The organism is Coprobacillus cateniformis (assembly GCF_009767585.1).
GTDB lineage: Bacteria > Bacillota_I > Bacilli_A > Erysipelotrichales > Coprobacillaceae > Coprobacillus > Coprobacillus cateniformis.
In genome coordinates this window covers 3,544,455-3,602,125 of the sequence record NZ_WSNW01000001.1, presented here as the reverse complement: position 1 = coordinate 3,602,125, position 57,671 = coordinate 3,544,455, and the positions used below count along the sequence as shown (strand labels likewise).

Here is a 57,671-nt window from a genome sequence, read left to right as displayed (position 1 = left end):
ATATGAGTATTGAGGAAGCAGTAGAATTATTGTCAAGCAATGGAATGCTAATAAAGAGACCTCTGTTAATTATGGAAAATCAAATTATAATTGGATATAAAAAGGAAATCTATGAGCAATTGTAGATTTCTTTTTGCTTTTAAGGTTGTGTTTTTTGCATTTGGGCTATATTTTATAGAGTTTGTAAAAGAAACTTGGTATACTGAAAACAAGTGAGGGGGAGATTAATGAAGATTTCGATTGAGGAAGTCAAGGAGTGCGAAGAGGTGGAAATTATTATTCGCTGTCCTATTCAAAATCAAGATATTAATAAAATTATTGAACTTTTAGAACATGATAGCATAAAACTTCAATGTAAGAAAGAACGAGATATCTATCAAGTCAATATAGTTGATATATATTATATTGAAACAATTGATGAAAAGACATTTGCTTATAGTCGTGATGATGTTTATGAAGTTTCTAAAAAACTTTATGAATTAGAAAAGAAACTAAATTCCCATGGTTTTATTCGAATTAGTAAATCATGTCTCTTGAATTTAGAATATTTGGACCATATTAGAGCTTTGCTTAATGGAAAATATGAAGCCACACTTCTAAACCAGGAAAAGTTAATTATCAGTAGAAAATATATAACTGATTTTAAAAAGGCATTTGAGGGATAGGAGGTGTATGATGAAAAGATTAAAGTATGTTTTAACAATTATGAGCACATCTTTTATGTTGGTTGTTTTATTAAATGCAATTTTAATGAGTCTTGAATATACAGGAGAATGGGCTTCTTTATCAGTAAGGAGTATTTTTCAGATATTTGTAACATGTCTTTTTATTGCAGTAGTTATTACTTATGGTGAATCAATAACTATTTTACGAGAGCATTTTGCAATAACGAGTTATGTTATTATGATGTCTTCTGTATTTATTATTAAATTTCTTTTTCATAAGCAATTTGAATTATGGAATGTAATAGCAGAAGCTACTTTGTTAACAATTGTCTTTGGTGGAGTTTGGTTTGCTATTTACTGTGTTCATGGTTGTGAAGCACAGAGAATTAACCAAATTATCAAAGAAAATCGGAAAAGAAACTTAAAGTAGCGTAACTGCAACTGAGAATGTATAGCGTGCAACGAATAGGTTTGGTAGTATAGTGACGACAAGGAGGAGTCAAAATGAATAATGTTATAGAGATTAAGAATTTAACAAAACGTTATGGTGATCTGGTTGCTTTAGATCATTTTAACTTAACAGTCAAAGAAGGGGAAATTTTAGGGTTGTTAGGACCCAATGGGAGTGGGAAGTCAACTTGTATTAATACCATTCTTTCTTTATTAAATTTTGATGAAGGAAGTATTCGTATTTTTAATAAGGAAATGAGTCCAAGTGCATATGATATCAAATCTAAAATTGGAGTTGTATTTCAAGATGTTGCTGTATTTGAAGAACTCAATGTCAAAGAAAATATTGATTATTTTTGTGGTTTATACATTAAGGATAAAGCAATCAGACAACAATATGTGGAAGATGCTATTGCATTGGTAGGATTAGAAGAATTTAAGAAATTTAAACCTAAACAATTAAGCGGGGGATTATTACGAAGATTAAATATTGCATGTGGGATTGCACATAAACCTCATTTGATTTTTCTTGATGAACCTACTGTTGCAGTAGATCCACAGAGCCGTAATCACATTTTAGAAGGGATTAAAATATTAAATGAGAATGGAGCAACTATTGTTTATACTACTCATTACATGGAGGAAGTTGAACAATTATGTCATGAAATTGTTATTATGGATAAGGGAAAGGTCATTGCTCATGGAACCAATGATGACCTAAAAAATCAAATTCAACTTGGAGAGAGAGTCACACTTGTGGTTGAAAAAGATGAAATTGATTTGATTGAAGAATTACGTCAGAATCCGGAAATATTAAGTGTTGAACAAATCCAAAATACAATTCATATTTCTTACTGTACCAAAGAAAATAATTTAGGAAAATTGATTGATGTCTTAAGGGAACATCATATTCAATATAATAGTGTTTTTAGTGAAAGACCAACACTTAATGATGTCTTTTTAGAATTGACAGGAAAAGAGTTAAGGGATTAAGCGATGCATAGTTTTATTTATCAGGCAAAACTGCTTTTTAGAGACAGAACAATGATGTTCTGGACATTCTTATTTCCCTTAATTCTTGCAACCTTCTTTAATTTGGCATTTTCAAAATTAAATTCAAGTGAAGGATTCGAACCATCGAAACTGGCTGTTGTTGAAGTCAAAGAAAACAAGGAATTAAAATCATTATTAAATGAATTATCTAAAGAAACTGATGATCAATTATTAGATGTTCAATATGTTTCTTTAACACAGGCACAACAGTTATTGTCTGATGAAGACATTGATGGGTATTTAACAATTGATAATACATTAAAAATATCAGTAAAAGAAAATGGGATTGCTCAAACGATTATTCAAAGTGTTATTGATAGTTATCAGCAAACGACACATACAATGAATTCGATTGCTAAAGAAAATCCTCAAGCATTAGTACAAATTATTCAAGAAGATTTGAATATGAATCAAGATTATTTTGAAAGTCGTCAAATGTCTTCTTTAGATGTTACGGTGATTTACTTTTATACTTTAATAGGAATGACTTGTATGTATGGTGGTTTCTGGGGATTAAAGGTATCCACTAATATAGAGGCAAACCTTTCTCGACAAGGAACACGTATACAGGTTGCCCCTGTTTCCAAAGTTAAAATGATTTTAACAGGAAATATAGCTGCATTTATTATGCAATATCTTGCAATGTTATTGCTTTTAGGATATTTAACACTAGGACTAAATATTGCTTTTGGAGATCAAATTGGGTATATTCTCCTATTAATGGCAGTAGGAAGTTATGTAGGAATTACACTTGGTAATTTAATTGGCAATTTATTTAAATGTTCAGAGAATACAAAGATATCTATATTAACATCAGCATCACTTTTTTGTTCTTTCTTATCAGGAATGATGGTGATTGATTTAAAATATATTATTCAGGAAAATGTACCTATTTTAGGGTATATCAATCCTGTTAGTGTGATTACTGATGCACTTTATGCTTTGTATTACTATCCAACATATGAGCGCTTCTTGCTAAATGTTTCAATATTAGCTGTTATGGGAGTTATTCTTACAATGATTTCAGTTCTTTTATCAAGGAGGAAAAAATATGATAGTCTTTAAAAATTATTTGAAGGTCGCAAAATCTTTTCTTCCAATTATTATAGTATATACACTTATATTTGTTGGAATAGCTACTATATCTTCAACGAGTGGTGCTCAAAATACTGATGCTTTTGAAGCGAGTGAATCACGCATAGCATTTATAAATCACGATCAAGAATCATCATTTATAAATTCCTTTCAAAAATATATTAAAGAGAATGCTGAGTATGTTAATATTCAGGATAGTGATGAGGAACTTAGAGATGCATTGTTCTTTAGAAAAGTTGATTATATTATGATCATTCCTAAAGGATTCACTGATGATTTTTTAAACAATAAAGATGTGAAAATTGAAACAATGGAAGTGCCAGATTCATATAATTCTATGTATTCTAAGACTTTGATGAATAAATATTTAAATACTGCTAAACTTTATTTAAAGGCAGATATAGCAGATGATAAATTGACTCAATATGTGAGTAGAGATTTAAATATTCATACTGACGTTGATTTCCATAATGTTGTTGTTGATAACAACATTGCAAAAGCGACCACTTTCTATAATTTTGCAAATTATACGTTGCTGGCAATTATTATTGTTGTTGTCTCAATGGTGATGATTTCTTTTAATGAAGAAAAAATTCGTCGTAGAAATTTGGTGTCATCAATTTCATATCAGAGTTTTAATCGTCAACTTCTATTAGGAAATATTATCACATCCATAGGAGTATGGTCATTATATGTGATAGCAAGTTTTGCATTATATGGAGCAACAATGTTAACCAATGCAGGACTATTGCTGATATTAAATTCTTTTGTTTTGGTTATCTTTATACTTGTCTTTAGTTTCTTCCTGACGACTGTTACACATAATCGTGAATTGGTAAGCGGAATATCAACGGTTGTTGGGTTAGGAACGAGTTTCATTGCAGGGGCATTTGTTCCCCAAGAGTTTTTAGCACCATTTGTTTTAAATATTGCTAAGTTGACACCATCTTACTGGTTTATTGATGGCAATAATAAAATTGCTAGTTTGTCTGGCTATTCTTGGACTGAGTTACAGCCAATCATAATGAATATGGCAATAATATTAGGGTTTGCAGTCTTATTTTATATCTTAATTCAATTGGTAAGTCGTTTAAAATTAAAGAAATCTTAAGAGCATGAAAATGCTCTTTTCTTTTTAAATTATATTCTCAAATGTATGATTATAAGATATACTATATTTATATGAGTATAAGGAGATGAATGCATGAAAGAAATAAAACAAGTAATTGAAGAAATAAAAAAAGCAGTTGTTGGTAAAGATGAAATCATTGAAAAAATTATCATGACGTTATTGGCACGAGGCCATATTTTATTAGAAGATATACCTGGAGTGGGAAAAACAAATTTAGCATTAGCACTATCTAAGAGTATGACACTAGATTATCATCGTGTTCAATTAACAACAGATGTCTTGCCCAGTGATATTGTTGGTTTTACGATGTATAATCCTCAAAAAAACACTTTTGAATATAAGGAAGGTATAGCATTTTGTCATTTGCTGCTAGCTGATGAAATTAATCGTACTTCTAGTAAAACACAAGCTGCATTACTTGAGTTAATGGAAGAAGGGAAGATGACTGTTGATGGAAATACATATGTTTTACCAGAACCATTCTTTGTGATTGCAACACAAAATCCTTTTGGTTCTGCTGGAACACAGTTGTTGCCAGATTCACAGTTGGATCGTTTTATGGTTAGATTGAATTTGGGATATCCTAGTATTACTGATGAAGTTGAAATTATGAAAAATCGTCAGATAAGTAATCCGCTAGATACGATTCAAGCAATAATAACACCTCAAATGATGACAACTTTTCAAAAACAGGTTGATCAGGTTTTCATAAGTGATGAAATATACTACTATATTGTTGCTATTGTTGATGCGACAAGACACAATGAATATATTGAACAGGGAGCTAGTCCACGTGGCTCATTAGCAACTATGAAGGTTGCCAAGGCATGTGCTTTTATGCATGATAGAGATTATGTTATTCCATCAGATGTAAAAGACGTTGTACATATGGTACTTGCCCATCGCATCATTTTAAATTATGATGCAAAAATGAAGGAAATGTCAGCTTATAGTTTGTTAGATGATATTCTTGATCACATTCGAGAGCCAGGTATTGAATAATGTATAAAGGACTTATGAAGTATCTTTGTGTCTTGATATTTCTATATGGGGTATGGAGCTTACTGTTAGGTTATTTTTTGTTTTTGTTATTTGCATTGGGTGTCTTGCTCTTCTTTTTTTCTGTGATAGTGAGTTACAAAAGTATGAGAATGACGGATGTCATTGTAACATGTCATCGTTCTATTCTAGAGCGACATGAAAATCTTTATATGACATTTACAAGAGTGGATAAGAGTTTGTTCCATTGTGGTTCATTGATTGTTGATTATAGTGTTATTGATAGTTTAGGAAAAGTCATCTATCGTCGCAAACAGAAAATCTATGATCAACTCGCCATGGATGCTTTAACAATTGATGACTGTGGTTATTATTATGTTCAAATCCATCATATTTATTGCTTTGATTTGCTTGGTTGTATTCATTTCAAAAGAAGCTCAAATCAACATGCTTACTTCTATGTCTTTCCATCATTGATACCTATAGATATGCAATTAGAAAATACTGTTGGATTTACACAAGAGTCTACTGAATATTCGCCTTATCAGTCAGGTGAAGATTATTTGGAAATTTTTGATTTACGTCCATATCATGAACATGATTCATTGAGACATATTCACTGGAAAGCTTCTTTGAAAAAAGATGAGTTATTTGTAAAAATAGGAAGTCAACCTATTGTTAAAAAAATACTATTGGCTGTTGAACTTCATCACATGAGAGAAGATAATCAAGCTTTGGATAGGTTTTATTCACTCTGTTCTTTATTATTGAAAAGACAAGTTCATTTTGAAATTTTATGTCCTCAATCACATACTGAGGGGATGGTACCAGAACTGATTTTAAATCAAGAACATTTGCGAGAATGTATGAAAAGAATATTGAAAGATATGAGTTTAAAATATCAAAGTGCTTTAGCACAAAATCATGATTATCTGAGTGTCTTTGTTGTCTCTAGTCAAGGAATTGAGGTGTATGAAAAATGAAAAACTTGATTTTAAAGTTACCTCAAAAACAGTGTAACATCTGCTTAGACTTTGTGATTATTATTTTGGGCGTTGTTGGTTTAAGTGGAGGGTTAGGTTATTCTTTGTATTTTCCTGAAGAGTTTGTATCAGGATTATTTCTACTCATTATTTTCTCAGGTATTGTGTATTTGACGATGCTAAAAAGTTATAAATCTGGTTTTTTATGTGTTATTATTGGATGGATTGTTTGTTTTGTTTTAAGTTATACATCTTACCAATTTGAAAGTGTTATTGATCAATTAAAAGTAGTCATTAAGTTTGATTATTTTTTACGGTTTGATGAATTGTTTAAAAATGCTCAATTAGTAGGTGGTATTGTTCCGATATTATTCTACCTTATGATTGGCATTCCCATTGTTTATTTAGTTGTTTCAACTGTTACACAGAAGAAACTTACTTATATCAAATTACTGTTATGTTTATTTATATTTCTTTTTCCAGTATTTATAAAACATCAGTTGAATAGTATAACAAGTTATTGTGTTATTGGTTTTCTGATATATGAATTGTTATTTAGTGCAATATTGAAACATCAAAAACAACAACAACCTATTTTAAAAATATGTTTTCTTCTTTTTTTATCTTTTATTCTCATTTTTTCAAGTATAAATTTAGAATCAAATCCAATTTTTAGACAAAGTTCAACATCAGTGTTGACTCAAATAACCAATTGGTTTGATGGGTTCTTTGGAGATAGTCATAATGGAACTGGGTTAAGTCCCTCAATTAATGGTGGTCTGCCAACAGGAGATATTACACTTAGTCATAGTATAGCTTTAACTGTACAATCTTCTGAACCATTCTCTTCTTATTTAAGAGGATATTCTCTGGCGCATTATGAAAATAATAAATGGCAACCTGTTATTAAAAATTTTGAAGATTCTAGATCTGTGACTCTATATACAAATTATATAAAAGAACAATATACAGATGTAATTTTTCAACAAGTTAAAGTGACTCCAAAAAAATCAACAAGTTATCAGTTAGTTCCATATTTTGCTGATACACAAAATGAAATTATTGCTGATTCGTATTTTAAAAGAACGGATGAATTTTTTGATGTTTTCGCATATGATATAGAATCTTTAAAAACACTGAATAGTTTTCCTCGTGAACAATACTTGGATTATCAGCAATATGTCGAGGATGAATACTTGAATGTCCCAGATCAACTTAGGGAGAATTTAAATCAATTTATTGATTCAAATTTAGAAGATAATGGTTATCTTACGAGAAAAGATTTAACCAATTATTCAAATCCTATAGAAATAGCAAATCAAGTTCAATATATGTTGCAAAAGCAAACAACATATTCATTAAAGACAGGAGAATTGCCTGCTGGAGCAGATTTTGTTGAAAATTTCTTATTTCAAACAAAGAAAGGGAGTTGTACACATTTTGCAACAACGGGAGCTTTATTGTTACGCTGCCTGGGAATTCCATCACGTTATGTCAGCGGATTTGTCATGAAATCTAGTGATTTTAAAGATGGTGTAGCTGAAATTCGTAATAATCGTTCGCATGCATGGATAGAAATATACTATGATGGAATTGGATGGATACCGATAGATATGACACCAACAGATTCATCCTCTGGCGTGGATTCATTAGGTACAATGCTTGATAATTTAACAGATGACAGCCAAGAGACACCTCAAGCAACGAATCCTAACACTGAGCAGCCACCAAATCAAGATCAGCCTGATACTCAAACGCCTATAGAGACACCAGATTCCGATATATTAGAAACACAGGAACCTCTTTGGTACCAGGGTATTTTGGGATATAGTGATTATATAATAAGAGGATTTATTTTTTTAGCAATTGTTTTCCTTTATAGATTGGTTTCAACAAAAGCATTTAAGCTCAAATTGAGGCATAAATCATCAAATCAAAAAATCATTCTTTATTATCAAAGAATGAAACGTATCTCTCGTTATGGAGGATATATTCAGGATGATATTGAAATGTTGGCATATAAGGCGAAATTCTCAACCCATACAATAAGTGATGAAGAATTAAAAGAGGTTGAAGAATATTATTCTTTATTCTCACACCAAATATATAAGACTCTGCCATTTTATAGGAAAATTTGTTTTAAATTTATATTAGGTTATTTATAAAGAAGAGATATCTTTACAAAAATAAGGAGTATTGGTGAAGCAAATAGGTCATGTGATTAGAGAATGAATATTGTTGTGAAAAATATATTTGAAGTCTTCCATTGAAAATCAGGGTTATTCCTGATTTTTTTATTATAGAAAGCAATGATATTGAAATAAAAAAAGAGGTTGAACCTCTTAATTGTTTTTTAAATGATTTATGTTTGCATATTGTGGAACACCATTTTCATATGTAATTGCAATCTCGCCTTGTATTAATGGATAAAGATAATTGTAAAGGTCTTGCGTGATATCATTATGATCTTCATTAATCCATTCAACAGGAATACGCTGTTCAAGATTGGCAATTGAAGTCACATCTTTAAAATCACATTCTATAGTATAGGGGTTATTGCTGGTACGATTGAAGACCATCATAACACTTGTTTCTCCAGCCATAGATGTTTTCACCGCATAACGTCCGATTTCAAATGATTCATCTAAATCAACAGCTGATGCAATATGCATTGCGCATCTTTGTAAAACATTTAATTCAATACTTCTTACCTTGCATTTAAATTCTTGATAGACCATAGATTCTAATACTTTTCCTGTGCCCGAATGAAGAATATGACCAAAAGCATCACGCTTTGCATATTTTGAATCTGAGTCTAAGAATTCACCGTTTTCATTTCTAATTCCTTCACTTACAGCAATAATAACACTTCTCTTTTTTTTGAACACTGCATGAATATCTTCTAAAAAGGCTTTCTTGCTAAAGGGAACTTCTGGTAAGTAAATGAGGTCAGGTGCATCGCTATATGCTGTTCTTGCAAGTGCACTTGCGGCAGTTAACCATCCAGCGTTTCTTCCCATAATTTCGACGATAGTGACAGCGTTGAGTTTGTAGATAGAGCTGTCATAAGCTATTTCTAACATAGAGGTTGCAACATATTTTGCTGCTGATCCAAATCCTGGTGTATGGTCAGTTCCCATAAGGTCGTTATCAATAGTTTTTGGGATGCCAATAAAACGAATATGAGAATCAATAGTTTTCGCATATGTTGATAGTTTAGCAACTGTATCCATTGAATCATTTCCACCAATATAATAAAAATCAGTGATTTCTAATTCATTAAATAATTGAAATAACAATTGATATGTTTGTGGATCTTCTTGAAACTCTGGCAATTTATAGCGACATGATCCAAGATACATAGCAGGAGAATGCTTAAGATGGTTTAAATCTTCAGTGCTTTTAAAGATTTCAAGTAAATCCATATATTTATTTTCTAATAAACCTTTGACTCCATTAATCATCCCATAAACATGAGCAAATTGTTGAGTATCAATACATTCTGCAATAATCCCAGCTAATGAAGCATTAATAGCAGTTGTTGGACCACCTGATTGTCCAATAAAACAGTTTCTTTTTTTCATGAATGAACTCCTTTGTCTTTATTCTTCAATATTCTATCATTTTTTTTATGGAAAAAAAAGTCTATTTTTGTGATTACGTGCTTTTCAAATGAAAATGAACTAGTAGTTTTGTGAACATATGGATATATTTGGGAGTTAGCATATACTTCCCAGTGATTTTAAATAAATTGATATGGAAATTCACAAGAGAAAAGAGTATACTATAGATATATAGGAGGAAAGAAAATTATGTCTAAAAAGTATTTATCTATGGATGGAAATACTGCAGCTGCGCACGTGGCCTATGCATTTAGTGAAGTTGCAAGTATCTATCCAATTACCCCATCTTCTCCAATGGCAGAAAACGCTGAGGCTTGGGCTGCTCAAGGGATGAAGAATATTTTTGGGTCTTCTGTAAATGTTATTGAAATGCAATCAGAAGCTGGAGCAGCAGGGGCTGTTCATGGAGCTTTACAAGGTGGTGCTCTAGCAACAACTTTTACTGCTTCACAAGGTTTGCTATTAATGATTCCAAACCTTTATAAAATTCAAGGTGAATTGTTACCTGGTGTATTCCATGTGGCTGCAAGAGCACTTGCAACACGTGCGTTAAATATTTTTGGTGATCATCAAGACGTATATGCTTGTCGTCAAGTTGGTGCCCCTATGATTTGTTCTCATAGTGTTCAGGAAGTTATGGATTTAGGTGGAATTGCTCACTTAACAGCAATTAAAGCAAGTGTACCAGTTATTCATTTCTTTGATGGTTTTAGAACATCTCATGAAATTCAAAAAGTAGAAGTTATGGATTATGAAGTTCTAGATAGTTTATTAGATAAAGAAGCATTAAAGAAATTTAAAGACAATGCATTGAATCCACACACAAATCCTATTGAACGTGGTGGGGCTGAAAATGATGATATCTACTTCCAGGGTAGAGAAGCTCAAAATAAACATTATGATGCTGTTGTAGAAATTGCTGCTGATTATATGAAAAAGATTTCTGAAATTACTGGTAGAGAATATGCTCCATTTACATATTATGGAGCACCAGATGCAGATAGAGTTATCGTTGCAATGGGATCAGTAACAGAAACTGTAAAAGAAACAATTGATGAAATGATGAAAAATGGAGAAAAGGTTGGTTTAATCAAAGTTCACTTATATAGACCATTCTCTCCAAAATATTTATTAGATGTTTTACCAGAAACAGTTAAGAAAATTGCTGTTTTAGACCGTACGAAAGAAATCGGATCAACTGGTGAACCATTATACTTAGATGTTGTTGCTGTTTTAAAAGATAAAGATATCAATATCATTGGTGGTCGTTATGGTATGGGTTCTAAAGATACAACACCTCGTCAAATTAAAGGTGTTTATGATCATTTATTAGAAACTGATCCATTTAATTCATTTACAATTGGTATTCATGATGATGTCACTCATTTGTCATTAAAAGAAGATGATGAATTTACTGTTGATGCTGATTACACATCTTGTTTATTCTATGGATTAGGATCTGATGGTACGGTATCTGCTAATAAATCTTCTATTAAGATTATTGGGGACCATACTGATTTATATTCACAAGCTTATTTTGCTTATGATAGTAAAAAAGCAGGTGGAGCAACTCGTTCTAACTTAAGATTTGGACATACTCCAATTCGTGCAACTTATTATGTTAATAATGCTGATTTTATTTCATGTTCATTAGATAACTATGTTGTCAAATTCGATATGTTGAAGAATTTGAAAAAGGGTGGAACATTCTTATTAAATACTGAATTTGATGAAAAAGAAGTTGTTGATTATTTACCAAATCGTTTGAAAAAACAATTGGCAGATAAGAATGCTAAATTCTTTATCATTAATGCAAATAAAATTGCAAGTGAAATTGGTATGGGAAGAAGAACAAATACAATTCTTCAATCTGCTTTCTTTGCATTAAATCCACAAATTTTACCAATTGAGAAATCTGTTGAATATATGAAAGCAATGGCTAAGAAAACATATGGTAAAAAAGGTGACGCTATTGTTGAATTAAACTATAAAGCAATCGATGCTGGAAAAGATGCAATTGTAGAAGTTCCTGTATCTGCTGATTGGGCTAATTTAACAGTTAATGAGACACGTCAACGTACAGGTGATGATCATTTTGATAACTTTGTATCACCAATTAATTCATTAGATGGTTATGATTTACCAGTATCTGCTTTCATGGATAAGTTAGATGGTTCTATGCAATCAGGTGTTGCTTTAAAAGAAAAACGTGCAATTGCAGTTGAAGTTCCTCGCTGGGAAAAAGAAAACTGTATCCAATGTAATAACTGTGTTATGGTTTGTCCACATGCAACAATTCGTGCATTCTTATTAAATGATGAAGAAATGAATGCATTACCAGAAGATATCCATGATGATGTCTTAAAACCAATTGGTAAGAATGTTGATGGTTTGGCATACCGTATCCAAGTTTCACCTGATAATTGTGTTGGATGTGGTCTTTGTGTCACTGAATGTCCAGGTAAAGCAGGAAAGAAAGCTTTAACTATGGTACCAGTAAAAGAAGAATTGGATCATGCGCCATTAGCTGATTATATGTATACAAAAGTATCTTATAAGGCTGATCGTTATCCATTAACTACTGTTAAAGGTGTTGGTTTCATGAGACCATACTTTGAAGTTTCTGGAGCTTGTGGTGGATGTGGTGAAACTCCATATTACCGTTTGGCTTCTCAATTATTTGGTAAAGATATGAGAATTGCTAATGCAACAGGATGTAGTTCAATCTATTCAGGATCTACACCATCAACTCCATGTACAGTTGATGAAAATGGTCAAGGACCTGCATGGGCTAACTCATTATTTGAAGATAATGCTGAATATGGTTTTGGTATGAAACTAGCTGAAAACTATATGGCTAAACATATTTTAGAAATCATTAGAGATAACAAAGCTGATTGTGAACCTGAACTTCAAGACGTATTAACTCAATATGAAGGTGTAAAAGGTCAACGTGAAGAAGAAAGAAAACTTTATGATCAATTGGTATCATTAGTTGAAACTTCAAAATGTGAAGGTATCAAACCTTTATTAGATATGAAAGGTGAATTGGTTACAAAATCACAATGGATCATCGGTGGAGATGGTTGGGCATATGACATCGGATACGGTGGTGTTGACCATGTTTTAGCAAGTGATCAAAATGTCAATATCTTAGTGCTTGATACAGAAGTTTACTCTAATACAGGAGGACAATCTTCTAAATCTTCACAAGCTGGTTCAATTGCAAAATTCACTGCTGGAGGTAAAGCAGCTTCTAAGAAAGATTTAGCTCAAATTGCTATGGCATATGGACATGTTTATGTGGCTCAAATTTCTATGGGAGCTAACCCAATGCAAACAATTAAAGCTATGAAAGAAGCAGAAGCTTATGATGGACCATCATTAATTATTGCTTATGCTCCATGTATTGAACATGGTATTAAAGGTGGTTTAGCAAATCATCAAATTGAACAAAAACGTGCTGTTGAATGTGGTTACTTCAACTTATTCAGATATGATCCACGTTTAGAAGATCAAGAAAAGAATCCATTACAAATTGATTCTAAAGAACCTGATTTCACTAAGTTCAAAGATTTCTTATTAAATGAAAATAGATTTGCAATGTTAGCAAAAGTTAATCCTGAACACGCTGAAGAATTAATGACAAAATGTGAAAAAGATGCTAAAAAACGTCGTGCACGTTTAGATCGCATGGTTTCAGAATAATTAAATAAGGAAAGGCATATTTTAATAAGAAAATATGCCTTTTTTATTTCATAGAAAACTAGTTTTATCAAATGTTTTGTGTCTATATGATTTCCTTAATATAAATATTACATTTTCTTAACGTATGAAGATTTTATGTAATGAATAAAATTTTACATAATAAGAGTATAGAAAATTAATAAAAATGTAGTTTTTCTACAAGGAGGAAATTATGGAAGAGACAATACAGTTTCAAATTCAAACTGTTTATAATCAGTTACGTCCATCAGAAAAAAAGGTTGCTGATTATATTCTTGATTATAATGACAGTATTGAAAAATTATCAATGACATTTATTGAAAAGGAAGTTGGTGTTTCACAACCAACTATTATGCGTTTTGTCAAAGCGATTGGATGTAAGGGATTTAAACAGTTGAAATATAGTTTAATAAAATCAAATGAAACTCATACTCATGTACTTTATGGCTTTGATATTACACAACTGAGTAAAGTACAGGATATTCCATCTTTAATGATTGCAACAACAATTCAAATGCTTGAAGACACGTTAAAATCAATTTCTGTCGAATCTTTTGAGAAAGCCGTGAGGATGTTACATAGTGCACAGCATATTAGTATTTATGCTGTTGAAAATTCAGCGAGTGTAGCTAGTGATTGAATGACAAAACTGTTATATTTAGGGAAAGATGTGCATTACTATAATGATTATTATTTGCAAAATATTCATGCTCAAAATCTTGGTCAAGATGATATAGCAATTGGTATTTCTTATTCAGGTAATTCTGTTAATACAATTGAAACATTGAAATTAGCACAAGAGAGCGGAGCTCATACAATAACAATAAGTAACTTTGAGAATGCATTCATTCATCAATATGGTGAAGTTTCCTTATATACAAGTCAAAAACAATATTTATATGGAGATGCCATTTATTCACGAACAAAACAAACCAGTATAATTGATATGTTATATGTTGGAATTTTATTTTGTGATTATCAAAAATACACAAAAAAATTAGATACATATAGTCAACTTATTAAAAAAAGAGGATTCCAAAAAGAAGACCAAAAGATGTAGAAAAACTACATCTATGGTCTTTTTGACTTTACAAATCCTTAACAAATTCTTAAAGAAAAATGCGTAGAAAAATATTTAAGAACTTGGCATAATGCAAGTGTCGATAAGGACAGGAGGAAAAAAATGTTAAAATTAGAACATATACAAAAGTCATTTGATGGTGTTCATATTCTTAATGATTTATCATTAGATATACCCAATGGGGAGATTGTTTCTATTTTAGAACCATCAGGGAGTGGAAAAACAACTTTATTAAATCTTATTCTTGGTATTACAGATATTGATAGTGGGAGAATTCTTTTTAATGATCAGGATATTACAGATGTACCTATGGAACAGCGCGGTTTTAATATCGTTTTTCAAGACTATGCATTATTTCCAAACTTGACTGCTTATGAAAATATAACATATGGTTTAAAAAACAAACCACATATTTCATCACCAGAAGAAGTTCAGGAACTCGTTCATTTGCTAGGCTTAGAAAAACATTTAAATAAACGTATTGATCAATTATCTGGTGGACAAAAACAACGTGTTGCCTTGGCCAGAACGTTGGTTATGAAACCTAAGATTTTATTACTGGATGAACCATTAAGTGCATTAGATGGTGTCATAAAGGAATCTATTAAAGAAAGGATTAAGATGATTGCAAAGGAGTATAACTTAACAACAATTATTGTCACTCATGATCCAGAAGAAGCCTTGACATTATCAGATCGTGTCTTAATCATTAATGAGGGTCAAATTTCTCAATATGGAAAACCAGAAGATATTTTAAATCAACCAAGTTGTGATTTTGTACAGGACTTTATATTAAATCAATTAGAAATAAAAAGAAGAAATATATTTGCATTGTTTCGTCCTATGCAAGAACAAATGGTATAAATATGAAAAAGAACTTTGAAATCAAAGCAATATACTGGTTTGTTATTGTTCTCTTTGCTTGTTTCCTTGTTCTTCCACTTGGCTCATTACTTATACAATCTTTTCAAAGTCAAGGAAACTTCTCCTTTGCTAATTACATTCAGGTTATTGGAGAAAAAGGCTTTTTAACAGCATTACAGAATAGTTTCCTTGTCTCGGGATTAAGTGCATTGATTACAACATTATTAGCTTTTATGATGGCTTATGCTATTCATTATACCAATATTCCTCTGCTATTAAAAAAGTTTATGAAGAATATGACAATGCTTCCTATGTTGTTGCCAACAATCACTTATGGATTTGCAATTATATATTCATTTGGAAAACAGGGTTTATGGACAAAAATCTTTGGTCATCAATTCTTTGATATTTATGGCATGAATGGTTTATTGCTGGGTTATGTTATTTATACATTACCTATTGCCTTTATGCTCATTCACAATGCTATGGAATACATTGATAAAAAGTTTATTATTGTTTCTAAACTGATGAATGATAATTCATTCAAAACATTTATCATGACACTCTTAAAGCCTATGTTAGGAACTTTGGCCGCAGCTTTTATTCAGGCTTTCTTTCTTAGTTTTACTGATTTTGGAATTCCGGCGTCAGTAGGTGGACAGTTTGAGGTTGTTGCTAGCGTTCTATATAATCAAATGTTAGGGAGTATTCCTAACTTTGCAAATGGTGCAGTTGTTGCAATGATAATGTTATTGCCATCAGTCTTAAGCATTGCATTGCTTCACTACTTAGAAAAATATAACATTCGCTATAACAAAATATCAACAATTGAATTTAAGAAAAATACTTTCAGAGATGTTTTTTGGAGCCTGATTGGACTTATGATAAATGTGTTTGTGCTTGCTATATTTACAGTTATTTTCATCATTCCATTTATCCAGATGTGGCCTTATGATATGTCATTAACGTTGACACACATAGAAGCCGTCCTAAAGGAACCAACGCTTATAGGTGTTATCGAAAATTCGCTGATTGTTGCTATTTTGACAGCAGTGACTGGAACACTTGTTGTTTATGGTGCTGCTTTGGCTGTTGCCAGAAGTGCCATTCATTCTCGGTTGAAGAAAATAATTGAAACAATAGCTTTGGTCACAAATACAGTTCCAGGGATGGTTATTGGAATTGCTTATTTATTGATATTTTCAGGATCACCCCTTCAAAATACGTTCATCATTATCATTGTTTGTAATATTGTTCATTTTTTCTCATCTCCATATTTCATGATGAAGAATTCATTGATGAAAATGAATGCTGGTTATGAAACAACAGCAAGATTAATGGGAGATAGTTGGCTAAAAACTATCCTGAGAGTCGTTACACCTAATGCTTTATCATCTCTTTTAGAAGTTTTTAGTTATTATTTTATTAATGCTATGGTGACAGTCAGTGCAGTTATCTTTATTGCAGGTGCAAGAACAATGGTTATGACAACAAAAATTAAGGAACTTCAACACTTTGCAAAATTTAATGAAATCTTTGTATTATCAATCTTTATTTTCATTATAAATTTTATTGCAAAGGGATTGTTCTATTATTTCACACATCGAAAGAAAAGGGAGAAAACAAAATGAAATCAAGATTATTAAAGGGAATATTAGCTATGGTACTTTTATGTGCAACATTATTGACTGGTTGTCAATCTACAGCTAATCAAGTCGTTATTTATTCTAATGCGGATGACGAAGCTGTTACAGCGATGAAGAATGCATTAGACAAGAACGGTTATGAGGGCAATACTTATTTCAAACTTTTGGAACAAGTGAATTAGGAGGGAAACTATTGGCTGAAGGAACAAATATTGAAGCTGATTTGGTTACAATGAGTTCATTCTATTTAGAAAGTGCACAATCACAAAATGATATGTTTGTTGATTTGGATTTTGATACAAAATCAATAGAAGACTATCCAAGTTTTTATACACCAATCACTTCACAAGAAGGTGCAATGATTGTCAATACTGAAGAATTAAAAACAAATCGTATAAATGCTCCAAAAAGTATTAAAGATTTAGCAAAGCCAGAATATAAAGATATGATATCTGTGACTGATATTTCCTCTTCATCAACAGCCTGGTTGCTGATTCAAGCAATTGTGAGTGAATATGGCGAAGAGGAAGCAAAGGATGTTTTAAAAGGCATCTATAGTAATGCAGGAGCGCATATTGAAGAATCTGGATCAGGACCTATCAAAAAGGTTAGAGCTGGAGAAGTTGCGATTGGGTTTGGTTTAAGACATCAAGCAGTTAGAGATAAAACATCAGGATTACCAATTGATTATATTGATCCAACTGAAGGAAATTTTAATCTCACTGAATCGGTTGCAGTTATTAATAAAAAAGACAGTGATCATCAAAAATTAGCAATGAAGATGGCTCAATGTATTATAGACAATGGCAGAAAAGAATTGTTAGAAACTTATCCCAATCCATTATACGAAGGTGAAACATCTTCATCAGCTTATAAATCTGCCTATCCAAAAGTTTTTAAAGAAAAATTAACAGCAGACTTATTAAAGAAACATCAAAAATTATCAGAAGAATGTAAGGAGAAATAAGAATGAAGAATTATAAATTACTAACACCTGGACCTTTAACAACAACACCTACAGTGAAACAGGAAATGTTATTTGATCATTGTACATGGGATGATGATTATAAGCAAATCACTTTAAAAATGAGAGACCAGCTCTTAGAGTTAGCGCATGTTTCTCAAGATGACTATACAGTTGTTTTGATGCAGGGAAGCGGGACTTTTGGTGTCGAATCAGTGATAACAAGTGTGATTGGTGATGATGAAAAACTCTTGATTATTGCTAATGGGGCATATGGTGATAGAATGAAGGATATTTGTGAGCATGCACATGTTCCTTATGAATTGATATCATTTGCTGAGAACGAAAGTCCAGATGCAAGGAAAGTGGCTCAAATATTAGATGAAGATCCTTCAATTACACATGTTGCTATGGTGCATAGTGAAACAACATCAGGTATTTTAAATGATATTGAAAGCGTTGCGAAAGTTGTGAAAGAACATCAAAAAGTCTTTATTGTTGATGCAATGAGTAGTTTTGGTGGCGTTGATATAGAAGTTGGAAAATTAGGTATTGATTTTCTGATTAGTAGTGCCAATAAATGTATTCAGGGGGTTCCAGGATTCTCATTTATTATTGCAAATAAACAATTGTTAATGGAAAGTCAAGGGAAGGCAAGAAGTTTATCGTTGGATTTATACGATCAATGGAAAACGATGGAAAAGGATGGGAAATGGCGTTTTACTTCACCAACTCATGTTGTCCTTGCTTTTTCAAAGGCACTTGATGAAATGTTGGCAGAAGGTGGCATTGCAGCGAGATCAAAACGTTACTATGACAACAATCGTTTATTAATTCGAAAAATGGCTGAAATGGGTATGGCAAGTTATGTTGATATTGAATATCAAGGACCAATTATTACAACTTTCTACTACCCTGAAAATAAACATTTTGCTTTTTCTGATATGTATCGTTATATTAAAAAAAGAGGATATGCTATTTATCCTGGAAAGTTAACGACAGCCGAAACATTTAGAATTGGAAATATTGGAGAAATCTATGAAGAAGATATCTTAAACTTATGTGATATTATTCGTGATTTCTTAGCGGAGGTATAAAGAATGAAAATAGAGGCAGTGATTTTCGATTGGGCAGGAACAACAGTTGATTATGGATGTTTTGCACCAGTTCAAGCATTTCATGATGCTTTTGAAGCTTATGGATTGCATCCGACTTTTGATGAAATCAGACAACCAATGGGCATGTTAAAGATTGATCATATCAAAACAATGTTAGAAATGGATTCATTAAAAAAAGAATTTCAAGATGTTTATCAGCGTTCATATACTGATGAAGATGTTCATCAGATTTATGATATTTTTGAAAAAACATTGATGGAAGGAATCACACAACATACAAGAATCAAACCATATGTCATTGAGACAGTCCAAAAATTACGTAAGAAAGGACTAAAGATTGGATCGACGACTGGTTATACTGATATGATGATGGAGCCTGTTTTAAAAAGTGCGAAAGAACAAGGTTATGAACCAGACTGCTGGTATTCACCTGATGCAACTGAACACTTTGGCCGTCCATATCCTTATATGATATTTAAGAATATGATGAACTTACATTTAACAAGTGTTCAGCATATAATCAAAGTTGGAGATACTGTATCAGATATCAAGGAAGCAGTCAATGCTGGTGTTTATGCTGTTGGTGTCATAGAAGGAAGTTCTTTAATGGGATATAGTGAAGAAGAATATCAGTTGTTGAGTCAAGATGAAAAGATGATGGCTATTACAGAAGTCAAGCAGACATATATTGATAATGGAGCAGATGCTGTTATTATGAATTTAAGTGAATTGCCTGAACTTATTGAAAAATTAGAAACTGAATAAGAGATAAAAAGGCCTTGATTGGCCTTTTTTGAATTTAGATATCATAATCATATAATGAAAATTATTATTAGGAAAAAACGATTTATCTTCATAGAAAAGTTGCATATTATATTGATATATGCAACTGAACATGATATACTTTAAAAAAATCATCTTGTTGCATAGGTGTATGATTTTATAAGGTTATAGGGTATCATCATAAACAGCTGTTTTATATAAATATTTGCTGTAATAATAGGGATATTCTTGGGAGGGAATAATGAAAATTGAAAGTGTTATACATAATGATATAATTATTGCAGTTGTATCAAGCGATACAGTTATTATGAAAGATGTTCAGGATGCATTAGAATTTGTTATGTCTGTTCAATATGAAACCAATGCTGAAAGGATTGTTCTTAATCAAGAAGCCTTTGCTGATGATTTTTATCATTTAAAAACAGGATTAGCAGGAGAAATTCTTCAAAAGTTTGTTAATTATCATATAAAAATTGCTATCTATGGTGATTTTAGACAGTATATGAGTCAATCATTTCATGATTTTGTTTATGAATCTAACCATGGAAAGAATTTTTTCTTTGTAAGTACAAAAGAAGAAGCAATTTATCAGTTGATAAATGTATCATAGGAGGGGTAAAATTGGATACTGCATTACTTTTAAGGAGATATTATGATGAATGTAAAGAACTTTCTGATGTAGAAATTCAAGACTTCCTCGAGCGTTCAAGGGTTGTTGAAAAATTAACAAAAGATTATGATGAAAATGCTTTTTTTAATATTTTTAGATTGATTTGTTTATCTGAAATACCCTATATTGAGCGCTTGGACTACACAAATAAAATGCTTAATTTTGTTTCAAATAAATTATCTACACCTTGGGGATTTTCATATACAGGGAGCCTTCATTATATAGTGCCCTGTTATAATGCTATGCTTATGGAGGCATATGTAAGATTGGGGCTAGCAAAATCACAAGAAGTTAAAAATGCTTTGAATTGGATCAAGAAATATCAAGTTTTTGAAAGAAATCAAAAAACAGCATGGACATATGATGGGATTTGTAAGCATGGTGGCTGTATGCATGCAACACCTTGTTATATTGGCATAGGAAAAACAGTAAGGGCACTTATCACATATGCAAAGATGACTCAGCATAAAGATAAGGAAGTAGAATATTTTATTGATTTAGGAACAGAATATATGCTTAAACATAACATGTTTCAAAGATTATCAAATGGAAAGCCAATCAGTGTACATATAACTGATATTATGTTTCCGCAAGCATATATGTTATCACTTACTGATCTGGTTTATATAGCTAATCAAAGAAACCTCTGGGATGATAAGCGCTGTCATGCTTTAAGAGAACTGCTTAAACGAAAAGAAGTAGAACCTCATCAATGGAAAATTGATTATATTTATAGTCATAAAGGATATAAATCGTTTGAGACAAGAAGGTCTTCTTCTCAATGGATTGCATATGTGTTTGCTCAGAAATAGTTTTGTTATTAATAGAGATGAATGAAGAAAGGAAGAGTGAGATGTGTCAGGAATGTTATAGTGAAGATCCAAGAATAACACCGTTGTTGAAACCGTTAGAATGTTTAAAAAATCATACTCAATATATTTGTGGAACTTGTGGCCGTTGTATCTGTATTGAAAAGGAACCAAAAAGAGGATTGCAGAGGTGGAACTTTCCATTTAAGTCACTTGATATAGCAAAACTATATTTAAGAACTGCTGATTATACAATGAAAACAAATTGTGGTATCTATGAAATAGAAAATGATAAAGGCAGAAAGTCATATAAGATATTTGTCAATAATGAAGATTTATATATTTATTTACAAAAAAACAATCAAAAGAAATGTGTATTAATGCAACCAATATATCAAAAAAGTCAATATCTTGAATTTCCTCATACACAAGTGAGAAAATTAACTGCAGTAGAAGTTGATACATATATAGCGAAGAGAAATTGATGAGTGATTTACAACAGATTCCAGGAATAGGGAAAAGCATTGAACAAGATTTGTTTCACATCGGTATTCATTGTATTGCTGATTTGAAGGGAAAAGATCCGGAAATCTTATTTATAAAATCTTGTGATTATAAAGGTTATCAAGAAGACAGATGTTTATTATATGTCTTTCGGTTGGCTGTTTATTATGCAGAAAATGAGAAACATGATCCAGATAAACTAAAATGGTGGTATTGGAAAAATGATGAATAGAAGATTTATGAATAAAGAATGTGATTTTATACATTCTTTTTTTGAGTTTCATTAAATGAATAAATCAGCTTGATCGTATTTTATGATATTTAAAATAGAAATGTTATTGGATTTATTTTCTATTTGTAAATTGGATTAAGAATAATTATGAATGGACATCAAGTATTCAGGTAGATCTTTTTTTGATTTGAGAATTCTTGAATCTCATCTTTTCTTTGACATAATTTTCTCGTGATATTTTCTATAATGAAAGAGGGGTGAAATCATGGAGGTCTATTTGGAAGTCACATATGCTATCAATGCATTGATGATCTTACTAACATTTGAATTATTGTGTTTTTTATTAAATCAACAAATGACTATAAAAGAACTGTTCAAATATATGCTTACCTATAACATATCGATCATTTTTCTTTTTATAGATTTCTTTGATGGGTTCCTCTTGTTATATGACTTACTCTTAACTCTTTTTTATTTTAAAAAACTCACTTATATCTATTATCCTTTGTTTTTATTTGTCTATATCTCATTATTGGCTTTTTTGGAGATGATATTACCATCTTCTACAATATTCCAAGGTGTTTTATTGGTAGAAGGTTTTGATTTTGTTTCATTACTTATTCTTACATTTATAGTTCTTGGTATTTTTTATTTTTATATTGCATTTTGCCAACATAAACTTCAAAAAGATGAAATGGTCAATGTTTCTTTTTTAGGAAAAGAATGTTTAGGATTTGTAGATAATGGAAACAAAGTTTTTTATAAGGGATATCCTGTTATTTTTATTAGTCATTCTTTGTTGGAGGCTTATGAAAAGATTGACAGCATTGTGATTGAGACAGCAAATCAGGTAGAAACAGTAGATATTATTGTTATGAAAGAGATAGAGATTAATCATCAAGTTCTACATCATGTTTACGTAGGAGTGATGTCATCTAACGAGTATGATTGTATTTTAAATTCTCAGTTATTAGGAGGCTTGTTATGATTTTACAATGGATTAAGCGTTGGCTATTCAAAAAGAAAGTTCTATTTTATATTGGTAGACATGATGTTTTAAAAGCACCTTTGAAAGGTAAAGAGGAAGCAGATGCTTTGGTAAAACTGCAACAGGGAGATGCTCAGGCTAGAGACTTGTTAATTGAGCATAATTTGCGTCTTGTTGTTTATGTTGCTAAAAAGTACGATTCTGTTCAAAATGGAAGTATTGAAGATTTAATTAGTATTGGAACGATTGGATTAGTAAAAGCTGTCAATACTTTTAAAATGGATAAGAACATTAAATTGGCAACCTATGCTTCACGTTGTATAGAAAATGAAATATTAATGTTTTTAAGAAAAAATAACAAATTAAGGCAAGAAATATCTTTAGATGAACCCTTAAATGTGGATTATGATGGTAATGAATTATTATTGTCAGATATTATTGGAACTGATAAAGACATTGTTCAAGATGAAATTGAACATAATGATCAAAAAGAAAAATTTTATCGTGCTTTGCACCATTTAAATGAAAGAGAACAGGAAATATTAATGATGCGATATGGTTTGGTAGGTCATGATGAATTAACTCAAAAAGACGTTGCAGAGGTATTAGGGATCTCACAATCATATATATCTAGATTAGAGAAAAAGATTATCAAAAAGTTACGAAATAAATTGAATGATGATGAATAATGTCATTTAAAATGGTGAGACTTCTATCAAAGGAGTCGAAAGTATGTCAAGGTACAAAGTTGAAATTAATGGTTATACTATTCAAGAATACGAAAAGTTAAGTCATCAGGAAACGATGAATTTATTAGATCAATATCATCAAACAAATGATGAAAATATAAAGGAAAAACTTGTTCTTTCTAATTTGAAACTGGTTTTATCATTAGTCCAAAAATATCATCAGAGAGTCAGTAATTTAGATGATTTATTCCAAGTTGGTGTCATTGGTCTTATCAAAGCTATTGATCATTTTGATACATCATTAGATGTTCGTTTTTCCACATATGCAGTTCCTTTAATTATTGGAGAAATTAAACGTTATATTCGAGATAATTCACCAATGAGAATCCCACGTTCTATGCGTGATTTGGCATATAAAGCTTTATTGGCAAATGAAGAATATATGAAAAAACATCATAAGGAAGCATCAACTAAAGAATTATCAAAGATTTTAGATGTTGATGAATTTCTATTAGTTGAGGCATTATCATCAACCAATAGTGTAACTTCTCTTTCACAAGAAGTTCAAAATGATGGGAATGGACAAATTGATTTAGAAAGCCAGATTCCTGATCGTAAAAATCAAATGGAAGATATGCAGAATTCAATTGATTTATATGAAGCTATGAATCACTTGGATGAAAAAGAATTACAAATTATTAATGAGAGATATTTTAAAGGACATACACAAAGTGAAATTGCTAAAGAATTATTTATTTCTCAAGCACAGGTTTCACGTATTGAAAAACAGGCTTTATCACATTTAAAGAAATATATGGTTTAGTGTTTGCATATACTGTATGGGTGATTGTATGCGATTTGTTTCTTTACAATGCAAAGATGTTGTGAATGCAGCAACTGGAACGAAGATTGGTTATGTTGTCGATGTTGAGATAGATCCACTTTGCCGATGTATACAGGCAATTATTGTGGAACGTGTATCAGCATTTCGATTGTTGTGTGTTTTTAAAGGGCCACCAACGTTTATTATTCCTATTGAAAATATTATAACAATAGGAGAGGATGTTATATTGGTGAATATCGAGTGTTAAATAAATAGCTATAAAGAAACCGATTTGGTAAAAAGAGAAATATTGGAAACAATTTTCTCTTTTTTTCATACACATGTTATGTTATAATAAAGAAAGAAATATAAGGAGGTTACCTCATGGGATACGGACAAAAAGTAAAAAAATGGTTTTTTGAAGAAGAAGATGAAGACGATGATATTTATGAAGAGGTAGAAATAGATACGGAAGAAGAACCTGCGAAAACAACAAGTATGTTTGAAAAAGCAAAATCTACAAAAACAAGTGATGCTGTAAGAGCTTTAAGTGCAAATAAAGATAGTCATTTGGTTTTGTTTGAGCCTAGAGCTTATAGTGAAACACAAGAAATAGCGATTTATTTAAAACAAAAAAGGGCAGCTGTAGTCAATTTGCATCGTTTACAAAAAGAACAATCTAAACGTGTGATTGATTTCTTGAGTGGAGTTATCTTTGCGATTGAGGGAGATATTCAACAAATTGGTCCTAAGATTTTTCTGTGTACACCTAAAAATATTGGAGTCAGTGGAAATATCACAATGGATTCAAATGAAAGTGAAGAATAATATAAGTATTAGCTCTTGCTAATACTTTCTTTTTGCTTATGTTAGAACATTTTAAAGGTGATGAAGCCTTTGTTAAGAAGATTTTAGATTGTCGCTATCAAGCTCTCAATCATCAAAGAATGATATTAACAGCTTTTTTAAATCCACATGAACAGAATATTGTATATAAAGTAATAGGAACTCAAGATTTACAAATTCATTGTCAGGGTGGCTTTAAAAATGCTGAGAATCAAAGACTTATTATTTGTCCAGATTTTTATGAAGTTTTATCAGAAGATTTTGAAATTGTAGTCGTTGAAGTTCTTTATCATCAGCAGTTTGGTAAATTGCAGCATAGAGATGTTTTGGGTGCTTTGATGAATTTAGGTATTAAGCGTGAGTGTATAGGAGATATTTATGATGCAGATAGATTATTCTTTGCTTGTACACAACAGACGTATTCATTTATACAAATGCATTTGAAACAAATAAAAAAATCTAAAATTCATTTAAAAGTAATCAATGAAACAATTGAAATTCAACACCAATATATGACAAAAACTTTCTTTTTATCAAGTTTTAGACTTGATAAAGTGGTTTCTACATTGTACAAAGTTCCTCGACAATTAGCAAGTGAGTCAATTCGTGCAGGAAATGTCAAAGTCAATCATAAAGATGTTGAAGAAGTCAGCTTTTTGTGTCATAATGATGATATAATATCCTTTAAGCGTCATGGGCGTGTGAAACTTGTAGATGAAAATCGACAAACGAAGCAGGGAAATCATGTTGTGACAGGGTATTTTTATAAGTGAGGTGAAAGATGTGGAACAATTTGATAGACAATTTCGAGGTTATAATAGGCTTGAAGTTGATGATTATATCAATGAGTTAAAACAACAAATTCAAGAACAGACAGAAACAATCCAATCTTTACAAAGTGATATAGATCAGTTGAATGAACAAAATACCTTACTTACAAAAGAATTAAATGTTCATGAAAAAACGAATGAAGAGATTGCGAGATTGGCATTAAAAGAAGCAAGTGAATTGATTGAAAAGGCCAAAAGAAATGCCAATATGATATTAAAAGAATCAATGGAGTATGTCAGAGGTTTATCTAAAGATATGGATAATTTCAAGCAAGAAGCTATTGATTTTAGAGCAAATGTTGTAAAAATGAGTGAAGATATGTTAGAAACTATTGACAAATCTGAAATTTTTAGTTTAATAAGAGAAGAAAAAGAAAATTAACTACGAAGATGGAGACTGTTTATAAAGGAAACTTAGAGAGAACTTGTGGCTGGTGAAAGCAAGGAAGTTAAATTTATAATGAATCACTCCTGAGTAGCGTCCTGAAAATAAGTAGGGATTAGCCGTTGGTCGCGTTAAGACATTGAGAGCATATCTATGTGATATGAAAAAAAGGTGGTACCGCGTTTAAACGTCCTTTATTGGGCGTTTTTTTATTTAGAAAGGAAGGAAAAAATATGAACTATAAAGACACACTATTAATGCCAAAAACTGAATTTGAAATGCGAGGGAATCTTCCTAAAAAAGAACCTGCATATGTACAAAGATGGCAAGATTCATCAATGTATGAAAAAGTTGTTAAACAAAATGAAGGAAAAGATGCTTTTGTATTTCATGATGGTCCACCATATGCAAATGGAAATATGCATATTGGACATATGATGAACAAAGTTATTAAAGATGTTATCTGTCGTTATAAAAACATGGAAGGATTTTATACTCCATTTATTCCAGGATGGGATACACATGGCTTACCAATTGAAAATGCTATTCAAAAGTTAGGCGTGAATCGTAAAGCGATGACGACTGCTGAGTTTAGAGAAAAATGTCGTGAATATGCATTGGAACAGGTTCATAAACAAATGGAGCAGTGTATAAGAGTAGGAACATTTGCAGATTATAAACATCCATACCTAACATTAATGCCTGAATTTGAAGCAAATCAAATTGATGTTTTTGCGAAAATGGCAATGGAAGGTTTGATTTATAAAGGTTTAAAACCAGTATACTGGTCACCATCAAGTGAATCTGCATTAGCTGAGGCAGAGGTTGAATATCATGATGTGAAAAGTCCTACAATTTTTGTTAAGTTTGCAGTTAAGGATGGCAAAGGTATTTTGGATAATGAGACAAGTTTTGTGATTTGGACAACAACACCTTGGACAATTCCAGCAAACTTAGCAATCTGTTTAAATGCTGATTATACTTATGCACTTGTTCAAAGTGAAAAGGGCAAATTATTAGTACTTGAAGAACTTGTTGATTCTTTATGGGAAAAATTTGGTTTAGAACAAAAAGAAATTCTACAAAGATTCAAGGGTTCTGAATTGGAAATGATAACATGTCAGCATCCTTTATATGATCGTGAATCATTAGTTATTCTAGGTGACCATGTGACTGCTGAGGCAGGAACTGGCTGTGTTCATACAGCCCCTGGATTTGGGATGGATGACTTCGTTGTTGGACAAAAATATGGATTAGATATTTATTGTAATGTTGATGCTCATGGAAAAATGATGGAAGATTGTGGTGAATGGCTAGCTGGTCAGTATGTTGATGATGCTAACAAAACTGTGACAATGAAACTGGATGAATTGGGTGTTTTATTAAAGCTTGAATTTATTACTCATAGTTATCCTCATGATTGGCGTACTAAAAAACCAATTATCTTTAGAGCAACTGATCAATGGTTCTGCTCAATTGACAAGATTAGAGAAAAATTATTGAGTGAAATTGATAAGGTCAATTGGTTAAATGAATGGGGGCATGTCCGTATCTATAATATGATTAGAGATCGTGGTGACTGGTGTATTTCTAGACAAAGAAGTTGGGGAGTACCAATCCCAATTATCTATTGTGAAGATGGAACCCCAATTATGGAAAAAGAGGTTTTTGAACATATTTCGCATTTATTTAGAGAATATGGGTCTAATGTTTGGTTTGAAAAAGATGAAAATTTCTTATTGCCAGAAGGTTATACAAATGAGCATTCACCAAATGGTATTTTTAGAAAAGAAAAAGATATTATGGATGTCTGGTTTGATTCTGGTTCATCACATACAGGAGTTATGAAAGAAAGAGGATATCCATATCCAGTTGATTTATATTTTGAAGGTAGTGACCAATATCGTGGTTGGTTTAATTCCTCTTTGATTATTGGAACAGCGGCACATGGCTGTGCTCCATATAAAACTGTCCTTTCTCATGGATTTGTTTTAGATGGTAAAGGAAATAAGATGTCTAAATCATTGGGGAATACTGTTGATCCAATTAAAATGGTCAATCAATATGGAGCAGATATTTTAAGATTATGGGCAACTTCAATTGCTTATCAGTCTGATGTCCGTATTTCAGATGAGATTATGAAACAAGTTGCTGAAAATTATCGTAAGATGAGAAATACAATGAGATTTGTTCTTGGAAATTTATCTGATTTTAAATCTTGTGATGTTGTAGAAACTTCAAAACTTGAAGGTGTAGATCAGTATATGTTAGTAGAATTAAATCAACTTGTCAAAGGATATAAAGAAGCTTTAAATCAATATGATTTTAGTGAAGCTAATCAATTGATTTTAAATTGTTTTACGAATACATTAAGTGCATTCTATATGGATTTCACAAAAGATATTCTCTATATTGAAAAAGCAGACGGATTGAGAAGAAGACAAGTTCAGACTGTCTTGTATCATTATGCAAAAACAATGATGAAATTATTATCTCCAGTATTAGTCTTTACTGCAGAAGAATTACATGATCATTTCCATTGTGATGAAAACAAAGCAGAGTCTGTATTCTTAGAACCAAAACCAGAATTATTGAATATTGATAATGCTGAAAGTATTAAAGCATATTATGATCGTTTCTTAATGGTTAGAAAAGATGTTATGAAAGCATTAGAAGACTTAAGAAATGAAAAAGTGATTAAATCTAATATGGAAGCAAAATTAACAATTTGTTTTAAAGATGAATATGAGGATATGGCTCAATTGGTTAATGATTTAAAACAGTTATTTATTGTTGCTAAAGTGGAGTTAACAGATGATTTAACTGATTTGGTAGAATTTGATACTGCATATATGAAAGCAGAAAAATTCAATGGTATTCAATGTCCTAGATGTTGGAACTATTATGATGAAGATGAAATGGAAGGTGAACTTTGTCACCGATGCCATGATGTAATGAATGGATAAAAAAGAAAATGGTACTTTGTACCATTTCTTTTTAGAAAGGATTAAAAAATGAGTCAAAAATTAAAAGGATCAGTGTTTCTGTTTATAGCAGCGTTGATTTGGGGAAGTTCATTTATTGTAATGAAAAGTGCAGTTGATTTTTTGACACCAGCTGTATTGTTACTGATACGTTTTGTACTCGCTGCTATTTTCTTAGCAATTCTCTTTTTTTCCAAGATTAAGAATTTATCAAAAGAGAATATATTGGGTGGTATGTTAACAGGTTGTTGTTTATTTGCTGCATATTATGTACAGACATGGGGTTTATCTTTTACAACACCAGGTAAGAATGCTTTTTTAACTGCTGTTTATTGTGCGATTGTCCCTTTTCTTGTTTGGATAATTCATCATAAAAGACCTGATATTTATAATTTTATTGCAGCATTTATTTGTATTCTAGGGATTGGTTGTGTTTCTCTTAATGGTGATTTATCTATCAATATTGGTGATTTATTAACATTGTGTGGTGGCTTTTTATATGCAATCCACATTTTAATGATAAAAAAGTTTTCAACAGGTGTAGATGGTGGTGCATTTACAACCTTTCAGTTTATTGGTGGAGCCTGTGTAGCTTTGGTGGTTACAGTATTGAGTGAAGATATCACGTTAGTTGGCCACATTCAATCATCTATTTTCTTGCAATTGTTTTATCTAGCATTCTTTGCCACTGCAGTGACAATGGTATGTCAAACTATTGGGCAAAAATATACAAGTGAATGTAATGCTTCTTTAATTTTATCTTTAGAGTCAGTTTTTGGAGTTGCATTTTCAGTTATTTTTTATGGTGAGATTTTAACGTTAAAAGTCATTCTTGGATTTATTTTAATTTTTATAGCTATTATTATCTCTGAAACAAAGTTGTCTTTTTTAAAGAAAGGTGGAATGTTGGATGAAGAAGATCGTTAGTTCACTCATTGCTTGTTTGCTGATTTTCCTCTCTATACAACCAATCCATGCATATACAAATATAAACATTGAATTATATTCTCAATATGCTTATTTATATGACCGTGATACTTCGCTTGTTTATATGGAAAAGAAAAGTAATGAAAAGATATATCCAGCAAGCATGACAAAGATTTTAACTGTGAGTTTGGCTTTAGACTATATTACTGATCTTCAGGAAGTTGTAACAATAAAGCAAGCTGATTTTAAAGGGGTTGTTGAAGAAGGGGCAACTGTTGCTGGGCTATTTCCAGGAGAAAAGGTGACATATGAGGATTTATTATATGGCGCTTTACTGCCATCTGGTGCTGATGCTTGTCAGGCTCTAGCACGTTTGATATTTGGAGATGTTGATCATATGGTCACTGCCATGAATGAAAAAGTCATAGAATTAGGATTGCAGCAAACCCATTTTATGAATGTGACAGGATTGCATGATGAAAAACATTATACGACTGCTCATGAAATGGCTCTAATATTGAATCATGCTTTACAAAATAAGGAGTTCGTAAAAGTTTTTGAGGCACGTTCTTATAAAAGTTCAAAAGGTAATCATCAGTGGATTTCATCTTTACAAAATGCAAAAGATAATAAAGATATGGATGTAAGCTTAATAAATGGTGGCAAGAGTGGATTTACTGATGAAGCAGGATTGACTTATGCATCAACAATGACAATTGATCAGCATCGGTTAATTCTTGTCACTGCAAAAGCAGAAGATAGGAGAAAGAGAAATCATATCCGTGATGCTGCAACTGTTTCTCAATATATGGATCAATCTTTCCATAATGTCGTGCTTTATAAAAAAGACGAAGAGATTGATACCTTTTGGGTATTGAAATCATTTCAAGGTTCATATCAAATGAAAGCTCAACAAGATATATCACTTTTGGTTGAGAAGACAATAAACAAATCAGACTTGGATATACAAGTTAATATTCAAAAATGGAAAGAGGCGCCTATATATAAAGGCGACGGATTGGCAATTATTAGCGTCAATTATCAAGGAGAACCTATATATAAATATATTGAAACAATGCCTGAAACAATTCAAAGTTCAACAGCTGCTATTGTTTTACATTATGGAATCATAATTGGATTTCCTGGATTGTGCATATTTATTATTGGCTTAAAAATCTATCAAAGAAAGAAAAAGAAGGTCTAGAGTCCAAATTCACAGAGATATGTTTTGCTTTGCAATGATCTTTTGTTAAGGTAACTCATGGATGACATGAATAATGTTTCTTTGATGCAAAAGGAATTGTTTTAAAATAAGTAGTAATTAGAACAATGAAATACGTAGGGTAGCATTCTATATAAAACGAAAGTTATCGGTTTTATTGAGAATAATGCAGTAGATTTTGTATTAAAAAAAGAACTGATTGTTTGATAATGATCAGTTCTTTTTTTTGTCTTCTTTCAATTCAACAATTCTATCTAATCCATAACCGATGAATCTTCCAATAAAAATCACTATAACACCAACAATTGGAAAGACTGCGTTATTTTGAAAGATAGAATACCAAATAATTAATCCAAAACCAATTGCATATCCAAGTGCTGAAAAGATTTTCATATATTTTGTTGACTTCAATTCATTCATGATTTCACCCCATTTTATATACTAATTTATTATAACATCTTTCATTATTTTTTCAATACTGTTATAATAATACTGATATTGGAGGATGTTATGAGAAAAGGTTGTTTATTTGATTTAGATGGAACATTAGTTAATTCTTTAACAGATTTGGCTCTATCTACAAATGAAGTTTTAAGAAATCATCAATTGCCACAACATGATATTTCAAAATATAATCATTTTGTTGGAAATGGGATACAAAAATTAATGGAAAGAGCTTTAGGGCAGGAACATCTTGATATTCTTGATGAATGTCTAAGAGAGTTTCAGGTTGTCTATGCAAGGCGTTATCTGGATCATACCCAACCTTATGAGGGGATTATGGAACTTATAGAGACTTTATATGATCAGGGAATCAAATTATCGGTTGTTACAAATAAACCTCATGATATGGCCATTCAAATTGTTGAACATCTTTTTCCAAATCGGTTTGTATCTATTTTAGGTCAGCAGGATGCATATCCTATAAAACCTAATCCAGAGTCGGTACATTTCGCTTTAATGGCAATGAAATTAAGTCGTCAGGATTGTTATTTTATTGGTGATAGTGATGTGGATATAGAAACAGGCTATCGTGCAGATATGAAAACAATAGGGGTTTCATGGGGATTTAGAGGAAGGCTTGAACTTGAAGAGGCTGGCGCTGATTATGTGGTAGATGAAGCTATGGAGATATGGAGGATTATTAATGAAAATTGGGGTGAGTAGTTGTTTGCTTGGCGTAAAATGCACATATAATGGCTCACATAATCTTGTTTTAGGTTTCAAACAATTATATGATTTAGGTTTTGTTGTTGAAGTTTGTCCAGAGGTTCTTGGTGGATTATCTACACCACGTGACCCAGCAGAAATTCAGCCAGGAGAATTGTTACGAATTGAGACATGTCAACATGTTGATGTTACAAATGAGTATATCTTGGGTGCTCAAAAAGCATTAGAAATATTGAAAGAAAATAATGTAGAAGTTGTTGTTTTAAAGTTTAGGAGTCCTAGTTGTGGGAATCAAGGTATTTATGATGGAACATTTTCTCATCAGCTAATTGATGGACAAGGTGTCTTTGCAAAATTATGTGAAGAGAATGGAATGAAAGTTTTTAATGAGAACCAAATAGAGGAGTTCTTAAAATATATAGGAAAGGAAGAAGAATATGGGACATATTTTAAAGATTCAACCAGTTTTTAAAGAAATGATTTGGGGAGGACATAAATTAAGAGATATTTATGGTTATGATATCCCTAGTGATCAAACAGGTGAATGCTGGGCGATTTCAGGACATAAAAATGGAGATTGTATTATTGGTGATGGTGAGTATCAAGGAAAAAGTGTGGCTTGGCTGTTTGAAAATCATAGAGAACTTTTTGGAGATGTCGAAGGGAACCAATTTCCTTTATTAGTGAAGATTATTGATGCAAAGAATGATTTATCTGTACAAGTTCATCCAAATGATGAATATGCAGGAAAACATGAAAATTCTTTAGGAAAAACAGAGTGCTGGTATGTATTGCAGGCTGATGAAGGAACAAAAATGGTTATGGGACATCATGCCAAAACAAAAGAAGAATTTGTAAAAGCAATTGAAAATGATGACTATGATCATTTATTGAATTCTTTTGAAATTCATAAAGGGGATTTCTTCTATATTCCAACAGGAACAATTCATGCTATCTGCAGTGGTTCTCTTATTTATGAAGCACAGCAATCATCAGATATTACATATCGTGTTTATGATTATCATAGAAAAGATAAAGATGGAAATGAAAGACAGCTTCATGTTCAACAATCAATTGATGTGACAAGTGTTCCATCTCTTCATTCATCTAATACTCTATTTACAAATTCACATTTAGATAATGGTTCTAAAACACGCTATGTAGATAGTGAATTCTTTGTAGTGGATTGTTATAGGTTGACTGGAGAAAATACGATTTTAAATGATAAACCTTTCCAAATGGTTAGTATTCTTGAAGGAGAAGGAATAATGGATGGTCAAGCTGTTAAGAAAGGTGATCATTTTATTGTATGCAGTGATCAAAACGAGGTTGTTTATGATGGTGTTATGACTATCATGATAACAACATTATAAACAAGCAGATTTTTAATCTGCTTTTCTTTATAGATGGAAATAGGAGGGAAAATATGGATCAAAAAGAAAATGCATTGCAATGTATGATTGAATGGTTAAGTCACGAAAATGAATTGGGGAAAGCACCTAGTCAAATTCAAATTGCTGGTGAGTTTGACTTACATAATTTACATTACTATATTTTTAAGTTTAAAAAATCTCGATTCTCATCATGGCTTGTAGGGGTATGTGGTGGTTATCATGAAGATGAAATTGGTCATTGTGGTCATATTTTTAGCGAATATGAAAATTATCATGAAGATACTGCACAACAAAAATGTATCAATATGATTGAACAAATTAGAGAATATTGGATGAATGCAGCGAATGAAAGTGATGAATTAAAAGAGCGTACATTGTTTGTTCATTTTGTTTTATTAAAAGACTCAAATGTAAATCTTAAAGATGTTTTTCATTATCTCAAAGAAAATTGCCATATAGAGTGTAATCAAATTGAAGAGAGCAAAGGAAATGTTTATGTTGCGAATGTCAAAGAATCAATGATATCTGTTTCTATTATGGAAACTCCAGTTCCTGAAGGAGAGGCAGAATATTATGCACAAGGCTGCTATATGTGGGAAGATGCTGTTGAGCAAGTCAAGGAACATAAAGCACATATTATTGTCACGACAAGTGGGCATGGTATTGATACAAGAGAGGCTATGTTATTGCAATCACAACTTATTGATGCTTGTTTCAATTTTGAACAGTCTATTGCGGTTTATGGTGATGAGATGGTTTGGCCTAAGCATATTTATCGTGATATTATGAATGATTATTATCAAGATGAATCATTACCTGTTATGTTATGGGTTTATTTAGGAATTGTTACAAATCAAGAAGGAAATCACATTTATACAATCGGATTAAAGAATTTTGGACATTATGAAATAGAAACATTGCCAACAACCATACAGCTTTCAGAACTTCATGAATTCATGTTTAATGTCATTTGTTATATAATTGAGCAAAGGGCTGAATTACATCAAGGAGAAACGATTGGTGTCAGTGCTACACAAAAATGTCAAATTACTTTAAGTCAAGGAATTTTTTTGGATGAAAAAACTCTCAAGATTGAAGTTGTTGATATTGAATAAAGTTTTATATTCTAAATGTAATGATAGGGTAAAGATGTTTTTATAATCTGAAGAAATTATTTATTCTTCAGATTTTTTGGATAATTATAATCAAAGTAAAAAAGGCTATAGACTTTTCAATTTATATGATTTGTGTCATAATAAGAAACGTGAAAAGGGGAGAAAAAGCATGTCAGATATATATCAAGACGCATTAAGAATGCATGAAAAAACAAAAGGAAAACTAGAAATTCAATTAAAGGTACCGTTAAACGAAAGTCATGATTTATCATTAGCATACACACCTGGAGTTGCTCAACCATGTCGTGAAATTGCTAAGGATAAAGAAGCTGTTTATAAATATACATGGAAGCACAACAGTGTTGCTGTTGTAAGTGATGGAACAGCTGTTTTGGGATTGGGTGATATTGGTCCAGAAGCAGCATTGCCAGTTATGGAAGGAAAATCAATATTATTTAAAAAATTTGGTGATATTGATGCAGTTCCAATCTGTTTAGATACTAAAGATCCAAAGGAAATTATTCAGATTGTTAAAGCAATGGCACCAACATTTGGTGGCATCAATTTAGAGGATATTAGTGCACCACGCTGTGTTGAGATAGAACGTACATTAATTAACGAATTAGATATTCCTGTTTTCCATGATGATCAACATGGAACAGCTATCGTTGTCACTGCTGGTTTATTAAATGCTTTAAAAGTTGTTCATAAAGATATTCAAGATATAACTGTTGTTGTGAGTGGAACAGGGGCAGCTGGAAGTTCTATTATTAAAATGATTCATTCTCTAGGAGTAAAAGAAATCTATGGTTTTAATATTCATGGTATTGTTACAAAAGAAGATTATGCTCAATATGATTTTTTAACACAGGAATTAACTGAAATTACAAATTCTCAGGCAAAGCGTATGACAATGGCTGAAGCACTTAAAGAGGCTGATGTTTTTATTGGTGTTTCTGCACCAGGTTTATTAACGCAAGAGATGGTTAAAGATATGAAAAAAGACCCTATTGTATTTGCAATGGCCAATCCAGAGCCTGAAATCAAGTATGATGATGCAATTGCAGCGGGTGTTGCAGTTATGGGAACTGGTCGTTCAGATTTCCCAAATCAAATTAATAATGTATTGGCCTTTCCTGGATTATTTAAAGGAGCATTAGATGTAACAGCACGTAAGATTACTGAAGGTATGAAAATGGCTGCTGCAAGAGGTTTGGCATCACTTGTCAGTGAAGAGGAACTTTCTCCAACATATGTTATTCCTCGTGCATTAGATCCACGTGTTGCTAAAGTTGTAGCAAAAGCAGTGTCTCAAAAAGCACAAGAAGAAGGTGTTTCAAGAATATAGATACACATGTATCTTCTTTAGATTTATTTGAGAAAGGAGGCTATTATGAGAACAGAATGGTCAAAAGCTGGATATAAACTAAGATTAGCGCAAAAGCAAGATGCTGAACCATATTTTAGGAATAATTTCAATCCTTTGGATTCAGAAACAGCTAGGTTGACAGGTAGCCAAAAACATTTTGAATTGGATAAAGTTATTTCATTTTTTTATCAATGCCTGGATGCTAGTGATCGATATGATTTTATGATTATTTCTCCTGAAGGTAAAATTATTGGTGAAAGTGTTATTAATGAAATTGATAATGATTTAAGAAGTGCTAATTTTCGTATATGTTTATTTCATCCGACTGATTATGGAAAAGGGATTGGAACATGGGCTCTGGAAAAAACAAGAGATTTTGCTTTTCAAGAACTGCATCTGCATCGTTTAGAATTAAATGTCTTTTCGTTTAATGTGAGAGCCATTAAAGCATATAAACATGCTGGATTTCGTCAAGAGGGCATATTAAAAGATGCTATTAAAGATGGTGATAAGTATGCTGATAATATTCTAATGGCTATATTAGAAGATGAATGGAAGTCTTGTAAATAGGAAAGATATGTAAAAATTTATCCTTTTTCTTTATAAATTATTATCATTGTCAGTGACGTTTATCTTTATTCTGTTATCTCTATGTCGTTTCATTTGATTGCTATTGCACTATGTAGCATTTAACTGTTTTTTTGATATTCAAAAGAGTATATTGAAAAAAGAAGTCCTCTAAACTATGAGAACTTCTTTTTCACTTGTGTTTTTGAGATCAAAATATTAGTACATTCCTGGAGCACCTATTGGAACTGGAGCAGGATTGTCTTCTTTAATAGGGGCAACACCAGCTTCTGTTGTAATGAATAATGCAGATATACTTGCGGCATTTAATAAAGCGCTACGTGTTACCTTTGTTGGGTCAATAATACCTTTATCAAACATTGCAACCCATTCACCATCTTTTGCATCAAAGCCTTGACCTTCAGGAGACTTCATTTGTTTTTCAACGATTTCATCACTATTATAGCCAGCATTTTCAGCAATTTGACTCATTGGGGCAAGCAATGCATCTAAAACAACCTTAATACCTTTTTGTTTATCAATATCTTTATCTTTTAATTGATCTTTTAAAGCAACATAAGCATTAACTAATGTCACACCGCCACCCATAACAATTCCTTCACTGACAGCAGCTTTTGTTGCATTTAATGCATCTTCGATTCTTAATTTCTTTTCTTTTAATTCTGATTCAGTTGCACCACCGACTTTGATAATAGCAACACCATTACTTAATTTACCTAATCTTTCAGCATAATTTTTCTTATCATATTCACTTTTTGAATTATTCATTTGTTGAGTAATTTCATGAACACGTTGATCAATTGCATCTTTTTCACCAGCGCCACCAATCATAGTTGAGTGATCTTTAGTAATATGAACTTTTTTAGCTGATCCTAATTCATCCATTTGCATATCTTTTAAATTCATATTTAAATCTTTACTATAGAATTTTGCATTTGTTAATATTGCAATATCTTGTAAGATTTCTTTTTGATTATCACCAAAACCTGGTGCTTTTGTTGCAACAACATTAAATGTTCCTCTTAATTTATTAACAACTAATGTAGAAATGACTTCTTGTTCGAAATCATCAGCAATTAACAATAAAGATTTATTGGCTTGCATAACTTGTTCAAGAATTGGTAGAATTTCTTGGATTGTATTGATTTTTTGATCAGTAACCATAATCATTGGATTGTCTAAATCAACAGTCATTTTTTCTCGATCTGACACCATATATGGAGATACATAACCTTTATCATATTGCATACCTTCAGCAACTTCTAATTCAGTATCAAAACTGTTTGATTCATCAACACTGATGACCCCATCTCTACCGACTTTTTCCATCGCCTGTGCAATAATTTTACCAATCTCTTGATCACCAGCTGAAATTGTTGCAACACTTTCAATATCATTGCTTGTTTCTACAATATGAGATTTATCTAAAATATATTTAGCAACTTCCTTGCTTGCATAATCAATACCTTCACGCATTAAAACAGGATTAGCACCTTTTTCAACGGCTTTTAATCCATTTTGAATCATACTTTGGGCTAGAATAGTCGCAGTTGTTGTACCATCTCCAGCAACATCATTTGTCTTATTGGCAACTTCATAGACAAGTTTAGCACCCATATTTTCAAAAGTATCTTCTAGTTCTATTTCTTTAGCTATACTAACTCCATCATTTGTAATGAGTGGTGAACCATATCCCTTATCTAAAACAACATTTCGTCCTTTTGGACCAATTGTAACTTTCACAGCATCAGCCAAAGTATTGACACCTTTTAACATTGCATCTCTAACATCTTTAGAAAAACGAATCTCTTTACTCATGATTAATTCCTCCTATTCAACAATCGCTAAAATATCTTCTTCTTCTAAAATCATATATTCAGTTTCTTCATCTTTAAATTTTGTTCCTGAATATTCCTTGAAAATAACAGTCATTCCTTCTTTTAAATGGTCGTCACATTTTGGACCAACAGCAACAACTGTTGCTTGATTGCTTGCCTGTTCCTTTGGATTGGTGAGAATAATCCCACTTGCAGTTTGCTTTTCAGCTTGCTCCTTTTTTAAAATAACATAGTCATGTAATGGCTTTAACATTTTTATTCCTCCTTTTTATGCTTAGCACTCATAACTATAGATTGCTAACACAAATAATTATAAACTTAAATGTGAATTGAATATGAACTTTTTGGCACTAGTTATAAGAAAGTGCTAAATACCTATCATTTTATCTATATTTTATGTATAATAAAAAAGAAGGTGAGATAATGAAGACAAGGCAAGAAATCATTACATATTGTTTAACATATCAAAATGTATATGAAGATTATCCATTCTCTGATACGAATTGGACATGTATGAGACATCACGAAAATCATAAAATATTTGCGTGGATATTTGAAAGAAATGGAAGTATTTGGGTGAATGTGAAGGGAACAAAAGGGTGGTTAGATTTTTTTAGAGAAAAATATAAATCTGTTGTTCCAGGTTATCATTTAAGTAAAGAACATTGGAATTCAATTATTCTAGATGGTACAGTTGATCCAAAAGATATTGAGATAATGATTCAAGAAAGCTATGATATAACTTTAGTTAAACGAAAAAGAAAATAATTTTGGAATAACGTTTGATTCTGTTATAATGTTAACGATGGAGGAAGAAGTATGGCAAAAAAAGATAAACGTTTTATAAGTATCTATGAACAAAGTTCATTTGCGACTGCAACGGAAATCCTCGTCGATAAAGAAACTGGTATTCATTATCTTTACCATTCAAGTGGGAATTCTGGAGGATTAACAATTCTTGTAGATCGTGAAGGAAAACCTATGATAACAACTGTTTTTCCAAAAGATGAGTAAAAAGGAGCGAATAAGATGAAAGCAATATTTAATCATTGTAATATTAATGTTACTAATTTAGAAAAGAGTATTCATTTTTATAAAGAAGCATTAGGCTTAGAAGTTATTCGAGAAAAAGAAGCAAGTGATGGCAGTTTTAAACTTGTTTATTTAAGTGATGGTGTTTCACCATTTCAATTAGAATTAACATGGTTAAAGGATCATCCTCAAAGTTATGAACTTGGAGAGAATGAAAGCCATATTTGTTTTACAGTTGATAACTATGAAGAAGCTCATGCATTACATCAGAGAATGAATTGTATTTGTTATGAAAATGAGGCTATGGGATTATATTTTATTAATGATCCAGATGATTACTGGTTTGAGATTATTAGAGAGAAATCATAGAAAATATGATTTTCTCTTTTTTTGTTGACAATATCGTTAAACGATAATAGACTGAAGATGAGGAACATATCGTTAGACGATATGAAGGAGTTGATTGTATGCCTAGGGTTCAATTGAAAACATTAACAGAACAAATGTATTATGTTTTATTAGCATTAAAAAAAGAAAGATATGGTGTTGAAATTTCACAATATATCGAAAAATTAACACATGGAAGAATTATTCTTGGTCCAGGAACATTATATGCAATTCTTTCAAAGTTTGAAGCTGAAAAATGGATACATGAAAAGAAGACAGAAGGGCGCAAGAGAAGTTATATTATGACAGATAAAGGTCGTATAATGTTAGAAAAAGAATATCAGCATCTCCTTGAAATGATTGAAGATACAAAGAAGAGTGAGGAGGATATTGATGAATCATGAATTAAAATATAATAAATTTCATTACTTTGAAAAGCAACAATTAGAGGATTATATAAATGAGATGGCTAAGAATGGTAAATATTTAACAAAAATTCATTCTCAATATCTTGTTTTCAAAACTGAACCTGTTCATGAGATCTATTATTATGTAGATGTTTATAGTAAAAAAGATGGATTCATAAATATTCCTCAAAAGGAAGAATACTTTGAATATTTTCAGAAAAATGGTTATCAATTACTGGATTACTGTGAGCCATTCTCTATTTTTACTTCCACACAGGCTAGGCCAATTCATACAGATGAAAAGGTCGAAAAAGATGTTATTTCTAAAACTTCACATCGTCATTTTATTTATGATTTTTTCATGTCTGCTTGTGGGCTATTTTTGTTTTGGGCATATTTCTCATTAGATGTTCTCAGTATTTCAAATGACTATTGGATAATGAGTATTCTTTTTTGGTTATTTATATTTCTTAATGTCTTTATAGCTAATATTTATCCTTTTGTGAAATATAAATTGACTAAGAAAGTGAATTATACATATATCCATATATTAAAACGTTCTTATTATACTTCCATACTTATTGCTTGTCTTTTCTCATTAATTGCTGTTATCCTTGCAAAAATGCCATATATAACTTATGAAATTATCATTATTATTTATATTATTGTTGGAGTTGTTGGCAGTTGCTTTATTAATAAAACTGAAAATATTTGGTTTGCCTTGAAAATCCCATTGACATTGTTTTGTTTAGCAGGTCTTATTTCAATTTCTTATTTTATATCTGGAACTGCTTATCCAAAAGTCAATTTGCCAATAGCAGCTGAAAAACCATACATCATCTTTCAGCAATCAAGTTTAGCATGCTATGTTAATTATGAGGTGGCTGATGGTAATCAGCTGATGTATTTTGAAAGTTACAGTGAGGGACTCTATCCGATTGTATTGAAAAATCTCCTTTCTTATAGTCATTATACAAAAACGACTGATAGAGGATATGACCTTTATTTCATAAGTGAGGACAATGTTCTTGTTTGTAGGGATAATCGTATTTTAAGAGGAAATCATCAATTGTTAAATACAGAGACAAAGAAGTATCTAGAATTTGGATGGTAAAAGAAAAGATCTCTAATGAGATCTAGATTTCAAATGTTTCATCTTGATGATGTATATCTATGATTTGAGCATGATATGGATTATCAAGTTTTTCTTTTTTTAACTGATCACTAATTGTATAATCACCAAAATAATGAATAGGGAAAATATATCGAACTTGGACATGATTTAAAAAATATTGTAAACCGAGCAGATAACTTTCTTCCTGTCTTTTGTCTACAACAACAAAAGCAATATCAAGAGGCTGACAGATAGTGTTTATTTCCTGCTGATATGTGCTGCGTTGGTAATCGTTATCTTGATTGGGTTCGCCTTCCCAGTGCCACCAATTTAAATCTCCAGCAAAATAAATAGTTTTATTTTCAACTTCTACAATAAAAGCACATCCTTCATCAGTAGATAACAAAGTTTTGACTTTTATATCATCAAAATGATATGTTTGGTGAACATCAACATAATTTCCATCGTATTTATGTCTTAAATCATTTGAGAGAATATAGGTGATTTTTGGATGTTTAAGTTTAAATATTTGCGGATTATAATGATCAAAATGTCTATGAGAAACAAAGATATAAAGTGGTTTTTCTTGATTGAGTTTTAAATCTCCTTGATAATAATCAAAGAGAAGGCTATGATGTTCTAATTCAATGAGACATCCACTATGATAGAGATGTGTAACTAGCATACAAAAAAAGATAACATGCAATGCATGTTATTCTTCTCCATCATCATAATTAGAAACATTATGGAAGATTTGATCGACATCATCACAATCATCTAATAAATCCATTAATCTTTCAAATAACATCATATCATCACCTTCAAGTTCCACATAATCTTGTGGAGTTGTTGTGATTTCATCAACATCAAATTCGACATCAGGTTTTGCTTCTTCAATTGCAGTTTTGATTTTATATAAATCAGTTGGTTCACCAGTGATTTTGATACGTCCATCATCTAACGTTACAATATCTTTAGCATCAACTTCTGCCATAATTAAAGCATCTAATACAGCTTCTTCATCCATACCATTAAAAATAACAGTACTTTCAACATCATATAAATAAGCAACTGATCCTTCAGCTCCTAATTTAGATTTAGATTTTGTAAATGCTGGACGAACTTGAGAAATAGTACGATTAATATTATCTGTTAAACATTTGACGATAATTGTTGAGTTGTTAGGACCAAAACCTTCAAATTGTATTGGTTCATAATCTTCAGTAACACCACTCTTGACTTTATCGATAGCTCGTTTAATAACATCAGCAGGGACTTGCTCCTTTTTTGCTTTTTCAATTAAACGTCTTAATGATAGATTTGCATCAGGTTCAGGACCACCAGCTTTTGCAGCTAAATAAATTTCTTTTCCATAACGAGAATAAACTTTTGCTTTTTTTGCTGCAGTCTTTGCCATTGCGACTTTACGGACTTCGTGCGCTCTACCCATTGAATGATTCCTCCTTTAAAATTACTTTTGTATTATAAACATTTTTTCACTATTTTTCAATAAAAAATGGTATAATCCTTATATTTCGTATAAAATAGGTGAAGAGGTGACAATTGTGAAGAAAATTATCATTATTGGAGCAGGGGCTTCAGGTGTTTATTTATCTATATTATTAAAACAGAAATTAGAATATCAATGTGAAATCATTGTTTTAGAACAAAATGCATCACCACTGAAAAAATTATTAGCAACTGGAAATGGAAGATGTAATCTCTCAAATAAAGACATGTCCGTTGATTATTTTAGTACTGATCAAAAAGATTATGTCCAAGATATTATTGATCAATTTGATATGTTAAAACAAATGAATGAACTAGGTTTGTATTGTGTCTATCAAGGTAATTTATTATATCCTAAAAGTGAACAGGCATTATCAGTAAAACAAGTGATGATGAATTGTGCAAATGAATTAGGGGTTTCCTTTTTTTATAATCAGGAAGTTATCAGCATTGAACAAAGTAAACGTTATCTAGTCCATACAACACATCAGACATATCAGGCTGATTATGTTATATTTGCTATGGGGAGTGAAGCAGGAAAACTCTCGGGTGTAAATAATTCTCGCTATGATATTTTGAAAAAATTAAAATTAGATGTTGTGAAGAGTACACCTTCATTAGTTCAAATGACGACATTACCAGTTATTAAAGAATGGAAAGGTGTTCGAGTGAAAGGAACATTTTCATTGTTGGAAAATAATCAATGTATTCATAAAGAAAAAGGGGAATTATTGTTTACTGATTATGGAGTCAGTGGTATTGCAGTCATGCAACTTTCTGCTTTTTATCAGGAAAATCATCAATATGAGCTTTCAATTGATTTTTTTGATGATCAAGATGTAAAGAAATTGCATGAATATGTTGAACTTAGAATGAATAAGGGCTATAATCATTTCTACGATGGATTACTTCATAATAAGATTTCTACATATTTTGCAAGAAGAAATCTTACTTCAACACTTGAAATAGTCAAACTATTTAAGGATTTTCGTCTTCAAGTGACAGGAATCAGATCGTATGAGACAGCACAGGTTATGAAGGGCGGTTTATCACTTCTGGAAGTCAATCATGATTTACAGATTGAAAAATATCCACATCTGTATGCTGTTGGAGAAATATTAAATGTAGCAGGGCTATGTGGTGGATATAATTTGCATTTTGCATTTGCAAGTGCATATCGTGTAGCTCAGGCAATAGAAAGGGAATTCCATGCTAAGAATAAATAATGTGAAAGTCGCATTGGGTAAAAATAATTATGCAAAAATTCTTTCACAAGTCTTAAATATGCGTGAAAAAGAAATGAAGAATGTCCGTCTTGTTAAACAATCAGTAGATGCAAGAAGGCAGCGAGTTCATTTGATTTGTAGTTTTGAATTTGAAGTTGATGATGAAGAAACTGTTTTGAGACAACATCAACAAGTGCAAAGAGTGAAACCATATCAATATGAGTATTTACCACGCAATGATCACAAGGTTGTTGTTGTAGGAAGTGGACCCGCTGGCATTTTTTGTGCTTATGTATTGTCACAGGTAGGGCAAGCAGTAACAGTTATAGAAAGAGGGCAGCCTGTTGAACAAAGGGTTAAAGACGTTGATGCTTTGTTAAAATGTGGACAACTTAATTCTCAAAGTAATATTGCATTTGGTGAGGGTGGAGCTGGGACTTTTTCAGATGGTAAATTAACGACTGGAATTAAAAATAAAAGGTTACAATATATATTAGAAACATTTGTTAAACATGGCGCACCTCAAGATATTTTATATCTGTCTAAGCCTCATATCGGAACAGATTATTTACGACGTGTGTTAATAAACATGCGTCAAGAGATGGAATTAAAAGGGGTAAAGTTTCTATTTGATACTCAATTTGTTGATTTTGAGATTAAAGATGATAAAAAGTATGTCAAAGCTATCCACCAGCAAAAAGAAGTTCTCATTGAGGCTGATGATCTTGTTTTGGCAATTGGCCATAGTGCTAGAGATACATATGAAATGCTCTACAATAAAGGTTTGTTAATGGAGCAGAAAGCTTTTGCAGTTGGAGTGCGTATTGAGCAGTCACAAGAATCTATTAATCGTATTCAATACAAAGATAGTGCAACATCTCCTTATTTAAAAGCTGCACCATATAAATTGGCTGTTACAACAAAAGAAAAAAGAGGTGTTTATACATTTTGTATGTGTCCAGGTGGCTATGTTGTGCCTTCCATGCACGAAGAGAAAACGTTGTGTGTAAATGGTATGAGTTATTATGCACGAGATGGTGTCAATGCAAATAGCGCAATATTGGTTAATGTAAAGACGGAAGACTTTGAAAGTGAACATCCACTTGCAGGAATTGCTTTCCAGCGTCAATTAGAAAAGGCTGCATTTGAAATGGGAGGTCACAATTATTGTGCTCCTGTTCAATTGGTACAGGACTATTTAGAAAATAGAATTTCAACTCAGCTTGGAACTGTTAAGCCAAGTTATCAAATTGGCTATGTTTTTAGTAATTTGAATCTTCTTTTTCCTGATTTTATTAATCGCAACTTAAAAGAGGGACTCATATTGATGAATCAGAAAATGCCTGGTTTTATAGATGAAAATACATTAATTACTGGAGTTGAAGCACGTAGTAGTGCGCCAGTAAGGTTGTTGAGAAATGAATATTATGAATCATGTTTTGCTGGCATCTACCCAATTGGAGAGGGTGCTGGTTATGCAGGTGGTATTATGTCGGCCGCAGTTGATGGAATCATGTGTGCAGAAATGATTTTGAGGGAGGATAAAAATGGAAGCTGTTGATATTCATAAAGATAAGAAGAAGAAATCTTTCTCACCAACGAGAAGAATTGCTTTTAGTTTCTTTATGGTTATTTTGATTGGTTCAATTCTTTTATGTTTTTCTTTTTCTAATAATGGAACAGTTATTCCATATTTGGATCACTTATTTATAGCAACTTCTGCAACTTGTGTGACAGGGCTTGTACCAATTGTTGTATCAGAACAATATTCTTTGATTGGTCAATTGATTATATTAGCACTTATACAAATTGGTGGTCTTGGCTTTTTAACTTTACTAAATATGATGTTAGTTGCATTTAAAAAGAAATTATCTTATACAAATAAGTTAATTATGCAAGAAGCTTTAAATCAGAGTTCAATGCGAGCAATTGCTATATATATCAAAAGAGTTATTAAGTATACTGCAGTTATAGAATTAACAGGAGCACTTCTTTTGAGTTTCGTTTTTATTCCACAATTCGGTTTTGCAAAAGGAATATATTATTCGATTTTTCATGCGATTTCTGCTTTTTGTAATGCTGGTTTTGATATTCTTGGCAGCCAATCATTGATTGGTTATCAAGGAAATGTTTTGGTCAATCTTGTCATTGCTGGATTAATCATTTCTGGAGGACTTGGATTTATTGTTTGGGTTGATTTGAGAACATCTTGGCATAAATATAAAGAGAACTTTAAAGTTTTTCAATTAAAAAGATATATATCTGCTTTATCAGTTCATACAAAGATTGTTTTAATTATGACAACCTTCTTAATTGTGTCTGGAATGATGATTATTCTTGCTTTAGAATTTGATAATCCTGCAACCTTAGGACCATTAGATTGGCCACAAAAAGTTCTAGCTAGCTTCTTCCAGTCAACGACTTTGAGAACTGCTGGCTTTGCAACTGTTGATATGGCAAGTTTACATGTTTCTACCAAATTATTAATGTCAATGTTTATGTTTATCGGTGGATCACCTGCTGGAACAGCTGGTGGTATTAAAACTGTAACAGTTGCTATTATGTTATTATATATTTTCGCGTTGATTAAAGGGAGCGATACTGTGAAGGTGATGAAGCGTTCAATTGCTGATCAGGTAGTTAAGCGTTCTTTAACAATTGCTATGGTCAGTTTCTTTATAACGATAAGTGGTTTGTTTGTACTTTCAATTACAGAAGAGGCATTGCCATTTATTGATTTAACATTTGAAGCTTTCTCAGCATTTGCAACTGTTGGGTTATCAGCAAGTATAACACCACTATTGACAAGTGTTGGTAAAGTCATCATAATTATATTGATGTATATAGGTCGTATAGGGCCAATTACAATGGTTTTGATGTTTGCTAAACGTTATAGTCAGATGAAAGGAAAAGACATCTCATATCCTCAAAGTGATGTCTTAATAGGTTAGTATTATGCAAAGTAAACAATATGTTGTTTTAGGTTTAGGTGTTTTCGGTTCTACAATTACAAAAACATTATCACAATTTGGTTGTGAAGTTTTAGCAATTGATAAAGATCCAGAATGTGTACAAAGAGTTTCGGAGTTTGCCACAAAGGCTGTAATTGGGGATATTACAGATCGTCAGTTTTTAATTGACTTGGGTGTTGAAGAATTTGATGTTGGTGTTGTTGCGATTGGAAATCATCTTGAGGAAAGTCTTTTAGGTGTATTGAACTTAAAGGAAATAGGTGTTCCTCATATTATTGCCAAAGCAAAAAATAAGCAATTTAAAGTCGTATTAGAAAAAATCGGTGCTGATCGTGTTGTACGCCCTGAAAAGGAAATGGGTGAAAGAGTTGCTAGATCAATGTTGAGAAAGAATATTACTGATCTTGTGGAAATTGATGAAAGCTATAGTATTGTCGAAATGAAGGTTCCACTTGCCTGGGTTGGGCATTCTTTAAATGGTCTTGACTTAAGAAAAAATTACGGTATTAATATTCTAGGATTAAGAGATATGAAAACACATAAGTTACTGTTATCAATTGATCCAAGTTATTTAATTCAAAATGAAGACCATTTCCTAATGATTGCTGAAACTGATAAAATAGAGAAATTTGATTATTTAGTTGAAAAATAATAGAAATGAATGATTGGGAATATGAAAAGATGGATATGTTGCTTCGCAACTGGATAATCCATCTTTTTTTATAACTGTCTATTTTCTAAAATAATTTCATCTTTTGTTTTCATATCATAGAAATGAATATCTTTGGTCTCGGTATCAAATAAAGCATAGGTGTTTTGCCTTGGGTAACTTCTGCCCAATGCTAAACTTCCAGGATTGATAATTATACAGTCCTTGGTTTTTTGAAAATATGGAATATGGGTATGACCAAAGCAAATGACATCAGCAGGATAATCATTTAATAATTCTAATAATGAATCTGGTTGATATGCATAGTTTTTAATATGCCCATGAGTTATAGTAAAACGAACATGGTCAATTGTAAAACTTAATATTCGTGGCAGATTGACATAATCATTATTTCCTTTGCAAATATAGAAGTTGTCAAATTCATCAGGCTGATATCCAGGATAAATATCGCCACAATGAATAATCGTGCTACAGTGTGGAAATTGTTTAAAAAATTGATGAAGTTCATTCTTTCGTAAATAGTGTGAATCTGAAATAATTAATATTTGACTCATATTCAACCTCCATATGTTTTTTTATTTCAAAATGTGTTACTATAATTATATTAACAGATACAGCAAAGGAAGGTAAGAAAAATGTGTGCTTTGATAGAATTTAAAAATATTATAAAAAGCTATACAATGGGTGATATAACGATTAATGCTAGTGATGGTGTTAATTTTGAAGTCAATAAAGGGGAGTTTGTTGTTATTGTTGGGGCCTCAGGAGCAGGGAAAACGACTATTTTAAATTTACTTGGAGGGATGGATTCGCCAACCAGTGGTTCTATTTTGGTTGATGGTGAAAACATTGCTTTATATGATGAAAAAAAACTTACAGAATACCGTCGTAATGATATAGGTTTTGTTTTTCAGTTTTATAATCTTGTACAAAATTTAACAGCATTAGAAAATGTTGAGTTGGCTACACAAATTTGCCAAAATCCTTTAGATGCAAGGAATGTCTTAGAAAGGGTTGGACTTGATAGCCGTTTGTCTAACTTCCCTGCACAACTCTCTGGTGGGGAACAGCAGCGTGTAGCGATTGCAAGAGCCATTGCTAAAAATCCCAAACTGTTATTATGTGATGAACCAACAGGAGCGTTGGATTATCAGACTGGAAAAGCTATCTTAGGATTATTGCGTGAGATGTGTGAAACATATCAGATGACAGTGGTTGTTATTACTCACAATTCTGCTTTGGCACCAATGGCAGACCGTGTGATTCATTTGAGAAATGGAAAGGTTTATAGTGTTGAGATGAATCAAAATCCTCAACCAATAGAGCAAATCGAATGGTAAAGCAAAAGAAAACAGCGTATTGGAAAAATTTATGGAAATCTATTTTTAAGTCCAAAGCTAGATTTCTTTCAATTTTTTCTATTGTATTTCTAGGTGCCGCCTTTTTTGCAGGGTTAAGAAATACACCAGGGACCATGATGAAGACAATGGATGCTTATTTAGATGAGTATCGTTTTTGTGATTTAACATATTTATCAACTTTGGGCTTTAGTCAAGATGATATAAATGAAGTTAAAGATTTAAAAGGCATATCTCGTATTGAATATGGATATCAATTTGATGCATTAACGATGATGAACAATAAATTGTCAGGTGTCAAAGTTTATACGAGTGAAACGTATAATGATGAGATGCTGAATCAGCCTATCTTAAATGATGGAAAATATCCTAGCAAAAGTGATGAATGTTTAATTGATGTAGAAATTGCTAAAGCAGGAACGCAAATTGGTGATAAAATTGAAATCTCTAATGATCAAGGGAAAAAGACTTTTGAAGTGGTCGGAATTGTGAAGGATGTAAGATATGTTGCAAAGACAGATCGTGGAACAAATACATTAGGAGATGGAACAAACTTAGGATATATTGAAATTTTAAATCAAGATAATGCTTTTTTTGCTTTGCCTAAAGATTTGTATGATTTGCGTGATGAAAAGGTGCTGTATAATCAGATATCTATTGCTGTTGATGGTGCAAGTGATTATAATCTTTTTAGTGAGGAATATGATGATTATATTGAAAATGTGAATACAAAAGTGAAAAGTGCTCTATCACTTCGTTTAAGCGACTTGTATGAATCTTTGTCAGCAGATGCAAAAAAGAAATTAGATGAAGCTCAAACTGAATATGATAAAGGTTTTAAAACATATTCTGATTCAAAGACGACTTTTGAAACACAAATTTTAGAAGCAAAAATTCAATTAACGAATGCAAAAATGGCATTAGCTGAAAAAGAGACTGATTATCTTAAAGCACAATCACAAGCCAATCAACAAACCAAAGATATGATTGGTACAATTGAAGAAACATCTCAAGAACTCAAAAAAGATCTAGAAATATTGAAAGCACAATTAGAAAAATATAAAGATAATCCATTAACTGAAACACCTCCAGAGGTACAAAAAATATTAGATGATATTGCATCTATTAGAACACTGTTGGATTCAACATCATCTGCATTAGATGGATTTTCAAAATTAAATGAGGCAGACTTACAAATTCAAAAGGCAAAGTTACAAATACAACAGCAGGAAAACAAATTAACTTTACAAGAACTTAAAACACGCAATCAGTTAGATCAGGCAAAAGAAAAATTAAATCAGGCAGATTTACAGATTCAAGATGCTAAGGAACAAGTTAATCAAATTCCAAAAGGAAAACTCTATACATTAACAAGGCATGAAAATGCTGGTTTGGTGAATTATGATTCTAATGTAGATTCTATATCGTCTATTGCTGATATATTTCCATTAATGTTTTTCTTGGTTTCAGCTCTTGTCTCTTTGACAACAATGACAAGAATGGTTGAGGAACAAAGAAGTCAAAGTGGAACCTTACGTGCTTTAGGATATTCTAAATGGGATGTTATTAAACAGTATATTGTTTATGTGATCTTTGCAACGTTCTTTGCATGTGTTCTAGGAATTGTTTTAGGAACACAGTTTTTCCCAAGAATCATTTATTATTTATATAGTTTGATGTTGTTTCAAATAGATGCACCAACTTTCATTTCATCAACTTATATGATTGCTTTTCAAACAGTCTTTATTTCTGTTTTTGTAACAATGATAGCAACACTTTCGGTTTGTATGAGTGAATTAAATTTAATGCCAGCCGTATTAATGAGACCAAAGGCTCCAAAACTTGGTAAAAGAATTTTTCTGGAAAAAATGGATATGATTTGGAAACGACTCTCTTTCAATCAAAAAGTTACAATGCGAAATATCTTTAGGTATAAAAAACGTTTCTTTATGTCTGTTATTGGAATTGCTGGATGTACAGCCTTAATAATTACTGGTTTTGGAATTAAATACTCAGTATCAGAAGTTGTAGATAGACAATATGAAAAGATATTAAACTATGATGCGCAAGTGCGTTTGGAAAAAGAAGTGAGTATAACAGATGCAAAGACATATCAGGAGAATTTATTAAAAAGAGATGAAGTTAGCAACGTAGAATATGTATTGAATCAAAGTGTACAGGTGATGAAAAATAAGGAAGATTTGTATGCGAGTATGGTGGTTTACCAATCCATGGATAATATTCAGAATTTTATAACTTTCAATGATATGAAAACGAATAAAAAAATTGCTTTATCAGATGATGGAATTGTGTTGTCTATTAAAACTGCTGAACTGTTAGGTGTTGACGTGAATGATAATATAGATATAGAAATATCAGGAACGAAATATAATGTAAAGGTTTCTGGTATTATGGAAAACTATTTTATGAATTACGTTTATATGTCTCAGACATTATATGAGAACTTAACATCGTCACATTTGAAAATTAATCACGCTTTTATGACAATGAAGAAGATGACGCAATCTAATAAAACCAGCCTTGAAAATTATATGCAGGATCATCACTATGGGAATCTCTCTTATATTGATAGTAGTGGTAGTGAATTCGATAATCAGGTTCAGAGTTTAGATATTGTTATTGCGATTCTTATTATTTGTGCAGGGGCGTTAAATTTTATTGTTTTATATAATTTGACGAATATTAATATTCAAGAACGTAAGAGTGAAATCGCAACAATTAAAGTTTTAGGTTTTAGAAGAAAAGAGGTTTACGATTATATATTTAGAGAAAATATCCTTTTATCTGTTATCGGATCTTTGGTAGGAATGATTTTTGGTTTTGCTTTACATCAATTTATTATTCGTACTGTTGAATTGGATATGACAATGTTTGTGAGAAATTTAACTTTATCAAGTTATGTTATCGCTGTTTTTATAACTTTAGGATTTACAATGTTAATTAATTTAACAATGCGTCATGTTTTAAATAAGGTTGATATGGTTGAATCATTAAAAAGTATTGAATAGAGAGTAATTATATACAGGATTATATCAAAAAAGAGATAATGAATGAACTGACCCTTTCAGTTGATAGTTCAACTTTTGGAGTTCACATAAAAGTATCTCTTTTTTTCTTGAAAGAAAAAATGCCATATTTTTAGTCAATATGGCAAAATAATCATTTAAAACTTATTTAAATTGAAACTTGGTGGAACATCATTAGGTTGAAAGTTTTGCCCATCTAAGTTTGAGAGATCAAAGTAAATTCTAGAATCTTTTGTGACTCCCCAATCTTGTTGTGAACTTGCTGATTCCTGGATTTTATTAAATGCTTGTCTAAACATTGTGTTATGTGCTTCTTCTCTATTTAATAAAAAATCAATTGTTTCTCTTACTCCATTATCATCAATTTGACGATATAAATTTTGATAAACAACTTTAGCACGTTGTTCAGAAGCTATATCAGATAATATATCAGCAGCTAAATCACCAGTTTCATTAACATATGCAGCAGTCCATAAATAACCTGATGCATTAGCTAACATTGGAGTCAGCCCAGTTAGAACATGAGCTTCTACATTTCCAATGGTTGCCTTGTTGGCACATGGTTCATGCCCATTTAATTGATTAATCAATTCAGCAATCATTTCTAAATGACAAAGTTCCTCAGTTGCAATATCGAGGAATAAATCACGAATTTCTTTGTCTCGTATTCGAAAACTTTGTGCGAAGTACTGCATTGCAGCTTTCAATTCTCCCTGTGGACCTCCAAGCTGTTCTTGTAGTAAAGTTGCGTAGTTAGGATTTGGTTTATCAACTTTAACAGGATGTAAATAACGACTCTCATATTTAAACATTTTTTTCACCTCAATAATATTATCTGCTTATTCTATCAATTTTATACGATATAACAGATTTTCATTGTTGTATAAATAAATACTCTATTGATTTGAATATAGAGAACCAAAATCAAATAGGTTAAGGAGAGAAGCTTTATATTTGTTTTTATGTATATACAAAAGAATAAAGTGACTTTAAAACATTGGATTTTAAAATAATTGTATTCATTCTTTGTGAAAAGATATTGAAATTTATCTAAAACCGAAAAATAATTATGTATTTTAGAATAATGTAAAAATTATATTAAATATATGTTGACTTGTATAAAATGTTAAGTATAATGAAGTGTATATTATAAAAACACAAAAAAGGGGAGATTAAAATGAAATTGAGAAGAGCATTGTCGACATTGGCAGTTGCAAGTATGCTAGTTGCTTGTGGTGGACAAGATGGTGCTTCATCTGGAACAACTTTAAAAGATGGAGATACTATCAAAATTGGATTTATTGGTCCAAAAACAGGGGAGACTTCAACTTATGGGATTCCAGTAGCGAATTCTATTGAACTTGCAATTAAGGATTACAACGCATCAGAGAATGCAAAATATAAAGTTGAGTTAATTGCTGAAGATTCAGCTGGAGATGAAACACAGGCAGTTAATGCTTATAACAGTTTGGTTGGGAAAGGTGTTGTAGGAATTGTTGGTCCAGTTTTAACAGGAGAAAGTCTAGCTGTTGGAAATGCTTCTGCTAAGAATAAAACACCAATTGTTTCTTCTAGTGCTTCTGGTGATGCTGTAACATTAAATAATGATGGTTCAACAAGAGCTAATTTCTTTAGAACTTGTTCTAATGATTCTCATGGTGGACAATTTATTGCTTCTAAAGTTGGAGATGGGACAATTAAAGCTAAAAAAATTGCTATTTTAACAAATAGTGATAGTGATTATAGTATTGGATGTACAGAATCATTTATTGAACAAGCTAAAAAGGATAATGTTCAAATTGTTCTTGAGGAAAAATATCCAAAAACACAAGCTGATTTTGGTACTTATATAGATAAAGTGAAAAACTCAGGTGCTGATGCAGTATTTATTCCTGACTACTATGAAGTTATTGCTAAAATGGTTAAACAATTTAAAAATAAAAATTTTGAAGGGACTTTCTTAGGAACTGATGGTTGGGATGGTGTTTTGAGTGTAAAAGGTGTAGATAAGAGTATTTTTAATGGTGCTTATTATACAAATACTTTTGATGACCGTGTAGATGCTGTACAAAATTATATTAAAGCATATAAAGCTGCATATAATAGTGATACAAATATGTTTGGTACAATGGCATATGATGCAACATGGGTATTATTGAAAGCAGTTGAAGCTGCTGGAACGACTGATCCTGACAAAGTATGTGAAGCATTGGAGAAGACAAATTATGGTGGTATTACTGGACAGTTCGAATATGATGAACAGCACAATCCAACTAAAGATTTGGTTATCAAAACAATCAAGGATGGAGCTTACACATATTTAGATTAATGAGAAAAGTAAAGGAGAATTTTCTCCTTTCTTTTTTTAAAAGAAGGAGGGGCAATTTATGGAGCTTTTAACACAAATGATTAATGGCTTAAGTACAGGTGGGATGTATGCACTAGTTGCTATTGGATATACAATGGTTTATGGTATTGCGAAAATGATTAATTTTGCACATGGTGAAATTATAATGGTTGGTGCATATTTAACGTATGTTGTTTTTAGCGTGTTAGGGATGCCTGTTGTTGCGATTATTGCATCTATTGCTGGCTGTGCATTATTAGGTGTGGTGACTGAAAAAGTGGCTTATAAACCACTGAGGAATAGCAGTAGTTTGTCGGTATTAATTACAGCAATTGGTGTAAGTTATTTACTACAAAATTTATTTTTGATTCTTTTTGGTTCAGCAGCAATAACGTTTCCTGATTTTTTACCAAGTGGTCAGTTAGAATTACTTGGGTTAAGTATTTCTTATGTATCTTTATTATCTTTGATTTTAACATTTGCATGTACAATTCTATTGTTGTTATTTATTAATAAAACAAAGTTAGGAAAAGCGATGCGTGCAGTCAGTGAAGATAAAGGGGCTGCTGAACTGATGGGGATTAATGTCAATAATACAATTTCTATGACATTTGCAATTGGTTCAGGACTTGGAGCAGTGGCTGGAATTATCTATGGCTTGAGTTATTCTTTAATTAATCCATATTTAGGTGCAATGCTTGGAATTAAAGCATTTATTGCAGCTGTTCTTGGTGGTATTGGAAGTATACAAGGAGCGATGATTGGTGGTTTGATTATTGGGGTGGCAGAAGCATTTACAGTCTCTTATATTTCTTCAACGTTTTCAGATGCAGTTGTTTTTGGTATATTGATTTTCATTTTGCTAGTCAAACCAGCTGGGTTGTTTGGGCAAAATGTAAGAGAGAAAGTGTAGGTGAGTATTATGAAGAAAAAAGAGATTCAACAATTAGTCATTTCTTTTGTTTGTGCTCTACTCATTTATGGTGGCATGATGTTTGCTATGAGTTCAGGGATTATTAATACTTACTGGTCTGGTATCTTAATTGTGGCTTGTATTAATATAGTCTTAGCAACAAGTCTAAACTTGGCTAGTGGCTATTTAGGGCAATTAACATTAGGGCATGCTGGTTTTATGTCAGTTGGAGCGTATGTTTCAGCATTGTGTAGTATATATATGCAGGTTCCATTTATCGTGAGTTTGTTAATTGGTGCATTGGTGGCTGCAGTTGTTGGGCTGATTATTGGAATTCCGACATTGCGTTTAAAAGGTGATTACCTTTGTATTATTACATTAGCATTCAATGAGATTATTCGAGTTATTATGTTGAATATAGATATTACAAATGGTGCAAAAGGTCTGATGGGAATTCCTCCCAGCACAGACTTTACAGCTGTGTTTTTAAGTGCTGTTGTGACGATTTATGTCATTTACTGTATTGTGAAATCTCGTCATGGACGTGCCATTATATCTATCCGTGAAGATGAAACGGCTAGTGAGTTGGCTGGTATTCCGACTTCATATTATAAAATATTGGCATTTACAATCTCAGCATTTTTTGCTGGGCTTGCTGGTGGATTATATGCACATTATATTACAATTCTCATTCCTAAGGTTTTTGATTACAATAAATCAGTAGAAATTCTTGTTATGGTTGTTTTGGGTGGTTTAGGAAATTTGAAAGGTTCTGTCATAGCAGCTATTGTTATGACAATCTTACCTGAATATTTACGTGCATTCTCAGAGTATCGTATGCTGTTGTATGCAATTATTTTGATTGCGGCAATGATTATTAAGGAAAAGAATTTAATGCCTCGTATAAAGGCAAAGTTCAGTAAGAAAACTGATGAACCAGTGGAGGTGAGTGAATAATGAGTTTATTGAAAGCTGTTGGATTGGGGATTCAATTTGGTGGATTAAAGGCAGTTGATGAGTTTGATTTTGAGATTGATAAAAATCAATTATATGGTTTAATTGGACCTAATGGAGCAGGAAAGACGACTGTATTTAACTTATTGACTGGCGTTTATAAACCAACA

Annotated in this window: 61 protein-coding genes and 1 other annotated feature (2 of these 62 cut by a window edge); of the genes, 53 read left to right on the top strand and 8 right to left on the bottom strand. The window is 31.5% G+C overall.

All coding sequences use genetic code 11. From position 1 onward, the window contains the following. From GQF29_RS17880 to GQF29_RS17840, 9 genes are all read left to right on the top strand, one after another. Nucleotides 1-125, top strand: the 3' portion of a protein-coding gene (locus GQF29_RS17880; protein WP_008789443.1) for an arsenate reductase family protein. 220 nt of this gene lie to the left of the window's left edge; the window shows 125 of its 345 coding nt (coding positions 221-345); the start codon falls outside the window, past its left edge; its stop codon occupies nt 123-125. A gap of 102 nt (nt 126-227) precedes the next feature. Then, the gene (locus GQF29_RS17875) at nt 228-665 is read left to right on the top strand and encodes a LytTR family DNA-binding domain-containing protein (protein ID WP_008789444.1); all 438 of its coding nucleotides are present in this window, start codon (nt 228-230) and stop codon (nt 663-665) included. Between the two features lie 10 nt (nt 666-675). Continuing rightward, complete coding sequence (locus GQF29_RS17870; RefSeq protein ID WP_008789445.1) at nt 676-1,095, top strand: hypothetical protein; 420 nt, start codon at nt 676-678, stop codon at nt 1,093-1,095. 74 nt (nt 1,096-1,169) lie between these two features. Then, nucleotides 1,170-2,108: an ABC transporter ATP-binding protein gene (locus GQF29_RS17865; RefSeq protein WP_008789446.1), complete on the top strand. Its 939-nt coding sequence runs from the start codon at nt 1,170-1,172 to the stop codon at nt 2,106-2,108. Between the two features lie 3 nt (nt 2,109-2,111). Further along, nucleotides 2,112-3,233 carry an ABC transporter permease gene (locus GQF29_RS17860; RefSeq protein ID WP_008789447.1) on the top strand — a complete coding sequence of 374 codons (1,122 nt, stop codon included), beginning with the start codon at nt 2,112-2,114 and terminating at the stop codon, nt 3,231-3,233. Then, entirely contained in the window at nt 3,220-4,374 is a 1,155-nt protein-coding gene (locus GQF29_RS17855; RefSeq protein WP_117598762.1) for an ABC transporter permease, read from the top strand. The genes GQF29_RS17860 and GQF29_RS17855 overlap by 14 nt, the downstream gene beginning before the upstream one ends. A 93-nt stretch (nt 4,375-4,467) precedes the next feature. Further along, on the top strand, nt 4,468-5,397 hold the full coding sequence (locus GQF29_RS17850) for an AAA family ATPase (RefSeq protein WP_054689198.1): 930 nt from the start codon (nt 4,468-4,470) through the stop codon (nt 5,395-5,397). Nucleotides 5,398-5,540: 143 nt separating this feature from the next. Continuing rightward, complete coding sequence (locus GQF29_RS17845) at nt 5,541-6,377, top strand: DUF58 domain-containing protein (RefSeq protein ID WP_236916466.1); 837 nt, start codon at nt 5,541-5,543, stop codon at nt 6,375-6,377. Beyond that, nucleotides 6,374-8,542, top strand: a complete 2,169-nt coding sequence (locus tag GQF29_RS17840; RefSeq protein WP_117598763.1) for a transglutaminase-like domain-containing protein — start codon at nt 6,374-6,376, stop codon at nt 8,540-8,542. The genes GQF29_RS17845 and GQF29_RS17840 overlap by 4 nt, the downstream gene beginning before the upstream one ends. A 177-nt stretch (nt 8,543-8,719) precedes the next feature. On the opposite strand, the gene GQF29_RS17835 is transcribed toward GQF29_RS17840, so the two are convergent. After that, nucleotides 8,720-9,961 carry a 6-phosphofructokinase gene (locus GQF29_RS17835; protein WP_117598764.1) on the bottom strand — a complete coding sequence of 414 codons (1,242 nt, stop codon included), beginning with the start codon at nt 9,959-9,961 and terminating at the stop codon, nt 8,720-8,722. 228 nt (nt 9,962-10,189) lie between these two features. Between GQF29_RS17835 and nifJ the strand changes: the two genes are divergently transcribed. The 23 genes from nifJ to GQF29_RS17735 all read left to right on the top strand — a co-directional run bounded on the left by nifJ (nt 10,190) and on the right by GQF29_RS17735 (nt 32,073). Next, entirely contained in the window at nt 10,190-13,708 is a 3,519-nt protein-coding gene (nifJ, locus tag GQF29_RS17830; RefSeq protein ID WP_160340863.1) for a pyruvate:ferredoxin (flavodoxin) oxidoreductase, read from the top strand. A 211-nt stretch (nt 13,709-13,919) separates the two neighbouring features. Continuing rightward, nucleotides 13,920-14,366 carry a MurR/RpiR family transcriptional regulator gene (locus GQF29_RS18765; RefSeq protein WP_236916465.1) on the top strand — a complete coding sequence of 149 codons (447 nt, stop codon included), beginning with the start codon at nt 13,920-13,922 and terminating at the stop codon, nt 14,364-14,366. Further along, nucleotides 14,367-14,786 carry a MurR/RpiR family transcriptional regulator gene (locus GQF29_RS18760; protein ID WP_236916464.1) on the top strand — a complete coding sequence of 140 codons (420 nt, stop codon included), beginning with the start codon at nt 14,367-14,369 and terminating at the stop codon, nt 14,784-14,786. Nucleotides 14,787-14,909: 123 nt separating this feature from the next. Next, nucleotides 14,910-15,671 (top strand): ABC transporter ATP-binding protein, encoded by a 762-nt coding sequence (locus GQF29_RS17820; RefSeq protein WP_160340862.1) that lies wholly within the window; start codon nt 14,910-14,912, stop codon nt 15,669-15,671. Between the two features lie 2 nt (nt 15,672-15,673). Then, the gene (locus tag GQF29_RS17815; protein ID WP_160340861.1) at nt 15,674-17,302 is read left to right on the top strand and encodes an ABC transporter permease subunit; all 1,629 of its coding nucleotides are present in this window, start codon (nt 15,674-15,676) and stop codon (nt 17,300-17,302) included. Continuing rightward, on the top strand, nt 17,299-17,499 hold the full coding sequence (locus GQF29_RS18755) for a hypothetical protein (RefSeq protein WP_236916463.1): 201 nt from the start codon (nt 17,299-17,301) through the stop codon (nt 17,497-17,499). Before GQF29_RS17815 ends, GQF29_RS18755 begins: the two co-directional genes overlap by 4 nt. 11 nt (nt 17,500-17,510) lie before the next feature. Next, on the top strand, nt 17,511-18,284 hold the full coding sequence (locus GQF29_RS17810) for an ABC transporter substrate-binding protein (protein ID WP_236916462.1): 774 nt from the start codon (nt 17,511-17,513) through the stop codon (nt 18,282-18,284). A 2-nt stretch (nt 18,285-18,286) separates the two neighbouring features. After that, nucleotides 18,287-19,378, top strand: a complete 1,092-nt coding sequence (phnW, locus tag GQF29_RS18465; RefSeq protein WP_202086410.1) for a 2-aminoethylphosphonate--pyruvate transaminase — start codon at nt 18,287-18,289, stop codon at nt 19,376-19,378. 3 nt (nt 19,379-19,381) lie between these two features. Continuing rightward, nucleotides 19,382-20,164 carry a phosphonoacetaldehyde hydrolase gene (gene phnX, locus GQF29_RS18460; RefSeq protein ID WP_054689192.1) on the top strand — a complete coding sequence of 261 codons (783 nt, stop codon included), beginning with the start codon at nt 19,382-19,384 and terminating at the stop codon, nt 20,162-20,164. Between the two features lie 259 nt (nt 20,165-20,423). After that, nucleotides 20,424-20,792 (top strand): DUF4180 domain-containing protein, encoded by a 369-nt coding sequence (locus tag GQF29_RS17800; RefSeq protein WP_054689189.1) that lies wholly within the window; start codon nt 20,424-20,426, stop codon nt 20,790-20,792. 11 nt (nt 20,793-20,803) lie between these two features. Further along, nucleotides 20,804-21,664: a hypothetical protein gene (locus GQF29_RS17795; protein ID WP_160340860.1), complete on the top strand. Its 861-nt coding sequence runs from the start codon at nt 20,804-20,806 to the stop codon at nt 21,662-21,664. Nucleotides 21,665-21,705: 41 nt separating this feature from the next. Further along, a complete protein-coding gene (locus GQF29_RS17790; RefSeq protein ID WP_054689204.1) occupies nt 21,706-22,146 on the top strand; it encodes a hypothetical protein in 441 nt (146 codons plus the stop codon). After that, a complete protein-coding gene (locus tag GQF29_RS17785) occupies nt 22,146-22,397 on the top strand; it encodes a helix-hairpin-helix domain-containing protein (RefSeq protein ID WP_054689185.1) in 252 nt (83 codons plus the stop codon). The genes GQF29_RS17790 and GQF29_RS17785 overlap by 1 nt, the downstream gene beginning before the upstream one ends. A gap of 265 nt (nt 22,398-22,662) precedes the next feature. Next, on the top strand, nt 22,663-23,385 hold the full coding sequence (locus GQF29_RS17780; protein WP_054689183.1) for a hypothetical protein: 723 nt from the start codon (nt 22,663-22,665) through the stop codon (nt 23,383-23,385). Beyond that, on the top strand, nt 23,382-24,074 hold the full coding sequence (gene sigK / locus GQF29_RS17775; RefSeq protein ID WP_008789465.1) for an RNA polymerase sporulation sigma factor SigK: 693 nt from the start codon (nt 23,382-23,384) through the stop codon (nt 24,072-24,074). The genes GQF29_RS17780 and sigK overlap by 4 nt, the downstream gene beginning before the upstream one ends. Before the next feature lie 43 nt (nt 24,075-24,117). Further along, on the top strand, nt 24,118-24,897 hold the full coding sequence (locus GQF29_RS17770; protein ID WP_008789466.1) for a sigma-70 family RNA polymerase sigma factor: 780 nt from the start codon (nt 24,118-24,120) through the stop codon (nt 24,895-24,897). Between the two features lie 28 nt (nt 24,898-24,925). After that, nucleotides 24,926-25,165: a YlmC/YmxH family sporulation protein gene (locus GQF29_RS17765; RefSeq protein WP_008789467.1), complete on the top strand. Its 240-nt coding sequence runs from the start codon at nt 24,926-24,928 to the stop codon at nt 25,163-25,165. A gap of 116 nt (nt 25,166-25,281) precedes the next feature. Then, on the top strand, nt 25,282-25,725 hold the full coding sequence (locus tag GQF29_RS17760) for a cell division protein SepF (RefSeq protein WP_008789468.1): 444 nt from the start codon (nt 25,282-25,284) through the stop codon (nt 25,723-25,725). Nucleotides 25,726-25,763: 38 nt separating this feature from the next. Further along, entirely contained in the window at nt 25,764-26,516 is a 753-nt protein-coding gene (locus GQF29_RS17755; protein ID WP_008789469.1) for a YlmH family RNA-binding protein, read from the top strand. Between the two features lie 10 nt (nt 26,517-26,526). Beyond that, nucleotides 26,527-26,955 (top strand): DivIVA domain-containing protein, encoded by a 429-nt coding sequence (locus tag GQF29_RS17750; RefSeq protein ID WP_054689181.1) that lies wholly within the window; start codon nt 26,527-26,529, stop codon nt 26,953-26,955. Continuing rightward, nucleotides 26,952-27,156 (top strand) — a binding site (T-box leader). Its footprint overlaps the gene before it by 4 nt. Nucleotides 27,157-27,191: 35 nt before the next feature. Then, nucleotides 27,192-29,924, top strand: a complete 2,733-nt coding sequence (gene ileS / locus GQF29_RS17745; protein ID WP_117598766.1) for an isoleucine--tRNA ligase — start codon at nt 27,192-27,194, stop codon at nt 29,922-29,924. Nucleotides 29,925-29,972: 48 nt separating this feature from the next. Further along, the gene (locus GQF29_RS17740; RefSeq protein ID WP_008789472.1) at nt 29,973-30,869 is read left to right on the top strand and encodes a DMT family transporter; all 897 of its coding nucleotides are present in this window, start codon (nt 29,973-29,975) and stop codon (nt 30,867-30,869) included. Continuing rightward, a complete protein-coding gene (locus tag GQF29_RS17735; protein WP_008789473.1) occupies nt 30,853-32,073 on the top strand; it encodes a D-alanyl-D-alanine carboxypeptidase family protein in 1,221 nt (406 codons plus the stop codon). The genes GQF29_RS17740 and GQF29_RS17735 overlap by 17 nt, the downstream gene beginning before the upstream one ends. Before the next feature lie 231 nt (nt 32,074-32,304). On the opposite strand, the gene GQF29_RS17730 is transcribed toward GQF29_RS17735, so the two are convergent. Continuing rightward, on the bottom strand, nt 32,305-32,511 hold the full coding sequence (locus GQF29_RS17730) for a hypothetical protein (RefSeq protein WP_008789474.1): 207 nt from the start codon (nt 32,509-32,511) through the stop codon (nt 32,305-32,307). A 90-nt stretch (nt 32,512-32,601) separates the two neighbouring features. Here GQF29_RS17730 and GQF29_RS17725 point away from each other — a divergent pair, with 90 nt between their 5' ends. From GQF29_RS17725 to GQF29_RS17700, 6 genes are all read left to right on the top strand, one after another. Next, nucleotides 32,602-33,258 carry an HAD family hydrolase gene (locus GQF29_RS17725; protein WP_008789475.1) on the top strand — a complete coding sequence of 219 codons (657 nt, stop codon included), beginning with the start codon at nt 32,602-32,604 and terminating at the stop codon, nt 33,256-33,258. Then, entirely contained in the window at nt 33,239-33,733 is a 495-nt protein-coding gene (locus GQF29_RS17720; RefSeq protein ID WP_008789476.1) for a 2-thiouracil desulfurase family protein, read from the top strand. The genes GQF29_RS17725 and GQF29_RS17720 overlap by 20 nt, the downstream gene beginning before the upstream one ends. Further along, on the top strand, nt 33,699-34,634 hold the full coding sequence (locus tag GQF29_RS17715) for a type I phosphomannose isomerase catalytic subunit (RefSeq protein WP_008789477.1): 936 nt from the start codon (nt 33,699-33,701) through the stop codon (nt 34,632-34,634). Before GQF29_RS17720 ends, GQF29_RS17715 begins: the two co-directional genes overlap by 35 nt. Before the next feature lie 53 nt (nt 34,635-34,687). Beyond that, nucleotides 34,688-35,770: a DUF4261 domain-containing protein gene (locus GQF29_RS17710; protein ID WP_008789478.1), complete on the top strand. Its 1,083-nt coding sequence runs from the start codon at nt 34,688-34,690 to the stop codon at nt 35,768-35,770. A 169-nt stretch (nt 35,771-35,939) separates the two neighbouring features. Beyond that, a complete protein-coding gene (locus GQF29_RS17705) occupies nt 35,940-37,118 on the top strand; it encodes an NAD(P)-dependent malic enzyme (RefSeq protein WP_017143712.1) in 1,179 nt (392 codons plus the stop codon). Nucleotides 37,119-37,163: 45 nt separating this feature from the next. After that, the gene (locus tag GQF29_RS17700) at nt 37,164-37,709 is read left to right on the top strand and encodes a GNAT family N-acetyltransferase (protein ID WP_008789481.1); all 546 of its coding nucleotides are present in this window, start codon (nt 37,164-37,166) and stop codon (nt 37,707-37,709) included. A 216-nt stretch (nt 37,710-37,925) separates the two neighbouring features. Here the strand turns inward: GQF29_RS17700 and groL are convergent, their stop codons facing one another. Both groL and GQF29_RS17690 read right to left on the bottom strand, forming a co-directional pair. Beyond that, entirely contained in the window at nt 37,926-39,545 is a 1,620-nt protein-coding gene (gene groL, locus GQF29_RS17695; RefSeq protein WP_008789482.1) for a chaperonin GroEL, read from the bottom strand. A 12-nt stretch (nt 39,546-39,557) separates the two neighbouring features. Next, nucleotides 39,558-39,818 (bottom strand): GroES family chaperonin, encoded by a 261-nt coding sequence (locus tag GQF29_RS17690; protein ID WP_008789483.1) that lies wholly within the window; start codon nt 39,816-39,818, stop codon nt 39,558-39,560. Nucleotides 39,819-39,988: 170 nt separating this feature from the next. On the opposite strand from GQF29_RS17690, the gene GQF29_RS17685 reads away from it, so the two are divergent. The 5 genes from GQF29_RS17685 to GQF29_RS17665 all read left to right on the top strand — a co-directional run bounded on the left by GQF29_RS17685 (nt 39,989) and on the right by GQF29_RS17665 (nt 42,505). Next, nucleotides 39,989-40,333 carry an MmcQ/YjbR family DNA-binding protein gene (locus tag GQF29_RS17685; RefSeq protein ID WP_008789484.1) on the top strand — a complete coding sequence of 115 codons (345 nt, stop codon included), beginning with the start codon at nt 39,989-39,991 and terminating at the stop codon, nt 40,331-40,333. A gap of 51 nt (nt 40,334-40,384) precedes the next feature. Beyond that, the gene (locus GQF29_RS17680; protein ID WP_008789485.1) at nt 40,385-40,579 is read left to right on the top strand and encodes a DUF6440 family protein; all 195 of its coding nucleotides are present in this window, start codon (nt 40,385-40,387) and stop codon (nt 40,577-40,579) included. A gap of 15 nt (nt 40,580-40,594) precedes the next feature. Next, nucleotides 40,595-40,966, top strand: coding sequence for a VOC family protein (locus GQF29_RS17675; RefSeq protein WP_008789486.1), 372 nt, complete (start codon nt 40,595-40,597; stop codon nt 40,964-40,966). Between the two features lie 98 nt (nt 40,967-41,064). After that, complete coding sequence (locus GQF29_RS17670) at nt 41,065-41,388, top strand: PadR family transcriptional regulator (protein WP_008789487.1); 324 nt, start codon at nt 41,065-41,067, stop codon at nt 41,386-41,388. Then, nucleotides 41,378-42,505 carry a DUF2812 domain-containing protein gene (locus tag GQF29_RS17665; RefSeq protein WP_008789488.1) on the top strand — a complete coding sequence of 376 codons (1,128 nt, stop codon included), beginning with the start codon at nt 41,378-41,380 and terminating at the stop codon, nt 42,503-42,505. Before GQF29_RS17670 ends, GQF29_RS17665 begins: the two co-directional genes overlap by 11 nt. 22 nt (nt 42,506-42,527) lie before the next feature. On the opposite strand, the gene GQF29_RS17660 is transcribed toward GQF29_RS17665, so the two are convergent. After that, nucleotides 42,528-43,211 carry an MBL fold metallo-hydrolase gene (locus tag GQF29_RS17660; protein ID WP_236916461.1) on the bottom strand — a complete coding sequence of 228 codons (684 nt, stop codon included), beginning with the start codon at nt 43,209-43,211 and terminating at the stop codon, nt 42,528-42,530. 6 nt (nt 43,212-43,217) lie between these two features. Then, the gene (locus GQF29_RS17655) at nt 43,218-43,955 is read right to left on the bottom strand and encodes a YebC/PmpR family DNA-binding transcriptional regulator (protein WP_008789490.1); all 738 of its coding nucleotides are present in this window, start codon (nt 43,953-43,955) and stop codon (nt 43,218-43,220) included. Between the two features lie 115 nt (nt 43,956-44,070). On the opposite strand from GQF29_RS17655, the gene GQF29_RS17650 reads away from it, so the two are divergent. The 4 genes from GQF29_RS17650 to GQF29_RS17635 are packed head-to-tail and all read left to right on the top strand — an operon-like array spanning nt 44,071 to nt 48,864. Beyond that, complete coding sequence (locus GQF29_RS17650; RefSeq protein ID WP_017143713.1) at nt 44,071-45,240, top strand: aminoacetone oxidase family FAD-binding enzyme; 1,170 nt, start codon at nt 44,071-44,073, stop codon at nt 45,238-45,240. After that, nucleotides 45,224-46,801, top strand: a complete 1,578-nt coding sequence (locus tag GQF29_RS17645; protein WP_008789492.1) for an NAD(P)/FAD-dependent oxidoreductase — start codon at nt 45,224-45,226, stop codon at nt 46,799-46,801. Before GQF29_RS17650 ends, GQF29_RS17645 begins: the two co-directional genes overlap by 17 nt. After that, the gene (locus GQF29_RS17640) at nt 46,788-48,191 is read left to right on the top strand and encodes a TrkH family potassium uptake protein (protein ID WP_008789493.1); all 1,404 of its coding nucleotides are present in this window, start codon (nt 46,788-46,790) and stop codon (nt 48,189-48,191) included. The genes GQF29_RS17645 and GQF29_RS17640 overlap by 14 nt, the downstream gene beginning before the upstream one ends. A 4-nt stretch (nt 48,192-48,195) precedes the next feature. Next, nucleotides 48,196-48,864 carry a potassium channel family protein gene (locus GQF29_RS17635; protein WP_008789494.1) on the top strand — a complete coding sequence of 223 codons (669 nt, stop codon included), beginning with the start codon at nt 48,196-48,198 and terminating at the stop codon, nt 48,862-48,864. Nucleotides 48,865-48,932: 68 nt separating this feature from the next. Here GQF29_RS17635 and GQF29_RS17630 read toward each other — a convergent pair whose 3' ends face one another. Continuing rightward, nucleotides 48,933-49,436, bottom strand: coding sequence for a metallophosphoesterase family protein (locus GQF29_RS17630; RefSeq protein WP_008789495.1), 504 nt, complete (start codon nt 49,434-49,436; stop codon nt 48,933-48,935). An 81-nt stretch (nt 49,437-49,517) separates the two neighbouring features. Between GQF29_RS17630 and GQF29_RS17625 the strand changes: the two genes are divergently transcribed. Continuing rightward, nucleotides 49,518-50,222: an ABC transporter ATP-binding protein gene (locus GQF29_RS17625; protein WP_008789496.1), complete on the top strand. Its 705-nt coding sequence runs from the start codon at nt 49,518-49,520 to the stop codon at nt 50,220-50,222. A 134-nt stretch (nt 50,223-50,356) separates the two neighbouring features. Next, nucleotides 50,357-53,269: an FtsX-like permease family protein gene (locus GQF29_RS17620; protein ID WP_236916460.1), complete on the top strand. Its 2,913-nt coding sequence runs from the start codon at nt 50,357-50,359 to the stop codon at nt 53,267-53,269. A gap of 155 nt (nt 53,270-53,424) precedes the next feature. Here GQF29_RS17620 and GQF29_RS17615 read toward each other — a convergent pair whose 3' ends face one another. Continuing rightward, on the bottom strand, nt 53,425-54,099 hold the full coding sequence (locus GQF29_RS17615; RefSeq protein ID WP_008789498.1) for a manganese catalase family protein: 675 nt from the start codon (nt 54,097-54,099) through the stop codon (nt 53,425-53,427). 365 nt (nt 54,100-54,464) lie between these two features. Here GQF29_RS17615 and GQF29_RS17610 point away from each other — a divergent pair, with 365 nt between their 5' ends. The 4 genes in view from GQF29_RS17610 to GQF29_RS17595 are tightly spaced (at most 58 nt apart) and all read left to right on the top strand, a layout consistent with a single transcriptional unit that may run on beyond the window. Next, nucleotides 54,465-55,616, top strand: coding sequence for an ABC transporter substrate-binding protein (locus GQF29_RS17610; RefSeq protein ID WP_008789499.1), 1,152 nt, complete (start codon nt 54,465-54,467; stop codon nt 55,614-55,616). 58 nt (nt 55,617-55,674) lie between these two features. Continuing rightward, complete coding sequence (locus GQF29_RS17605) at nt 55,675-56,547, top strand: branched-chain amino acid ABC transporter permease (protein WP_008789500.1); 873 nt, start codon at nt 55,675-55,677, stop codon at nt 56,545-56,547. Nucleotides 56,548-56,556: 9 nt separating this feature from the next. Beyond that, nucleotides 56,557-57,504, top strand: a complete 948-nt coding sequence (locus GQF29_RS17600) for a branched-chain amino acid ABC transporter permease (protein ID WP_054325117.1) — start codon at nt 56,557-56,559, stop codon at nt 57,502-57,504. Continuing rightward, on the top strand, nt 57,504-57,671 hold the 5' portion of the coding sequence (locus GQF29_RS17595) for an ABC transporter ATP-binding protein (RefSeq protein ID WP_054689165.1). 597 nt of this gene lie beyond the right edge of the window; only the first 168 of its 765 coding nucleotides appear in the window; the start codon lies at nt 57,504-57,506; the stop codon falls past the right edge of the window. Before GQF29_RS17600 ends, GQF29_RS17595 begins: the two co-directional genes overlap by 1 nt.

Coding starts and splice junctions, on each gene's coding strand:
- GQF29_RS17875 (WP_008789444.1), top strand. CDS start 228: ATGAAGATTTCGATTGAGGAAGTCAAGGAGTGCGAAGAGGTGGAAATT.
- GQF29_RS17870 (WP_008789445.1), top strand. CDS start 676: ATGAAAAGATTAAAGTATGTTTTAACAATTATGAGCACATCTTTTATG.
- GQF29_RS17865 (WP_008789446.1), top strand. CDS start 1,170: ATGAATAATGTTATAGAGATTAAGAATTTAACAAAACGTTATGGTGAT.
- GQF29_RS17860 (WP_008789447.1), top strand. CDS start 2,112: ATGCATAGTTTTATTTATCAGGCAAAACTGCTTTTTAGAGACAGAACA.
- GQF29_RS17855 (WP_117598762.1), top strand. CDS start 3,220: ATGATAGTCTTTAAAAATTATTTGAAGGTCGCAAAATCTTTTCTTCCA.
- GQF29_RS17850 (WP_054689198.1), top strand. CDS start 4,468: ATGAAAGAAATAAAACAAGTAATTGAAGAAATAAAAAAAGCAGTTGTT.
- GQF29_RS17845 (WP_236916466.1), top strand. CDS start 5,541: ATGAGAATGACGGATGTCATTGTAACATGTCATCGTTCTATTCTAGAG.
- GQF29_RS17840 (WP_117598763.1), top strand. CDS start 6,374: ATGAAAAACTTGATTTTAAAGTTACCTCAAAAACAGTGTAACATCTGC.
- GQF29_RS17835 (WP_117598764.1), bottom strand. CDS start 9,961: ATGAAAAAAAGAAACTGTTTTATTGGACAATCAGGTGGTCCAACAACT.
- nifJ (WP_160340863.1), top strand. CDS start 10,190: ATGTCTAAAAAGTATTTATCTATGGATGGAAATACTGCAGCTGCGCAC.
- GQF29_RS18765 (WP_236916465.1), top strand. CDS start 13,920: ATGGAAGAGACAATACAGTTTCAAATTCAAACTGTTTATAATCAGTTA.
- GQF29_RS18760 (WP_236916464.1), top strand. CDS start 14,367: ATGACAAAACTGTTATATTTAGGGAAAGATGTGCATTACTATAATGAT.
- GQF29_RS17820 (WP_160340862.1), top strand. CDS start 14,910: ATGTTAAAATTAGAACATATACAAAAGTCATTTGATGGTGTTCATATT.
- GQF29_RS17815 (WP_160340861.1), top strand. CDS start 15,674: ATGAAAAAGAACTTTGAAATCAAAGCAATATACTGGTTTGTTATTGTT.
- GQF29_RS18755 (WP_236916463.1), top strand. CDS start 17,299: ATGAAATCAAGATTATTAAAGGGAATATTAGCTATGGTACTTTTATGT.
- phnW (WP_202086410.1), top strand. CDS start 18,287: ATGAAGAATTATAAATTACTAACACCTGGACCTTTAACAACAACACCT.
- phnX (WP_054689192.1), top strand. CDS start 19,382: ATGAAAATAGAGGCAGTGATTTTCGATTGGGCAGGAACAACAGTTGAT.
- GQF29_RS17800 (WP_054689189.1), top strand. CDS start 20,424: ATGAAAATTGAAAGTGTTATACATAATGATATAATTATTGCAGTTGTA.
- GQF29_RS17790 (WP_054689204.1), top strand. CDS start 21,706: ATGTGTCAGGAATGTTATAGTGAAGATCCAAGAATAACACCGTTGTTG.
- GQF29_RS17785 (WP_054689185.1), top strand. CDS start 22,146: ATGAGTGATTTACAACAGATTCCAGGAATAGGGAAAAGCATTGAACAA.
- GQF29_RS17780 (WP_054689183.1), top strand. CDS start 22,663: ATGGAGGTCTATTTGGAAGTCACATATGCTATCAATGCATTGATGATC.
- sigK (WP_008789465.1), top strand. CDS start 23,382: ATGATTTTACAATGGATTAAGCGTTGGCTATTCAAAAAGAAAGTTCTA.
- GQF29_RS17770 (WP_008789466.1), top strand. CDS start 24,118: ATGTCAAGGTACAAAGTTGAAATTAATGGTTATACTATTCAAGAATAC.
- GQF29_RS17765 (WP_008789467.1), top strand. CDS start 24,926: ATGCGATTTGTTTCTTTACAATGCAAAGATGTTGTGAATGCAGCAACT.
- GQF29_RS17760 (WP_008789468.1), top strand. CDS start 25,282: ATGGGATACGGACAAAAAGTAAAAAAATGGTTTTTTGAAGAAGAAGAT.
- GQF29_RS17755 (WP_008789469.1), top strand. CDS start 25,764: ATGTTAGAACATTTTAAAGGTGATGAAGCCTTTGTTAAGAAGATTTTA.
- ileS (WP_117598766.1), top strand. CDS start 27,192: ATGAACTATAAAGACACACTATTAATGCCAAAAACTGAATTTGAAATG.
- GQF29_RS17740 (WP_008789472.1), top strand. CDS start 29,973: ATGAGTCAAAAATTAAAAGGATCAGTGTTTCTGTTTATAGCAGCGTTG.
- GQF29_RS17735 (WP_008789473.1), top strand. CDS start 30,853: ATGAAGAAGATCGTTAGTTCACTCATTGCTTGTTTGCTGATTTTCCTC.
- GQF29_RS17730 (WP_008789474.1), bottom strand. CDS start 32,511: ATGAATGAATTGAAGTCAACAAAATATATGAAAATCTTTTCAGCACTT.
- GQF29_RS17725 (WP_008789475.1), top strand. CDS start 32,602: ATGAGAAAAGGTTGTTTATTTGATTTAGATGGAACATTAGTTAATTCT.
- GQF29_RS17720 (WP_008789476.1), top strand. CDS start 33,239: ATGAAAATTGGGGTGAGTAGTTGTTTGCTTGGCGTAAAATGCACATAT.
- GQF29_RS17715 (WP_008789477.1), top strand. CDS start 33,699: ATGGGACATATTTTAAAGATTCAACCAGTTTTTAAAGAAATGATTTGG.
- GQF29_RS17710 (WP_008789478.1), top strand. CDS start 34,688: ATGGATCAAAAAGAAAATGCATTGCAATGTATGATTGAATGGTTAAGT.
- GQF29_RS17705 (WP_017143712.1), top strand. CDS start 35,940: ATGTCAGATATATATCAAGACGCATTAAGAATGCATGAAAAAACAAAA.
- GQF29_RS17700 (WP_008789481.1), top strand. CDS start 37,164: ATGAGAACAGAATGGTCAAAAGCTGGATATAAACTAAGATTAGCGCAA.
- groL (WP_008789482.1), bottom strand. CDS start 39,545: ATGAGTAAAGAGATTCGTTTTTCTAAAGATGTTAGAGATGCAATGTTA.
- GQF29_RS17690 (WP_008789483.1), bottom strand. CDS start 39,818: ATGTTAAAGCCATTACATGACTATGTTATTTTAAAAAAGGAGCAAGCT.
- GQF29_RS17685 (WP_008789484.1), top strand. CDS start 39,989: ATGAAGACAAGGCAAGAAATCATTACATATTGTTTAACATATCAAAAT.
- GQF29_RS17680 (WP_008789485.1), top strand. CDS start 40,385: ATGGCAAAAAAAGATAAACGTTTTATAAGTATCTATGAACAAAGTTCA.
- GQF29_RS17675 (WP_008789486.1), top strand. CDS start 40,595: ATGAAAGCAATATTTAATCATTGTAATATTAATGTTACTAATTTAGAA.
- GQF29_RS17670 (WP_008789487.1), top strand. CDS start 41,065: ATGCCTAGGGTTCAATTGAAAACATTAACAGAACAAATGTATTATGTT.
- GQF29_RS17665 (WP_008789488.1), top strand. CDS start 41,378: ATGAATCATGAATTAAAATATAATAAATTTCATTACTTTGAAAAGCAA.
- GQF29_RS17655 (WP_008789490.1), bottom strand. CDS start 43,955: ATGGGTAGAGCGCACGAAGTCCGTAAAGTCGCAATGGCAAAGACTGCA.
- GQF29_RS17645 (WP_008789492.1), top strand. CDS start 45,224: ATGCTAAGAATAAATAATGTGAAAGTCGCATTGGGTAAAAATAATTAT.
- GQF29_RS17640 (WP_008789493.1), top strand. CDS start 46,788: ATGGAAGCTGTTGATATTCATAAAGATAAGAAGAAGAAATCTTTCTCA.
- GQF29_RS17635 (WP_008789494.1), top strand. CDS start 48,196: ATGCAAAGTAAACAATATGTTGTTTTAGGTTTAGGTGTTTTCGGTTCT.
- GQF29_RS17630 (WP_008789495.1), bottom strand. CDS start 49,436: ATGAGTCAAATATTAATTATTTCAGATTCACACTATTTACGAAAGAAT.
- GQF29_RS17625 (WP_008789496.1), top strand. CDS start 49,518: ATGTGTGCTTTGATAGAATTTAAAAATATTATAAAAAGCTATACAATG.
- GQF29_RS17620 (WP_236916460.1), top strand. CDS start 50,357: ATGATGAAGACAATGGATGCTTATTTAGATGAGTATCGTTTTTGTGAT.
- GQF29_RS17615 (WP_008789498.1), bottom strand. CDS start 54,099: ATGTTTAAATATGAGAGTCGTTATTTACATCCTGTTAAAGTTGATAAA.
- GQF29_RS17610 (WP_008789499.1), top strand. CDS start 54,465: ATGAAATTGAGAAGAGCATTGTCGACATTGGCAGTTGCAAGTATGCTA.
- GQF29_RS17605 (WP_008789500.1), top strand. CDS start 55,675: ATGGAGCTTTTAACACAAATGATTAATGGCTTAAGTACAGGTGGGATG.
- GQF29_RS17600 (WP_054325117.1), top strand. CDS start 56,557: ATGAAGAAAAAAGAGATTCAACAATTAGTCATTTCTTTTGTTTGTGCT.